The sequence below is a fragment of the Ichthyenterobacterium magnum genome, assembly GCF_003610635.1.
GTDB classification, from domain to species: domain Bacteria; phylum Bacteroidota; class Bacteroidia; order Flavobacteriales; family Flavobacteriaceae; genus Ichthyenterobacterium; species Ichthyenterobacterium magnum.
Genome location: NZ_RAQJ01000002.1, coordinates 346,029 through 403,699 on the forward strand (window position 1 = coordinate 346,029; position 57,671 = coordinate 403,699).

General features: G+C 30.9%; 42 protein-coding genes (2 of these 42 cut by a window edge). 15 read left to right on the top strand and 27 right to left on the bottom strand.

Going from position 1 to position 57,671, the window contains the following annotated elements; genetic code table 11:
• The 15 genes from BXY80_RS07590 to BXY80_RS07660 form a co-directional block, all read right to left on the bottom strand.
• Positions 1-26, bottom strand: the 5' end (the start) of a protein-coding gene (locus tag BXY80_RS07590) for an HNH endonuclease (RefSeq protein WP_120200663.1). 2,506 nt of this gene lie to the left of the window's left edge; only the first 26 of its 2,532 coding nucleotides appear in the window; its start codon is at positions 24-26; the stop codon falls past the left edge of the window.
• A 618-nt stretch (positions 27-644) separates the two neighbouring features.
• On the bottom strand, positions 645-1,061 hold the full coding sequence (locus BXY80_RS07595) for a VOC family protein (RefSeq protein ID WP_120200664.1): 417 nt from the start codon (positions 1,059-1,061) through the stop codon (positions 645-647).
• 1 nt (position 1,062) lies between these two features.
• A complete protein-coding gene (locus BXY80_RS07600; protein ID WP_120200665.1) occupies positions 1,063-1,314 on the bottom strand; it encodes a hypothetical protein in 252 nt (83 codons plus the stop codon).
• Positions 1,315-1,355: 41 nt separating this feature from the next.
• On the bottom strand, positions 1,356-1,649 hold the full coding sequence (locus BXY80_RS07605; RefSeq protein WP_120200666.1) for a hypothetical protein: 294 nt from the start codon (positions 1,647-1,649) through the stop codon (positions 1,356-1,358).
• Positions 1,650-1,660: 11 nt separating this feature from the next.
• Entirely contained in the window at positions 1,661-2,635 is a 975-nt protein-coding gene (locus tag BXY80_RS07610; protein ID WP_120200667.1) for a deoxyhypusine synthase family protein, read from the bottom strand.
• Entirely contained in the window at positions 2,625-3,563 is a 939-nt protein-coding gene (gene speB / locus BXY80_RS07615; RefSeq protein ID WP_120200668.1) for an agmatinase, read from the bottom strand. Before speB ends, BXY80_RS07610 begins: the two co-directional genes overlap by 11 nt.
• A 3-nt stretch (positions 3,564-3,566) precedes the next feature.
• Positions 3,567-5,027 (bottom strand): type III PLP-dependent enzyme domain-containing protein, encoded by a 1,461-nt coding sequence (locus tag BXY80_RS07620; RefSeq protein WP_120200669.1) that lies wholly within the window; start codon positions 5,025-5,027, stop codon positions 3,567-3,569.
• Positions 5,028-5,396: 369 nt separating this feature from the next.
• A complete protein-coding gene (locus BXY80_RS07625) occupies positions 5,397-6,506 on the bottom strand; it encodes a serine hydrolase domain-containing protein (protein WP_162843286.1) in 1,110 nt (369 codons plus the stop codon).
• Between the two features lie 4 nt (positions 6,507-6,510).
• Positions 6,511-7,383: an SDR family oxidoreductase gene (locus BXY80_RS07630; protein WP_120200671.1), complete on the bottom strand. Its 873-nt coding sequence runs from the start codon at positions 7,381-7,383 to the stop codon at positions 6,511-6,513.
• Positions 7,384-7,392: 9 nt separating this feature from the next.
• Positions 7,393-7,980, bottom strand: a complete 588-nt coding sequence (locus tag BXY80_RS07635) for a hypothetical protein (protein WP_120200672.1) — start codon at positions 7,978-7,980, stop codon at positions 7,393-7,395.
• 44 nt (positions 7,981-8,024) lie between these two features.
• Entirely contained in the window at positions 8,025-9,104 is a 1,080-nt protein-coding gene (locus BXY80_RS07640; protein ID WP_120200673.1) for a serine hydrolase domain-containing protein, read from the bottom strand.
• Between the two features lie 131 nt (positions 9,105-9,235).
• Entirely contained in the window at positions 9,236-11,023 is a 1,788-nt protein-coding gene (locus BXY80_RS07645) for a tetratricopeptide repeat protein (protein ID WP_120200674.1), read from the bottom strand.
• A 352-nt stretch (positions 11,024-11,375) separates the two neighbouring features.
• Positions 11,376-11,891, bottom strand: coding sequence for a hypothetical protein (locus BXY80_RS07650; RefSeq protein ID WP_120200675.1), 516 nt, complete (start codon positions 11,889-11,891; stop codon positions 11,376-11,378).
• A gap of 236 nt (positions 11,892-12,127) precedes the next feature.
• Positions 12,128-13,891, bottom strand: a complete 1,764-nt coding sequence (locus BXY80_RS07655; protein ID WP_120200676.1) for a helix-turn-helix transcriptional regulator — start codon at positions 13,889-13,891, stop codon at positions 12,128-12,130.
• Positions 13,892-14,109: 218 nt separating this feature from the next.
• The gene (locus BXY80_RS07660) at positions 14,110-14,721 is read right to left on the bottom strand and encodes a peptidase associated/transthyretin-like domain-containing protein (protein WP_120200677.1); all 612 of its coding nucleotides are present in this window, start codon (positions 14,719-14,721) and stop codon (positions 14,110-14,112) included.
• Positions 14,722-15,090: 369 nt separating this feature from the next.
• On the opposite strand from BXY80_RS07660, the gene BXY80_RS07665 reads away from it, so the two are divergent.
• The 6 genes from BXY80_RS07665 to BXY80_RS07690 all read left to right on the top strand — a co-directional run bounded on the left by BXY80_RS07665 (position 15,091) and on the right by BXY80_RS07690 (position 30,431).
• Positions 15,091-15,543, top strand: a complete 453-nt coding sequence (locus tag BXY80_RS07665; RefSeq protein ID WP_120200849.1) for a hypothetical protein — start codon at positions 15,091-15,093, stop codon at positions 15,541-15,543.
• A 259-nt stretch (positions 15,544-15,802) separates the two neighbouring features.
• A complete protein-coding gene (locus BXY80_RS07670; protein ID WP_120200678.1) occupies positions 15,803-17,113 on the top strand; it encodes a hypothetical protein in 1,311 nt (436 codons plus the stop codon).
• Positions 17,114-17,196: 83 nt separating this feature from the next.
• Positions 17,197-18,660, top strand: a complete 1,464-nt coding sequence (locus BXY80_RS07675) for a T9SS type B sorting domain-containing protein (RefSeq protein WP_120200679.1) — start codon at positions 17,197-17,199, stop codon at positions 18,658-18,660.
• Between the two features lies 1 nt (position 18,661).
• On the top strand, positions 18,662-21,124 hold the full coding sequence (locus BXY80_RS07680; protein ID WP_120200680.1) for a PorP/SprF family type IX secretion system membrane protein: 2,463 nt from the start codon (positions 18,662-18,664) through the stop codon (positions 21,122-21,124).
• A 60-nt stretch (positions 21,125-21,184) separates the two neighbouring features.
• Entirely contained in the window at positions 21,185-29,401 is an 8,217-nt protein-coding gene (locus BXY80_RS07685; protein WP_120200681.1) for a T9SS type B sorting domain-containing protein, read from the top strand.
• A 31-nt stretch (positions 29,402-29,432) separates the two neighbouring features.
• A complete protein-coding gene (locus BXY80_RS07690) occupies positions 29,433-30,431 on the top strand; it encodes a PorP/SprF family type IX secretion system membrane protein (RefSeq protein WP_120200851.1) in 999 nt (332 codons plus the stop codon).
• Between the two features lie 11 nt (positions 30,432-30,442).
• Here the strand turns inward: BXY80_RS07690 and BXY80_RS07695 are convergent, their stop codons facing one another.
• The 7 genes from BXY80_RS07695 to BXY80_RS07725 form a co-directional block, all read right to left on the bottom strand.
• Positions 30,443-32,269 (bottom strand): adenylate/guanylate cyclase domain-containing protein, encoded by a 1,827-nt coding sequence (locus tag BXY80_RS07695; protein WP_162843287.1) that lies wholly within the window; start codon positions 32,267-32,269, stop codon positions 30,443-30,445.
• 56 nt (positions 32,270-32,325) lie between these two features.
• Entirely contained in the window at positions 32,326-32,751 is a 426-nt protein-coding gene (locus BXY80_RS07700) for a hypothetical protein (RefSeq protein WP_120200683.1), read from the bottom strand.
• A gap of 16 nt (positions 32,752-32,767) precedes the next feature.
• Positions 32,768-33,280, bottom strand: a complete 513-nt coding sequence (locus BXY80_RS07705; RefSeq protein WP_120200684.1) for a hypothetical protein — start codon at positions 33,278-33,280, stop codon at positions 32,768-32,770.
• 255 nt (positions 33,281-33,535) lie between these two features.
• Positions 33,536-34,495 (bottom strand): NAD(P)-dependent alcohol dehydrogenase, encoded by a 960-nt coding sequence (locus BXY80_RS07710; RefSeq protein ID WP_120200685.1) that lies wholly within the window; start codon positions 34,493-34,495, stop codon positions 33,536-33,538.
• Between the two features lie 154 nt (positions 34,496-34,649).
• Entirely contained in the window at positions 34,650-35,837 is a 1,188-nt protein-coding gene (locus BXY80_RS07715; protein ID WP_120200686.1) for an alpha/beta hydrolase-fold protein, read from the bottom strand.
• A gap of 104 nt (positions 35,838-35,941) precedes the next feature.
• Complete coding sequence (locus BXY80_RS07720) at positions 35,942-39,502, bottom strand: ABC transporter permease/M1 family aminopeptidase (RefSeq protein WP_120200687.1); 3,561 nt, start codon at positions 39,500-39,502, stop codon at positions 35,942-35,944.
• Between the two features lie 3 nt (positions 39,503-39,505).
• Positions 39,506-40,393: an ABC transporter ATP-binding protein gene (locus BXY80_RS07725; protein WP_120200688.1), complete on the bottom strand. Its 888-nt coding sequence runs from the start codon at positions 40,391-40,393 to the stop codon at positions 39,506-39,508.
• A 325-nt stretch (positions 40,394-40,718) separates the two neighbouring features.
• On the opposite strand from BXY80_RS07725, the gene BXY80_RS07730 reads away from it, so the two are divergent.
• From BXY80_RS07730 to BXY80_RS07740, 3 genes are all read left to right on the top strand, one after another.
• The gene (locus BXY80_RS07730; RefSeq protein WP_120200689.1) at positions 40,719-41,852 is read left to right on the top strand and encodes a sensor histidine kinase; all 1,134 of its coding nucleotides are present in this window, start codon (positions 40,719-40,721) and stop codon (positions 41,850-41,852) included.
• Positions 41,845-42,549, top strand: a complete 705-nt coding sequence (locus BXY80_RS07735; protein ID WP_120200690.1) for a LytR/AlgR family response regulator transcription factor — start codon at positions 41,845-41,847, stop codon at positions 42,547-42,549. The genes BXY80_RS07730 and BXY80_RS07735 overlap by 8 nt, the downstream gene beginning before the upstream one ends.
• 99 nt (positions 42,550-42,648) lie before the next feature.
• The gene (locus BXY80_RS07740) at positions 42,649-43,563 is read left to right on the top strand and encodes a peptidoglycan DD-metalloendopeptidase family protein (protein ID WP_120200691.1); all 915 of its coding nucleotides are present in this window, start codon (positions 42,649-42,651) and stop codon (positions 43,561-43,563) included.
• 13 nt (positions 43,564-43,576) lie between these two features.
• Here the strand turns inward: BXY80_RS07740 and BXY80_RS07745 are convergent, their stop codons facing one another.
• Entirely contained in the window at positions 43,577-44,383 is an 807-nt protein-coding gene (locus tag BXY80_RS07745) for a BtpA/SgcQ family protein (protein WP_120200692.1), read from the bottom strand.
• Between the two features lie 65 nt (positions 44,384-44,448).
• Between BXY80_RS07745 and BXY80_RS07750 the strand changes: the two genes are divergently transcribed.
• Both BXY80_RS07750 and BXY80_RS07755 read left to right on the top strand, forming a co-directional pair.
• The gene (locus BXY80_RS07750; RefSeq protein ID WP_120200693.1) at positions 44,449-45,372 is read left to right on the top strand and encodes a PfkB family carbohydrate kinase; all 924 of its coding nucleotides are present in this window, start codon (positions 44,449-44,451) and stop codon (positions 45,370-45,372) included.
• Positions 45,372-46,280 (top strand): pseudouridine-5'-phosphate glycosidase, encoded by a 909-nt coding sequence (locus BXY80_RS07755; protein WP_211328345.1) that lies wholly within the window; start codon positions 45,372-45,374, stop codon positions 46,278-46,280. Before BXY80_RS07750 ends, BXY80_RS07755 begins: the two co-directional genes overlap by 1 nt.
• A 70-nt stretch (positions 46,281-46,350) precedes the next feature.
• Here BXY80_RS07755 and BXY80_RS07760 read toward each other — a convergent pair whose 3' ends face one another.
• Genes BXY80_RS07760 through BXY80_RS07775 form a run of 4 tightly spaced genes read right to left on the bottom strand, consistent with a single transcriptional unit; the run spans position 46,351 to position 53,435 of the window.
• Positions 46,351-49,632, bottom strand: a complete 3,282-nt coding sequence (locus BXY80_RS07760) for a glycosyl hydrolase (protein ID WP_120200695.1) — start codon at positions 49,630-49,632, stop codon at positions 46,351-46,353.
• Between the two features lie 49 nt (positions 49,633-49,681).
• Complete coding sequence (locus BXY80_RS07765; protein ID WP_120200852.1) at positions 49,682-50,683, bottom strand: NADP-dependent oxidoreductase; 1,002 nt, start codon at positions 50,681-50,683, stop codon at positions 49,682-49,684.
• Positions 50,684-50,716: 33 nt separating this feature from the next.
• Positions 50,717-52,273, bottom strand: coding sequence for a DEAD/DEAH box helicase (locus tag BXY80_RS07770; protein WP_120200696.1), 1,557 nt, complete (start codon positions 52,271-52,273; stop codon positions 50,717-50,719).
• A gap of 43 nt (positions 52,274-52,316) precedes the next feature.
• Complete coding sequence (locus BXY80_RS07775; protein ID WP_120200697.1) at positions 52,317-53,435, bottom strand: DEAD/DEAH box helicase; 1,119 nt, start codon at positions 53,433-53,435, stop codon at positions 52,317-52,319.
• 79 nt (positions 53,436-53,514) lie between these two features.
• On the opposite strand from BXY80_RS07775, the gene BXY80_RS07780 reads away from it, so the two are divergent.
• From BXY80_RS07780 to BXY80_RS07795, 4 genes are all read left to right on the top strand, one after another.
• Positions 53,515-54,330 (top strand): DUF1853 family protein, encoded by an 816-nt coding sequence (locus tag BXY80_RS07780; RefSeq protein WP_120200698.1) that lies wholly within the window; start codon positions 53,515-53,517, stop codon positions 54,328-54,330.
• Positions 54,331-54,368: 38 nt separating this feature from the next.
• On the top strand, positions 54,369-54,854 hold the full coding sequence (locus tag BXY80_RS07785) for a DUF1572 domain-containing protein (protein ID WP_120200699.1): 486 nt from the start codon (positions 54,369-54,371) through the stop codon (positions 54,852-54,854).
• 3 nt (positions 54,855-54,857) lie between these two features.
• Positions 54,858-55,220 carry a DUF1801 domain-containing protein gene (locus BXY80_RS07790; protein ID WP_120200700.1) on the top strand — a complete coding sequence of 121 codons (363 nt, stop codon included), beginning with the start codon at positions 54,858-54,860 and terminating at the stop codon, positions 55,218-55,220.
• 245 nt (positions 55,221-55,465) lie between these two features.
• A protein-coding gene (locus BXY80_RS07795) for a type IA DNA topoisomerase (RefSeq protein ID WP_120200701.1) crosses the window boundary here: on the top strand, positions 55,466-57,671 show its 5' portion. Its footprint extends 107 nt past the window's final position; the window shows 2,206 of its 2,313 coding nt (coding positions 1-2,206); it begins with the start codon at positions 55,466-55,468; its stop codon lies beyond the right edge, outside the window.

Here is a 57,671-nt window from a genome sequence, read left to right on the forward strand (position 1 = left end):
ACTTTTATTTTTGGTGGAAATCCCATAATTATATTAGGTATCTAATATATGAAATTGTAGGTATAATAAATCATTCCACACACATTATGCTTCCCTCCTACGTCGTCGCATAAAAAGTGTTCCATTAATTTTGTAAAAGAAGCTTTGGAGAAGAAAACTTTTAAAAGAAAAATCAGCAAACGTAACTATTGCTTTTACCAAAGCAAAGTAACATAATGCTGAACATTATAGTACACTTTTAATATTGGATTATCCAGTGGATGATTCAATATTAAAACAACATTTAGTTATAGATTTGATGTGTGTTACTATGTAGCTATAATGATATTATGTAAAATATCCCAGAAGCATTCGTTTTCATTAGAATAATTGGAACTTGGGTCATTAATCTAATAAGCGGTTTGCTTCGCAGCGTTTATAAAACATTTGTATCTATAATTAGCCGTTATGTAAAATATCCGCTACCAACGCTTATTGCTTTGATAAAATCAAATTACTATTGCAATTTATTTTACACACAAATGCGAAGCATTCATGAACTCCATATTAAAACAATAAAAATCAGCGAATAACTTCCATCGCTTGCCAGCGCATTATAAAAGCTTAACTTTTGCTACGTTTTAAAAATCTAAAAATCTTGGCGTTTAGCTATTCTTAAAAACCTCTATTGGTTTCTTAAAACTTTTAAACTCCAACATATAACCATTTGGGTCTTTAACAAAAAACGACAAATGTTCTCCAGATTTGTTTTTCAAAAACGTTGCTTGTGTTACTAATTCTAAATTAAGTTTATTAAGTTTAGAATACATAGCTCCCCATTCATCTACACTCAATATAATTCCAAAATGAAAAGAAGGAAGAATTTTTCCCTCGAATACATAATTAGGATTATTAAAATTAAACTTACCTGCTTGTGTAAAAGTAATTTGATGACCGAATAAATTAATATCTGCCCAGTTATTAGAATGTCTTCCTAAAATAGCTCCAACTGTTTCTACATAAAATTTTTTGGTGTCTTCAACATCCGTGCATGGTAATGAAAGGTGAAATAAATTGTCCATATTAATTTGCGTTAATTAGTTCTAAATATTCTATTCTAAAAATAATGAAATCATCTTCATCATCAACAATGTCATCTGAATAGGCTAAATGAAATACTTTGTTTATCAAATTTTTATCATGTTTTAAATCAAACTTCATTAATATTTGAGGATGTATTTCTTCAAAATCCATATCTACACCATTATCTAAAGTAAACGTGTAAAACCCGTTTTTATGAGATTTAAAAATTGCTGTTTCGTATCTTGGTTTCATAACTACTTAGTTTATATTTATGGCTTTTAATTTTCATGAAATTATTCTAAATCTTCCTCGACTATAGTATCCAAGTTACCATTATCGCTATCATTATTATTATTAAAATCATCTTCACCATCCTCAAAATCTTCCATAGCTTGAACCAATCGCTTTCCAACTTTCACAAGATAAACGGTATCCTCTGTTTTCACTTCAACAGCTTCAATAAATTCATTTTGTGCATTTCTGAATGCAACTATATCTCTATCAGCATATCCGTCAGGAAATTTCTCTACTAGAAGATTTAAAATAGCCTCATTCAACTTTTGATAATCTACAATTTTACGTATCATTTTATTTTTTATTACATGCCTAACAAATAAGCAAAGATTAATGGAGCAACAATCGTAGCATCACTCTCTATTATAAATTTTGGTGTATTAATATCTAATTTTCCCCATGTTATTTTTTCGTTAGGAACAGCTCCAGAGTACGACCCATAGCTGGTTGTAGAATCACTTATTTGGCAGAAATAACTCCAAAAGGGTGTATCTGTTCGCTCCATATCTTGATATAGCATTGGTACAACACATATTGGAAAATCACCAGCTATACCTCCGCCGATTTGAAAAAATCCTATTCCATTTGTAGAATTATCAGTATACCAATCGGCAAGAAAGGTCATATACTCAATTCCAGATTTCATAATATTGGCTTTAAGTTCTCCTTTTAAGACATAGCTTGCAAAAATATTTCCCATAGTACTATCTTCCCATCCAGGGCAAATTATAGGTAGATTCTTTTCTGCTGCTGCATACATCCATGAATCTTTTAAGTCTATTTCATAGTATTCTTCTAATACTCCAGACAATAGCATTTTATACATATACTCATGTGGTAGATAACGTTCTCCCTTATCATTTGCATCTTTCCATATTTTATAAATATGCTGTTGTAATCTTCTAAATGCTTCTTCTTCAGGAATGCAAGTATCTGTAACACGATTAAGCCCTTGTTCTAATAAATCCCATTCTTGTTGCGGAGTTAAATCACGATAATTAGGAATTCGTTTATAATGAGAATGTGCCACCAAGTTCATAATATCCTCTTCTAAATTTGCTCCTGTGCATGAAATAATGTGGACTTTATCCTGTCGTATCATTTCGGCAAAAATCTTTCCTATTTCTGCTGTACTCATTGCTCCTGCCAAAGACACTAACATTTTTGAGCCTTGATTTAATTGTGTTTCATAGGCTTTTGCAGCATCAACAACTGTAGCAGCATTAAAATGTAGAAAGTATTCTTCTATAAAGTTGGTAATTGCGCCTTTAGTAGTCATCTTCTTCTTTAAATTTTGATAGGTTATTAGTTAGTGGTTTATCATTATAAGTATTGTCATAATCGTCTTCAACAGTTTCATTTTGAAACTTATAACTTAACATTTTGTAATACAGTTTTGCTGCAAGAAAATCTGAAGATTTATCAATTTCATTAGGACATAATTCAACAATATCAAAACCGACAACATTTTTTTCTGTAAAAACTTGCTTTAAAAAATCTAAGGTTTCATACCATAATAAACCACCTGGTTCTGGTGTTCCTGTACTTGGTAGAATTGAAGGGTCAAAAGCATCTAAATCAAATGTTATAAACACATTTTCTGTCATCTGGTCAATAGCAGAATCCATCCAAGAATCATCTATTGCCATATCGTGAGCAAAATAAATTTTGTCTAAATTCATAATAGATTTCTCTTTTATGTCCATAGAACGAATGCCTACTTGAATTAAATTGGTATTCTGACTGGCTTCATAAACGGCACAAGCATGATTGCAAGTACTACCATCATAACTTTTTCGTAAATCGGCATGGGCATCAATATGTAATACTGTTAAGCTTGGAAACATCTCATTAAATGCTCTAATAGTACCAATCGATATAGAATGTTCTCCCCCAAAAATAGTTACAAACTTATTTTTCTTAATGTATTTTTTTGTGACTTCATGTACTGCTTCCACCATACTTTCTGGAGAGGTGTTTTCAGTAACCGCATCTGTTAAGTAAACGCCTTGTTTATAAACTTCCGAATCGGTTTCAATATCATAAAGCTCCATATTCTCAGAAGCCTCTAAAAAGGCTTTTGGTCCTTTATCTGCTCCCTTTTGCCATGTACTTGTTCCATCATAAGGAACAGGGATTAATACAATCTTTGCCTGTTCTAATTTTGCAAATTCTTCTGGTATTCCTGCGTAAGTTTTAGTTTTCATTTTTTATTTATCTGCTAATTGTAATTCAGCATTTGTATTAAATTTTTGAATTGTATGTTTTTCAGGCTTTTTATCATAGCCTAAAATTTCAAGCAATTCTTCACTTTTTTGTTGTTCTCTAAATAATTGTGTTGAAATATTTCCGTGGGTATCTTTATCAATTAAAATATGCTTAGGCGCAGGAATTAAACAATGCTGTAAACCTCCATAACCACCAATAGATTCTTGATAAGCTCCAATGTTGAAAAACCCTATGTATAATGGTTTATCTTTATGGTATTTTGGCAAATAAATAGCGTTCATGTGTTGTTCGCTGTTATAATAATCATCACTATCACAAGTTAATCCTCCAAGTAAAACACGCTCATAAGTATCATTCCAACGATTTATGGGCAACATAATAAAGCGTTTATTAATCGCCCAAGTATCTGGAAGTGTAGTTATAAATGAAGAGTTTATCATATTCCATTTTTCCCTATCGTTTTGTTGCTTTTGATAAAGCACTTCATAGATTGCTCCACCACTCTCGCCAACCGTGAAACTTCCAAACTCTGTGAAAATATTTGGTACATCTACGTCCTCCTCTTCACAGGTCAATTTAATTTGATTAATGATTTCATCTATGATATATTCATAATCAAAATCAAAGGCTAATGAGTTTTTAATAGGAAATCCTCCTCCAATATTTAAACTATCAAGGGTAGGACATATCTTTTTTAAACTTGTATAAACTTTAAGACATTTTAAAAGCTCGTTCCAATAGTATGCATTATCTCTAATACCAGTATTAATGAAGAAGTGAAGCATTTTAAGCTTTACTTTTGGGTTGGCTTTAATTTGCTTGTTATAGAATGGGACTATGTTTTTATAACCTATGCCTAATCTCGACGTATAAAATTCAAATTTGGGTTCTTCTTCTGAAGCTATACGAATGCCTATATTATAGTTGTCATGTATTTCATTTGAAAGCAAATCAATCTCTTCATAATTGTCAATAATTGGAATACAATTTTGATGACCGTTATTAATTAGCCTCGCAATATTTGTGATGTATTGAGCACGCTTAAATCCATTACTGATAACAAACGTATTATTATTTATTTTTCCTTCTTCTTTTAAAGTCTCAACAATATCAATATCAAAAGCCGAAGAGGTTTCAATATGTATATCATTCTTCAAAGCTTCATTTAAAACATGCTTAAAATGTGAGCTTTTTGTACAATAGCAATAGTTATAGTTCCCATTATAACTATGCTTTTTAATGGCGTTCTCAAACCATACCTTTGATTTATTTATATTATCGGATATTTTAGGTAAGTATGTGAATTTTAAAGGTGCACCATAAGTTTCAACCAATTTATTTAGGTCTATATCATGAAAGCGTAAGTGATCTTTGTCAAGAAGAAATTCTTCTTGGGGAAAATCAAAAGTTTGATTGACTAAATCAATATATTTTGTGTTCATTATAAATGTGATAAAAGTTATTAAAATACAAAAGCATGTAGCTTTCCTAAAAAAGAATTAATAACTAAAATCAAATCATAATTTGAAATTGCATTTTGGGGACAAAACACAATTTATACTGCGTAGATATGTTTTTTATAACGGAAGTTAGCTTTAAATTTCGGTTACTTACTCCGTAAGCTTCTTTTGAATATGACTTCCTAATTTTCAAAAGACCGAACTTATAAACATGTTTCAATTTGTTCAGCTAAAAGCTCCTATGATAAAAGCTTTAGTAAAGCAAATTAAATACAAAAATTTTATATTTTACTATTTTTTATTTTTTTTTAAACATTTTCATTATATACATATTTAATCTTCAACATTGCACTATTCTACAAAACGTAACAATTGACTGATGAATTTATAAGAATTAAAATCTGGAGTGGCTTGACTTATACTATAAGAAATCGCAGTTTTTGTTTTTGGGCAATAACCAACAAACGTGTTATAAAAGCCAAAATGCCCATAATACACATCTTCATTAACTATAAATTCATAAACTCCTAATCCATAACGACTTTCGTGTTCTTTAGTAAACTTTACATTTACCATTTTAGTTAATGATTCTTGATTGATAAGCTTATAATTAAATAATGCCTTTATAAAAATTGCTAAGTCTGAATTTGTAGATACTAATCCGCCACCAGACCAATCGAATGATGTATTAAAATTTGAAAAATTAATTTGACCTAAATATTGGCTTATTTGATTAAATTCTTTCTTTGGCTCTTCATAAAACTCAAAAAAAGTATTTTCCATTTTCAAAGGTTCTATTATCCGGTTTCTTATGGATTGAGCTAGTTTAGTTTTATCTATTTGCTCGATAATTAATCCTAATAAAAGATAATTTATATCGGAATAATACCAACCTTCATTAGGTTTAAAATGAGGTTCGCGATTTAAGTTAAGCTGGTAATATAATTCGATAAGTGATTTAGGAGTATATTGCTTATTGGGGTTTTGCATCAACATCTCAAAAAATGCCTCTTCCCTATCTGTAAATATATCTGCAAGTCCAGAACGATGCGATAACAGTTGCTCGATGGTGATATCCTTTGCATATTTTATGTCATCTATTATATGAAGGTTTTCAAAATCTAAATATTCTATTTCCTTTAAATAAGAAGACACCTTATCATTTACATTAAGTTTGCCTTCTTCTTGAAGTTGAAGTATAAGCGTTGCAACAAAAAGCTTTGTACTACTTGCTATTTTAAAGGCACTATGTTTTGTAACACTCGCTTTATTTTTATCTGTTAGTCCAAAACCTTCATTATATATAAAGTTATTGTTTTCATTTTCTATGTACAGCAAAATACTATGCACAGGGTTTTCTGATTGATGATTAATTTTATTGCTAATTATTTTACTAATCGAATCGGTTTGCCCGAATATTAGATTTGATAAAAAGAACAAAATATACAATTGCGTTTTCATATTGCTAACTTTTAATTGCCACTGCATCTTTAAAAAAATTATGTAAGCGATGTGTTCCAAATCTTGGTGCTATATTATCTTTTGCCATTAAAGTTAAAAAAAACTCAATTGGCCCATAGGTTTTAGATGATGTAAACGTACGTAATGCCCAAATTATAAACCTTCTTATCCAATCTGGTAAATGAATAATCTTCACGGGTTTTTGATGTGCATCTAAGGCCATCTCTCCTATTTCATTTAAGGTTAAAATATCTGGACCGCCAACTATAATTTCGTTACTGGCAGATTTAATGGCTTGCATGCAAACTATAGCCAAATCTTCACCATGAATTGGATTAAACTTTTGTTCGCCATTACCAAAAAGATAAATTTTTCCACGTTTTGCCATATCTAAAAAATCTTTCATATCTGAAAAAAAACCATTGGGACGAACAATTGTATAGTCTAATCCTGAGCTTTTTAAGGCATCTACAAATTTTTCTTTGGCTTCAAAAATTTTAAGGTGTCTATATTTATTTCCATTAATTGCAGAAATGTAGATAAACTTTTTTACGCCAGCTCGTTTTGCTTCATTTAACAAATTTAAATTGGCTTGATAATCGACATCCATATAGGTTAATCCATCTTTTTGTCGTGTAATACCAATGGTAGAGATTACAGTAGTAACGCCTTCACAAACACCTTTTAATGTATTGGGTTTGGTTACTTCGGCTTTTATAATTTTAACCGTTTTACTTTCTAATGCTTTTAGTTTTTGAGATGACCTTGCAATAAGTTTTGTTACAATTTGCTCTTTTACTAACTCTTTTGCGATGTAACTACCCAAATAACCTGTTGCTCCAGCAAGTAAAACGTTTTGGTTATTAATGCTTTTCATTTTAAAATATTATAGCCAATTAAAACCTAAGCCAATGCTAAACAAAACAGCGTCACGATGTGCGTCTCCCTTTAAAAAAGCACGACCTAAAACTAATTTGGATTGTACATTGAGTGCGAAATTTTTCTTTTTGCAAACTTCGTAACCTGTACTTGTCATTACTGCACATCCAAAATTCCAATCGTCGTTGGCATCTTTAATATCGTATAATGCTGGTCCATCAATGGCTAATCCAATTCCGCCATGAATCCACCATTTATCTTTTACCCAATATTGCACTGATGGAATAAAGCCACCAAAGTGCCTGTCGTTATCTTGAAATTCATAAATCATTCCTGGCATAGCTACTGTAACGGCTAAGTTTTCATTAAGCATATAACCCAATTTTATTTCAGGAAAACTAATGGCGCCTTGCGATTTATCAAAGGTTTGTATGCCTTTACTATCTTCAACACTTATTATACCGCCACCAATACCAAATTCAAACATAAAGCCTTCACGTTGGTTTGAGATTTCATTTTTATTATTTTGTGCTGCTATTATTGTAGATACTAACATTATTGCAACCAGTGCAAATTGTTTTATAATTGATTTCATTTTTTTATCGATTTTACTGTTTAATTTTTATTGATGGTTCTCTTTTATTTAAACTCTGTCGTTAATAAGTGTTGAATAATGGTATTACGTTGCAAGCCTGTATTGTCTTGCTGATTACTTAATAGCACAATTGTTGCTTCGTATTCTGGTATAAAACCAATCATACTCCAATAGCCATTAATATCACCACCATGCCAATACATGGTTGTTTCTCCTTCTTGACTGGTAAACCAACCCAAACCAAAATCAACAAATCCACTAGGTACATTATTAGCAAATATTTCAGCTTTTTCAGATTCGGTAAACCAGTTCGTTTTTATAGCATTTGTCCAAACCTCCATATCGGCTGGTGTACTACTAAAATCTCCTGCACCAAACGGAATAGCGATAGGATAAGTACTATTAGTGCTCTCGTTTAAATAACCTTGAGCATGAGTGTTTGCATTAATTTCATCAGTACCTTTATAAGAATTGTTCATTCCTAATGGGTTAAATATTTTCTGCTGAATGTACTCATGGTAAGTCATTCCAGATAATTGCTGAACTAACAAAGCTGAAATAAGATAGTTTGAGTTGCAATATTGCTTGTTAGAACCTGGTGTAAAACTGAGTCCGTTTTCCGAAACCAATTCTGTAATAACTTCATATATATCATCTTCATCTAAAGTTAAACCTTCTTCGAAAGCTTGTTCAACTACTAATTGATACTCTGGAATACCAGATTGATGCGATAGTAAATGGGCAATAGTAATTTGATTACCATTTGGAAAATCGGCATCAAATTCATTTAAAGTTTGATTAAAACTACTAATCAAACCATCGCGTTTTAATTGTACAATAGCCGCTGCCGTTAATGTTTTAGTAACCGAACCAATGCGGTAGGCAAGGTTATAGTCTTGAGGCATTTCTGTACTTTTATTTGCTAAACCAAAACCTTGTCGTACTAAATCATTTCCGTTTTTAGTTACAATTGCATAACCTTGAAAATCAATGTTACTTAGTAAATTTTCAACAGTTGTGTGGTTGATTGCTTGTAGATTAGCATCATCATCATTTGAGCACGATGTAAGTAAGCTTATTAGTAAAAGTGTTAAGAATATTACTTGTTTTGATAGTGTTGTCATAATTGTCGTTTTTTTTGATTATTAATAAATGATGATGCAAATATGCTGACTAACAACACACGCATCGTTCGACATTATGATTTAGAACTTTTTAAATGAAATTTGGAACTTTATTTAATAAGGAAGTAAAACTAATTTTGAGATTTTACCCATTGTCTGGGTGTTATTCCAGTTTCTTTTTTGAAGAAGGTATTAAAAACAGTTTTAGAGTTGAAACCGCTTTCGTAAGCAATGCCTAGTAATGTAATATGGGAGTTTGATGGTTTTAGAACTTCATCTTTAAAATATTCTAAACGGTATTGATTGATAAATTCATTAAAGTTTTGGTTTAAATGCTCATTTAGCAACCACGACAATTTATTGGGATGTAAGTTAATGGCTTTACTTAAATCCTTTAATGAAAAGTTTGAATTTTTATAAAGCTTTTTGTCTTGTATTGTGCTTTTTAAAATTTTAATATAATCCCTAATTTTATCGTTATGTATTGGTTTTGCTATTGACTTAGTGCTGCTATTTATATCTTCAAGTTTGGCTATTTGATAATTAGAAAATAATTCTTTTTCTAACAATTGATATTTTTTATGTGTTCTTAAAGGTTCTAAAAATGGGTCTAATCTAAAATTTATGAGTTGCCCGTTTTTTAGTTTTATCTTTTCTTCAAAAACATCAAGTGCTTTTTCAGTATTTCCGGAGTGGATTAACAAATAAAAATGCCAAGGATATATGCTTTTAAAACTCGTATCAATATCTATTTCTAAATCATTTAATTCACTTTCAAAATAGCGATGCTTGTTATTAATTAAGTTAAACAAAAAATTACAAATTTTTGGATTTATAAGTTGTGGCATTGAAGCGATATAATTTTTGAAATTCAATTTATCATTCAAAAGCATAAAACAAGCTAATTTGGTTTCAATTGCTAACGTAAAGTTTGGGTCTATTTTTAAACATTCATCTAAATATGTAATAGCATTTTTGTAGTCTTTATTTAAAAAGTAAATATTTCCTTTAGTAAAATGGTGGTTTGGAGATAACGGACTAATATCTAATGCAAGATTAATATTAAGCATAGCCTTGTCTAACTCTCCAGTTGCCATATATATTTCTGAAATCCCTTCGTAAGCTATCGCATAACTTGGATTTTTATTTAGTGCATTTTTTAAGTTTGAGATTCCATTAGCATAATTCCAATAGTTCCAAAAAATAATAGACGACTTAGAAAAATAACCTAAGTAAGAAGTTGGATTAATTTTTAAACCTTCTTCTAAATAATACATCGCTTGCTGCTCGCCTTCTACCTTATCTATACAACCCCAACTTGACAAAATACCATACGATCTACTCAAAGCAAAATAAGCGTCATAAAACGTATCATCTACAGCTATACTTTGCTTATAATAATCTATAGCAGTAATATAATCGTCTAAATCCCAATTAAGCTGAAACGAGCGCCCTTTTAAATATAATTTATAGGCATTAATATTTTTTGTTCCAATAATAGATATATGTTCTGAAATATCTAGATGTCCAAAATTTTCACGTATTTTTTCTGCAATGATGAGACTTATTTCATCTTGAAGTTCAAAAACATCTTCTAAATTTCTATCAAAATTTTGAGACCAAATATGAAAACCATCTGTTGTTCGTATTAGTTGAGCAGTAATACGAATTCTCTTATTGAAAATTCTTATACTGCCTTCAAGAACCGTAGCTACTCCCAATTCATTTCCTATATGGCGAACATCAATAGCTTTGTTTTTAAAGGCAAAAGAAGATGTTCTTGCAGTAACTTTTAATCCTTCTATCTTAGTTAGTGCATTTATTATTTCTTCGGTAACACCGTCGCAAAAATAGTCATTATCAACATGATTGCTCATATTAATAAATGGTAATACCGCTATAGATTTTTGGTTTATCAAAGTTATAATTTTTATACAAGCAAAAATATAAAAATAAAAAAAATGAAAGTGAAATTGCTACATTTACCCATTCATCAGATACTATACTTCGCTACTATTATACTTTTGGAAAAGAGTGTTTACTTACAAGGCTTTCTTTTTAAGGAGTCTATTTTTTTTACAAATTTGATTAGATGATAAGAAAAGAAAATATAGCAATTTAGATTTTCATTTTTTTTTAAAAGTAAAATGGTATAATATAGATGTCATTGGAAAAAATCATTATAATCTGTTTATAAAAGAAAGTCTATACTAAGCAAAAATAGTTAGCATGTTTTTGTGCTAACTATTTTAAACTAAATCAATTTAAAAACTATCCTTTAATTTTTAAAACTTTACTCTGGTTTCCATTTTTAAGTTTAACTTTATAAGCAATGTTTACTGCTTCATCTTGTATGTAAGCAATGGTGCATTTTACATTATATATTGACCATCCTGGATGTTCTATAGTTATTTTTGAACTTATGGCATAAGGCAATCTTATATCTGAAAATATTTGATTGCTACTCAGTATCTCTCCACTATGATTATAAAGATTTTCAATTTTGTTATTAGCTTCTTTAAAAACCACAGCATACGTTGTAGGTTTATTAGACATGTAAACAGGGTCTGTTTTAATATCATAATTTGCAGCTACTTTTTGAAACGATATTATGCGCTTAGAGAGGTCTACAGTTTCAAAGCTTTTAATGAAACTTACATTGATAGTTTCTTTTTTAGATGCTTCAAACTTGATTTCTGAGCTTACGTTGGTATAAGCGATATCGTTTTGTGAAAAAGTAAGGCTGGTTAACCCTAAAAATAAGAACCCTAATACTAATGTTTTCATGATTATTGTGAATTTAAAAATTATACATTTGCGATTAATACTTTTATAGTTAACAAAAAAGTTTAGTACCTTATGTTGAAAACTATATGAATTTTTCTACTGTAATAAAAGTATTGCAAAATGGAATGTTTGTATCATTTTTTAAATAGACAAACAATAGACATTATATAGATATTTAATAGACTAAAAGAATAAAATTTAATGTAAATTACTGATATTGTGATTATTATGCATGCTTATAAAAACTGAATAAATTCGTCTAAATTGTCCCCTTCTGAAAGGTTAAGTTTTTTTCTTAGCCGATATCGACTTGTATTTAAGGATGCTAATGTTATATTTTGAAGATTTGCAATGGCATGACTATCAATTTTTAACCGAATTAAAGAGCATAACCTAATTTCGGTTTTTGTAAGATTTGGGTAATTGGTATGTAATGTACTATAAAATAAATCACCTAGTTTTTCAAGTCGATCATAAAAATTTTCAGTATCGTGGTCAAACTTTATTTTGTTTTGTATTTCTTGCTCAAAATCATCTAATAATTTTTTACGATTTCTACCATTTGTAGTTTTTAACTGTTCTAATTTATTTGCTAGTGCTTTAGCCCATTCTTGATTTTGTGATAAGTTTATGGCAAAGTCTGATAGGTCTCTTTTTTTTGATTCAATTTCAATATTAAGTTTTTCATTTTTAAGAGCTGTAAATTCAAGCCATTGTTCGGCCAATTGCTGCTTGTTTTTTGCAATAGTTAGATATTGACGTCTGCGCATTATAATTGATAATAAGAGAATAATAAAAGTAGATGAAATTAAAGTTGTTATCCATAGATTAGACCTTTGTCTCTTAATCTTATTTTCTTTTAGATTGGTCTCCATTAAAAAGTTTTGCTTTACTTGATCCAGTACAATGCTGTTTACAACCGTTAGCCATTTTTGTTCTGTGGTTGCTGTTAAAGAATTTAAACTGTCTTCCAAAAATTTAACTTCACTAGCGATTTGATAGGCGTGCTTAAATTTTTTTTGCTTAAAATAGAGTGCTTCTTTTACCTTTAAAACTTCTAATATAGAGCTAGATTGCAAGTTGTTTTTATGTATTGGGTCATTAATAATAGTATCTAGTTCTATAAGTATTTTATTTGCTTTATTAACATGATTTAACGCTAGCGTTGTTGATATATATTGTGAAGCAGCACTTGTTAAACGTGCAATATCTAAAGATTTTAAATCTACGTTTATAGTATGCTTGTAAAATTCAAAATTCTTGTGATACAACATATTGGCTTCACTTATCTTATGCTGTTCAACATATATATCTGCAATATTATCTCTAATACTACCTAAAAGATAATGTTTTGAAAACTTACTTTTTACAATAATATCATAGGCTTTATGAAAGTGTACTAAAGCGGTTTCTAAATCTTTCTTTGTCCAATAAAAAAAAAGTCCATAATTATTTATTGAAGAAGGATATGAAATTTCATTATGTTGTTTTGCGAATTTAATATTAAATTTATGCTGAATAGCGGCACTGTCTAAATATGACACTTTAGCATAATTATCGGCTAGCATATCATAACCAAAAGTTCTCATTTTTAAATAAGCTTTTTTTTCGGCGTTTGTTAAGTTTTGTTCGTTAGTATCATAATACTCAAAAAATATTTTATATGAGTTTATAGATTCTTTTGGCATACCAATAAGTCTGAACCAATTTGCCGAATGTAAGTAGGTATCCAACTTTAATACGTGGTTATCTTTTATATGTGGAATAAGGTCTAACCGTTTAAAATGCTGAGTTAAGTACATTTTAAGTTGAGATTCTGAAAATGATTCTCTTCTAAAGGTTCTCATTTCGTTTTGAGGAAATGTGGCCTCTATAGTTTTATTTAATTCAATAAACTTATTTAGAGCCTCTTCACTTGAGAGTTGTATTTGTGAATAACAAAAGAATGAAGACATTAGAGTTGCAATAATTAGAACAATTCGTAATGACTTTAAATTCATTATGTATATGGGTTAATTAAGAGGTGTTTACCCAAATATACGAGAAATTTAATGGTTACGTTAATTGTAAGCCATTTGTGATAAATAAGAGTTCAGCATTATTTATTGTCTTTGCAATTGGTTACAGTTGAAATTATAACTAAGTATTTTAATAATTTTTTATAGAAACAGTATACACAAATGCTACTTTTTTGTTTGCAAAAAATGAAAGTACTATGCTACTTAGTAGTTTTAGTATGATAATTTAACACAATATCTTTTTGAGCGACATACAATCCATTTTCTTTTTTGAGTTTAAGTATTCTAGAAGCATCGCCTTTTTTAGTGATTTTTTTACGACATAGTTTTGTTAACATAGGATCTTCATCAAAAAGAAACGATTCAATTTCGTATTCTGCTTTTAAAGGTTCTTTAATAACAGGAAACAATTGTTGTAATTGATTATAACGTCTATCATTTCCTGGCAGAAAAGTATAAAAAGTATATTGCCCATCTGCGTTAGTCTTTACCCAACCTCTATGCTTTACATAGCGCTTGTTATTATGCTTTTTTAAATCAAAATCACCATTTTCATCTGCTTGTTCTATAAATAATATTACATTTTTAGCTGGTGTAGTACCATCACTTTCATAAATAGTACCAGAAACTTTAAGTTTACTTTTTTTAGATTTAAAATCAGGAATTGTATCTGTATTATTTAATGTATGCTCATTGTAATCATACAAAGGATGTCTTTCTAAGTAATTATCTAACGAGTTGTCTTGAGCTTTAATTGAATAATTGAAACTCAAAAAACAGATAAAACAAAATATGTACATTAAATTTTTCATACGGTTAAGCGTTTTGGGTTACTCAAAATTGCATGATTTTATTTACAAATCACTAAATATCATATGAATGCACAAATTTTACGATGAATTGTTTTTTTTGGTAAAATATATCGATGAAATTAATACGTCTGCACTTATATAGAACTCTATAAGTAGGCAAAAGAATGTGAAACTATCTTCTTATAATAGCACTTATCTACTCAAAAAGCCAGTTAGTATTTTGTCGAATAAATATGCGTTTAATCCACTAAAAATGCAGTTTAACCAATAAATTTGCATTTCATACTGTAAAAAAAAGTAGAAATTAAGTTGGATATTTTAATAAATTGTATAGTTTTGTTTGACCCTGATAAACTAAAAACATATAAAATGAAAAAAAATACTACCTTATTTATAGCAATATTTTTTATGTTAGCGAGCGTTAGCTTTGCTCAAAAAAAGAAAGCTCCTATAAGTATGATTACTGGTAAAACAAGTATAGCTAAATATCATAGTTATGAACAATTAAACAAGATGTCTAAAGGAGATTTACTTACCTTGTATACAGAGCGTATTCAAGTTATTGTAAATATATTACCAAATATTGCATTTGCTACAAAACCTGGAGTTACCATGGGATCTTTAGGCATACCTGAAACTAAAGAAAATATTAAAGCTCTAGAAGCAAATCGTGAAGCATCTGTAGATTATTTTGATAGTACTATTGAGTTTCAAAAAAAGATATTGCCATATTCTGATACTCGAGATTTAATAGCTGCTATTATGTTTTATGAAGAAACATTAAAATCTTTACATACTTATAACGACTTTAAAACTAATTAACTTTATTATAATAATTTAATGAAAAGCTTCAACTACGTGTTGAGGCTTTTTTATTTTTTACAATTTATGGCTTACTAGTTGTTACTTAAAGCTTTTATAAGATTGAAGTCTAAATAATTCACATATTTGTAGGAAAAGTAATATTGTATATTAAAAAAAGTGTATTTCATCGATATTTTTTGCGTTTCATAAGTATTGTTCATATGTTTGGTATATATGTTTTAGCCCCAAATAATCTAAACAAATGAACTTAACCACTATGAAAAAAATTACTCAGATTGCACTTTTCTTTTTATTAGTGTATGGCAATATATTTGCTCAGCAAGAAAAAGGAATAACTGGTTATAATAATTGGTTAAATCCTTGGACAAACTTTAAACCCAATAAAGTTGAATACAGCAAGCCAACTCAAATATTAAGTGGCAACATAAATAAAGACACCAAACTATACAAGAGAGATGTTTATCTTTTACTTGGCGATGTGTTTGTTACAGACAGTACTACACTAACAATTGAGCCAGGTACTGTTATTATTGGCGATTTTAAAACTAAAGGATCATTAACCATAAGTAATGGATCAAAAATAATTGCAGATGGACTACATACAGATCCAATTATATTTACATCTAGCAGAAGTATTAAAAAACCTGGTGATTGGGGTGGCCTTTTTATTTTAGGAAATGCTCCTACAAATAAATTTGGTAACGAATCATCCTTAAACTATGGTTTAATTCCATCAGCTGCTAAAAATATAAGCTATGGAGGAGACAACCCAGAAAGTTATTCTGGAGTCTTACGATATGTAAGAATTGAGTATGCTGGAAAGCGTACTAGAGATTACGGATATTTTAATGGGCTTACTTTAGCTGGTGTTGGTCAACAAACAATTATTGAAAACATAATGGTTAGTTATTGCGAAGGTAACTCTTTCAATATTTTAGGCGGAGATGTAATCTTAGATAAGCTAGTGTCTTATAAGTCTAATATAAATGATTACAAATTTAATTATGGAGCTCAATGTCAAATAACAAATTCGTTAGCAATCAAATCTCCATACAGTTCTGGTGCAGACATATCTCGATGCATTAATGTGTCTTCTTTTGAATTGAAAGAAGAAGCAGATTTTTCAAAAAAACAAACTGACGTATTCGCAGAAAACTTAACACTTATAAATATTAGTAATGATTTAAAGTATGATATAAAAGTTGGTTTAGTAAATGAAGCTATATATGTAGGAGAAGATACTTCATTTTCAATTGATAAAAGCGTTATTTCTGGTTTTAATCCTGCAGTAATATTAGACGATAAGATTAGAATAAACAGTGAAAGCTTAGAAAAAATAAAATTCACAAGAACTTATTTTAATAATTGCAATGGAAATATTTTCAGAAATGGTTTTAGTAACAATGATGATTTAGAAAATTGGTACGGTAGCAGTGCTTTTAATAATGTATACTCTAAAGGTCCAGATGATGAAACATTTATTGATTCTAATAACCCAAAGCAACCAGATTTTAGATTAAGAATAAACAGAATTATTGCTACCAACGATGTTTCTGACGACGATTAACCAAATATTTTTTTAATGTAATAAAGTATAATAACTAATATTAAATAATAACATATAGAATAAAAAATTACGCCCCAAACCTAATGTACTACACTAAATTTGTAAATAAAATCCTTTTTGGATTATGCTTTTTTGTACTTATATCACAGGAACATATAAATGCTCAAATAGTTATTGGCACGCCAAATCTAGGCTTTAGTCAAGCTTGTGCAAGCGATGCTTTTAATACGTTTAGTACAACTTTTGTTTTTTCTCCAGAGTCTGCCTTAAATGCATCAAATCAATTTACAGTTGAAATGTCAGATGCAGATGGTGATTTTTCAAACCCAACACCAGTATTTACATCAAATCCTGGAGCGGTAACTGTATCACCAGCAACTTTAGATTTCTCTTTGCCTACAACTACAGCTGGAGAAAACTATAGAATTAGAATAAAAAGCAGTGCTCCAGCAGCAACAAGCGCAAATTCTGTTGCATTTGCAGCATATTATAAAATACAAGATGACCCTTTTACTATAAACAATTTAGTATCTACAGCTGCTTTTTGTTCTGGTGGAAGTTACCTTTTAACAATAGATAATCCAGGTTCTGGATTAAATGATTCGCCACTTAATTACCCATCATTAACATTTAATTGGTTTAAAGAAACTGGTCCAACAACTTCTGTTTTTATAGAAGAAGGTCCAACACTGTCAGTAAGTGAAGAAGGTACTTATTTTGTTGAAACAAATTATGGCTCGTGTACGTCAAACTCATTCTCAAATCGTGTAACTATTAGTGAAGTAATTTCAGGAGAAGCTAATGCTGGTATTGCATCTAGTTTAGGTAATCCATACTGTCCAGGCCAAGGTTTCACAACTTTGAGCACGCTTGGAGGCAATAGTTACCAATGGTTTAAAGATGGTATGGTTATACCAGAAGCAACAAACCAAATGTATCAAACTAACGAATCTGGTACTTATGCTGTACAAGTAGATTTAGGAAGTTGTTCTGCATTTGGATCTATAGCACTTGTAAGCGAATTATTTGAAGGCTCAATAAATGTAGATGATGTTAATGCAATTGAAGCTGGAGATTCATTATCAGTTATAGTAATAACAAATGCAAATAACCCAGAATTTGAATGGTATTTAAATAATACACTTATTACCACTGCAACAGACGACAATTATGATGCTACACAATTTGGTAGTTATAGAGTTGTAGTAAGCGAAACAACTGGATGTATAGCTTCAAGAGAATTTACATTCCAAATTAACGAAGCAATAGATCCATTTCCAGATGTAGAAAATATACCAAATGTTGTAAGTCCAAATGGAGATGGTATTAATGATACTTGGGTGATTCCAACTGCATATGTTAGTGGAACAAATGCAGAAGTTATAATTATGAATAATAGAGGTAAGATACTATTAAAAACAGACAATTATCTTAATAACTGGCCTGAGAGTGACTTAGGTTTAACGAGTGTTAATCAAGTATATTATTACGTGATAACCACGGCAGATAACGAAACCAAAAAAGGTTCAATAACAATAGTGAAATAATATGAAAACACATCTTTTGGTTTTAATATTATGCATCTGTTCTATACAGACGTTCTATTCTCAAGAAGATGATGGAGTGGTTTCACTTAGCTTACCTGTAAGGAATTCTTTAACTTTTAACCGACAAATAATTAATCCTACATTTAGTTTTGTTAGAGAGCAGAATAAATATATTAGTTTCTTTAATAAAAGAGAATGGGTACAGTTTGATGACGCACCACTCACCTATTTAGCAAGTTATTCAGGAAGATTTCGTGAAAATATTGGAGCAGGTTTAACAGTGTTTCAACAAAACTATGGTGTGTTAACTACTTTTGGAGGTGTATTAAATTTCGCATATAATGCGAGATTAGCTAGAGAAAGTAATCTAACTTTTGGTTTAAATGTTGGCGCTTATAAAAGTGGCGTAAATACATCTAATGCAGTTACAAACTTTGATGACCCATCATTGCAAAACGTTCCAGAAAACTTCTTATTAACTATTAGTCCTGGAATTAATTATGGTTTAGCATTTATAGATTTTGGTGTATCGATAAATAATTTGGCAACCTATAATTTAAATACTTCAGAAATCATTAATGATGATCCAGAACAAAGTGTGCAAGCACATTTAATGTATACAGGATATATGAATAGTAGAGGTTTTCTTGATGAAAGTAAATTTACTGGACTTATAAAATCTGAATTTCAAAAAGATGAAACTATTGTTTCTGCAATTGCTATGCTTACAGTTCCAAAAGGCATTTGGGCGCAAGTAGGTTTCAATTCGCGTTATGGAGCATCTGGTGGTATTGGTTTAAACATTTCATCACAAATTGCTATAGAATATAATTTTGAGAAAGCTTTAGGTGATTTAACCGATTTTGGTCCATCTCATGATGTAACGTTAGCTTATAGATTTAAAAATAAAGAAAGATATGATTATAGTAGTGGTGATGAAGTTAGTGGGTTATTAATTTCAGAAAAAAGAAGGAAACCAATTGTATCAAAAATAGCTAAAGAAAAAGCTGAAGCAAATCGAAAATTAGCTGCTGAAGAAAAAGCTAAAGAAGAAGCTGATGCTCAAGCCAAGCTATTAGCAGAACAAAAAGCCAAAGAAGAAGCTGATGCTCAAGCCAAGCTATTAGCAGAACAAAAAGCCAAAGAAGAAGCTGATGCTCAAGCTAAGTTATTAGTAGAACAGAAAGCCAAAGAAGAAGCTGATGCTCAAGCTAAGTTATTAGTAGAACAGAAAGCTAAAGAAGAAGCTGAAGCACAAGCTAAGTTATTAGCTGAACAAAAAGCAAAAGAAGAAGCTGATGCTCAAGCCAAGTTATTAGTAGAACAAAAAGCAAAAGAAGAAGCTGATGCTCAAGCTAAGTTATTAGCAGAACAAAAAGCTAAAGAAGAAGCTGATGCTAAGTTATTAGTAGAACAGAAAGCTAAAGAAGAAGCTGAAGCACAAGCTAAGTTATTAGCTGAACAAAAAGCAAAAGAAGAAGCTGATGCTCAAGCTAAGTTATTAGCAGAACAAAAAGCCAAAGAAGAAGCTGATGCTCAAGCTAAGCTATTAGCAGAACAAAAAGCTAAAGAGGAATTGATTACAAACCCAACGGATGAGATTGGTAAGTCGATGCTTGCTATAACACAACAAACTGAAGATTCAAAAACAATTCAAAATGAGTTATTAAAACAATTTGATGACATCGTTGAGATAAAAGATAAAGATCTTAAAGACTTAAAAGAAGAAAATGATTTAAGTGAGCAAGGTATTACAGTACAACCAAAACCTTTTAAAAGTATTACTGCAGAAAACAACGCTTTAGAAGCTATTAAAGTAAGATTAGATAATGTTATTGATACTCGAAATGAGAAAATAGAAACATTAAAATCTCTATATCAAGATAAATTTCAAGCAGATACAATTACAAATGATGAAGTTTATCTGTATTACCAGAAAGCTTTAAAACGATTAGAATCAGAACAAACTAAAGCGATGCAAACTAAATCTAGGTTAGAAACTAGATTAGAAGATATTAAAGTTGCTACAGAATTTGAGAGAAGACGTAGAATTAAACGTGCTGCTTTTGATAATGAAGAAGAACGTTATTTACAAGATAGAGCAACATTAAAGGTTATTAAACAATCAACAGTAGTCTCTAATCAACCACTTAGCACCGAAGATTTTGATTTTGGTGAAGAACAAAGTGGTAACATTCAAATTTTAAAGAATGTTAAAAATGTAGAAAATGGCTATTACTTAATAATTGCTGTGCATAGTGATGTTGATAATAGAAATGATTTTGTTAAAAAAGTTATAGCATCTGGAGAAGCAAATGTTGACTTCTTTTATGATGTAAACACAAGTAAGTATTATATCTATTATGACAAGTTTGATAGTATAGAAGCTGCAAATCGAGCATTAAATTCAAAAGAAGATAGACCATATAATAAAAAAATGTCCCTCGTTAAAATAGAAAATTAAAAGACCTGACTCTATTTTCAATTTGCCCTAATTGAAAAAAGAGTTACAAAAATAAAGATCATGAAAAGACCTACATTTTCAAAAATAACCATCATTGTTGCACTCATCGTTTTTGGTCTTCACTCCTATGCCCAAAATTACGAGCCTTTTACACCTAGGTTTGATGAAGATTTAAAAGGAGATATCGTTTTAATAGGTAACAATATTTTAGGGCCAGACAACAATGCTTTTAATGATAATTCTGTATATAACCATAACGTTGATATGCAGTATATTGATATAGATGGTGACGCAACTACGTTTAGTTCATCAAGTTCAGATTTAGAAATTCCTAATCCAAACTGTTATAGAATTATTTATGCAGGTTTATATTGGGGTGCAGTTAATCCTGGTAATGAGCCAATAACAAATGTAAAATTTAAAGGACCTATTGGTGGTTATAATGATATTCAAGGAACAATTATTTATGATGCAAATGGAACAACCGTAGATGGTGGTGATAGTTTTTCGTATGCATGTTTTGCAGATGTAACCTCTATAGTAAGAAGTTTTGGGTCTGGATCAGATTTAGGAACCTATACCGTTGCAAATGTATCTTCTGCTTTGGGAGAAACGGCAACGTTTAATCCATATAATGGTACTGGTCAATCGGCTGGTTGGTCATTATTTATTGTTTACGAAGACCCAACATTACCAGGAAAATCTATTACTAGTTTTGATGGTTTTAGTGCAATTAGTGTACCTGGTGGCAATCCATCATTAGATATCCCTGTTGATGGTTTTAGAACCATTCCTGCGCCAGCTCCAGTAAGAGCAAATTTTGCTTTTGCAACTTTAGAAGGCGATAGTCCAATTTTAGGAGATCGATTACGATTAAATGGTGTTAGTCTTTCAACTGTTGATCGTCCTGTAGGAAACTTTTTTAATAGTTCGGTAACTCAGTTAGATGCTACGCCAGTAAATAATAGAGTACCTAATAGTACTAATACATTAGGATTTGATACTGGTGTTATGGCTATTCCTAATCCAGGTAATTCTGTTATTGCTAATGATGCTACATCTGGTACAATTAGATTAGAAACTAGTGGTGATACTTATTTCCCATATTTCTTTGCCTTTGCTGTTGAAATTATTGAGCCAAATATTGTACTTACTAAAATTGTAGAAGATGATGCAGGAAATGATATAGGTGGACAAACTGTTGGTTTAGGTTCTGCGTTAAATTATGTGATTGGTTTTCAAAACACAGGAAATGATAATGCAACAAATTTTCAAATTAGAGATGTTCTACCAGTAAATATAATTTTCGATTATCCTGATGATTTAGTATTACCAGCCGGCGTTACTGTAGCTAGTTATAATCCAACAACAAGAGAAATTATATTTGATATAGAAAATTATTTAGTTGAAGAAGATGATCCCGTTTATGAAATACGTATTGAAGCTCAGGTTGTAGACACATGTAATGAATTAGCAGATGCATGTTCTAACATTATTAATAACCAAGCTTTTGCAACATATAATGGCTTTTACAATCCAACGTTTTTAATTACAGATGATCCTAGTTTAAATAGTAATACGGGGTGTTTATTAACACCACAAGCCACAAATTTTTTAGCAGATCTCGATTGTACCTTTACTGAAGATATTGTTTTATGTGGCGATAGTGTTGATTTAACAGCAGCAAATGGATATGATTCCTACTCTTGGTCTACAAGTTCTACCGGAACTCCAGTAATAGGCTCAACTCAAACTATTACAGTTACCAATACCGGAACTTATTATTCTTTTAATAATGCTATTGCACCTTGTCAATCTATTGTTCAAGAGTATGTCGTAGAAATCTTTGGTGGAGATATTGAAAACCCTGTAATTCCTTATGCGGATCAAGTAGTAACTTGCCCTAATGATGGTAAGTTATTGCCAAATATATTTTTATGTGGTGCTAATGATTCCAGATTCATTCAAACTAATATTTCTGGAGCAACATCAATTATATGGGAACAATTAGACGAATCAAGTTGTCCTGCAGTTGTTGATCCAGATTGTGCAAATGAAGATAATTCTTGTACATGGAATCAAGTAGCAACAGGTCCAGATTTTCTCGCTAATACATCTGGTCAGTTTAGATTAACAATAAATTATTCAGGTGGTTGTTTTGTGCAATTTTATTTTAACGTCTATCAAAATTTACTTGATCCATCTGTTATAGCAACAGATATTATTTGTAATACTCCAGGAAGTATAACGGTTCTAGATGTGCCATCTGGATATGAATTTAGTCTAGATAATACAAACTATCAAACAAGTAATATATTTACAATAAATACAGCTGGAATTTATACAGTCTATATTAGGCAAGTTGGAGTACCAACAAATCCATGTATTTTTTCTGTTTTAGATGTACAAATTAGAGATCGAGATTTTACCGTTTCAACTACTATAACTCAACCACTTTGTAATGGTGACTTAGGAAGTATTCAGTTAGCTGCCAATGATGTAGATCCACAATATTCTTACGCACTATATAATGGAGTAACACTAGTAAATAGTGTTGGTCCTATAGTAGAAAATACATACCTATTTGAAAACTTAAATCCTGGTACATATACAGCTACTGTTGAAACAGAGAATGGTTGTATATACTCTGAGGTTATTCAAATTATAGAACCGCCTTTATTAACAGTTACAGCGGCAATTACAGTTCCTTTAACTTGTACTGACGGTGAAATTACAGTATATCCTATTGGTGGAACACCACCTTACTTTTATTTTGTAAATGGATCAACAGACTTTCAAACAGTTCCTGAAATTGTAGTTACAACGGCTGGAGTTTATGATATTACAGTTATAGATTCTAATAACTGTAGTGCTAATACATCAATAACTGTAAATTCAATTCCTGAGCCAGAATTTAATATAACTACAACAGATATTTCTTGTTTAGGCGATACTGGTGCTATAAATGTAAATGTAACCGCAACTAATGGTTATAGTTTGCAATATAGTATAGATGGTGGAGCAACTTTTGTTAATTCTCCAGTATTTGTTGGTCTTACAGACGGAAATTATGATGTGGTGGTGCAGTACACACTAGGTTCGTCAATATGTATTACTAATGCACAAACCGTAACAATTAATGCAAGTAATACAATTTCTGGTACAGCTGAATTATCTGCATTATATACATGTAGTTCTACAGGAACAATTACTGTTACCGGAGTAACTGGAGGAAACGCACCTTACAGCTATAGTATTGATGGTGTAAACTTCCAATTAGGTAATTCATTTTCAGGTTTAACCGATGGTACTTATACCATTACTATAATGGATGCTAATAATTGTACGTTTATTGCCAATGAAATAATAATAGACCCATTAAATCCTCCAACAGATTTAACGTTTGATAACTCACCAATAACTTGTCCTACAAATACGACTACTGTTACAATTACAGGAGTTACTGGTGGTACAGGAATTTTAGAATATCAAATAATTGCTCCAGTTGCCAATGCTACAGCTTATCAAACATCAAACATGTTTTCAGGGCTAGAGTCAGGAACCTATACATTTCAGGTAAGGGATGAAAATGATTGTATTTATAGTGAATCATATACAATCAATCCAATACCAACGCCAACTGTAAATGTTGTTTTAACTCAAAATTTAAATTGTACAGTATCACCAGATGCAATGATTACAGGAACAATTACTGGAGTAGCTCCTTTTACTTATGCAGTATCTATAAATGGTGGTTCTTATTCAGGTTTAGGAGCAACGGGAACACCGTTTACTTATGCAACCGCTTCAGATGGAACATATCAATTTGAAATTACTGATGCTAACGGATGTATTGCCGAATCAAGCATTATTACTATTGAGCCATTGTCTTTACCAGTTTTAAGTTTAGTAACACAATCTCAACAAGTACTTTGTAATGGCGACTCAAATGGAGCTTTAGATATTACAATTGATATTTCAAGTGGAACGCCACCTTTTTCTATAAATGTAAATAATGACACTACTGGAATCAATTATGGTTCACAAACTTCTGGATTATCAGCTGGGACTTATACTATTACTTTAACTGATGTTAATTTTTGTACTGCTACAGATACTATTGTTATAAATGAACCAGACCCAATTATATTAGATTATACTACTGTAGACATTACATGTGCAGCAGGTGGTATTTCGCAAGGTTCAGTAATTGTAAATTCAGTTACAGGCGGAACAGCGCCATATAACTACTTTGTTACTGGTACAAATGGGTATTCAAATTCTGAACTAAATGCTACAGGATCTACTTCTGTTAATTTTGATGTTGTTGATTTTGGGTTGTATCAAATTAATGTTGTTGATGCTAATGGTTGTTCTTTATTAGCTCAAGATGTATTAGTAGCATCTCCTCCAACAGACTTAGATATTATTATTAATACAACTGTTGATTGTGTTACAGGCGGAGAAGCTGTAGTTAGTATTGGCTCTACATTAAGTAGTTCTGGGCCTTTCTTTTTTAGCATCTACCAAGGCCCAATATCTATATATCCAAATCCACCAGGGTCATGGATTCCAGAAGATGCGCCAGGAAGTGAATCGGCAACCTTTACGGGATTAATGTCTGGTGTAACTTATACATTCATAGTTTATGATGCTTCAACTAATTGTAGTTATTATGAGCCAGCAACAACACCAATACCAACAAATTCAACCTTGTTATTAAATGCAGTAAGCTCAAATAATATTACTTGTACAGGTAGCGCTAACGGAAATGTTTCTTTTACAATCAATAGTAGTTATGGTACGGCTGTAAATGTCGATTATGAAGTTTTTGATTCATTAACTTTAATCTCAACAGGAATTATGGGTTCAGGAACAGTTCCTGCAAACAGTTCGATTTCTGTAACAGATTTAGGATCTCTACCTTTTGGTAACTATTTTGTTTCTGTTAGTGAAACATCTGGTGCAAACTCAGGCTGTGGCGTTGTAACAATACCCTTTAATATAACAGAATCAGCAATTCTATTAGATTTAACAACTTCAGTAGATCAAAACGCTAATTGTAATCCTAATTCAGGACTTATAAGTGCTGTTGCACAAAATGGTACTGCTCCATATCAATATCAAATTACGACGACGCCTACTACTCCATTAGCTTCAGATGCAAATTGGACTTCAGCGAGTACGTTTAATATGGATTCTGGTAATTATTATGTTCATGTTTTAGATGCATACGGATGTATTATATCTAGCCCAGTAGTTGTATTGCCAATGGATGCAACTCCTGTTATTTCTGCAGTAGCTAATAACTTATGTACGGTAGACGAAGGCAATTTTGAAATTGATGTAAACTTAGATACAGCTGGCATTCCACCATATAGTTATAGTATAGATGGAGGTGCTTTTCAAACGCAAACAGCTCCATTTACAATATCAAATTTATTTTCTGGAAGCCATACTATAGAAATACAGGATGCCAATGGATGTGGGAATCTAGTTTCTGTTGACATTCCAACACTATTAGAAATAGTGCCAAATATTTCAGGTTTACCAACATGTAACAATGATGATGGTGAGATTATAGTAACAGGTTCAGGAGGAACAGGTACTTACACATATAGTATAAATCCTAGTCCAGTATCTGTGAGTTTTAGTGGTAATACCTTTTCAGGTGTGCCAACTGGAATATATACCATAACAATAACAGATACTGTGACTTTTTGTACAGAAGATGTTACAATTTCATTACCTGAAGCAACACCTCCAACATTAACTACAAGTTTAACTCAAGTTACATGTTTTGGGGATAATACAGGTACTTTAGAAATTAATGTAAATGGTTATTCTGGTACATATACTTATGAAGTTTTTGATAGTTCTTCTGCATCAGTGTTTGGTGTTGTAAATGCAAATACATCTATCAATCCTTTAACTATTTCTGGTATGACTGCTGGTACATTTTCTGTAGTAGTAACAGAAACTCAAGCCCCATTTTGTTCAGTAACTTCAACAGTGATTGTTTCGTCTCCAAATGAAGCATTGGCGCTAGTTGCTAATGAAACATCTAATGTAACTTGTGATAACACTCAAGGAACAATTACAGCTATAGCAAATGGTGGTTGGGGTAATTATCAATATGAATTAACAGGTGATGCTACTGTACCTTTTTCACCAAATGGTGTTTTTACAGGATTGTCTGCAGGAAATTATACAGTAAATGTAATGGATGCTGAAGGTTGTATCGCTTCAGAAAATATACCATTGATTGAGCCAACACCAATAGACGCAACATTTACTCCAAGTACTATACTACTACCCTGTTTTGGAGATCAAAATGCTTCAATAACTATTAGTAATGTTACTGGTGGTGTAGGAACAGAATACATCTATACCTTAAATACTATTTTACCAACACCAAGTACATCTGGTCCTCAAACTTCAAATGTATTTAACAATTTAGGAGCCGGAACGTATTCTATATCAATAACCGATGGTAATGAATGTTTTGCAACGTCGTTAGATATCGTTATTAATGAACCTACTCCAATACAAGCTAATTTAGTTGCTGCAACGACACAAACTTGTTTAACTGAATCTACACTTACATTAAGCGCAACTGGAGGTTCTGGAACTTACACCTATAGTAATGATAGCTCGTTTGCAACAATATTAGGAACATTTACGTCTTCAACAACATTTTCGGTATCTGATGGAACGTATCAATATTATGTAAGAGATATCAATGGTTGTATAGCCAACATATCTAATGAAATAACAATAGATCCGCTTCCAAGCTTAGATATTAGTTTATTATCTACTAATCCAACAATTAACTGTGCTGGTGATAACACAGGTAGCATTGTAGCTACTGCTCAAGGTGGTTTAGGTAATTATGTTTATACTTTGCAGGATACATTAGGTAATCCAATTACTGCAACTCAAAATAGCCCAGGAGTTTTTACAGAACTAGTAGCTGGAACTTATGTTGTAAATGTAATTAGTGGTGATTGTATAACAACCTCTGCTGCAATTCCAATTACTGAGCCAACAGTTGCATTAGATGCTAACTTTATAGTTACAAATGTGACTTGTAGTGGAAACAATGATGGTGTTTTAGAAATTAATGCATCTGGTGGAACAGGAATTATTAAGTATGCTATTTCTCCTCAATTAAATCAGTTTTTTGAAACTAATGTATTTGAGAATTTAGCACCAGGAAATTATGATGTTATAGTACAAGATGTTTTAGGGTGTTACTTAACTTTCAATTTTACCATTACAGATCCAGTTCCAGTAATTCTAAGCATTGTACCAAATTCATTATTTGAAGAAACTTGTGATGGTGATACAAATGGTGAGTTTAGTATTGATATTTCTGGTGGCGTATTGCCTTATAGTGTGAGTTTAGATAATTATGATGGTCCATATTCTACAGGAACTTCTACACAAACAATATTTAATTTTACTGGATTAGCTGGCGGAGATCATATGGTGTATGTTCGTGATGCGCAAGGTTGTGAATCACAATGGAATATTACATTTCCAGAATCAATACGTATAAATCCTATAATAGATATAGAATATGTTTGTGATAATAATACTTTAAACAATAGAGTCACGGTTGCTGTAGATGAGAGTATTACAGATTTATCTCAATTAGATTATTCACTAAATGGTGGTACTTATCAAGTGAGTAATATATTCAACAATGTAGCTCCTGGAACTGGTCACTATATAGATGTAAGACATTCTGATGGATGTATTCAAACTACAAATCTATTTGATATTGAAGACTATCAACCTTTATCGTTACTATTAAATGAAGGAGATGAACCTGGCGAAATTATAGTAACCGTTACTGGCGGAACTGGTGATTATCAATTTACACTTAATGGTGAAAATTATGGTAGCACAAATGTTTTTATTGTAACTCAAGAAGGAACTCATACCGTTGTAGTTACAGATAGCAGTGGTTGTGAAGCTATGGCTAGCATCGAGATTACTATTGACGGACCTTGCATTCCTAATTACTTTAGCCCTAATGGTGATGGTGTAACTGACACTTGGGCACCTGGTTGTATAGAGGATTATCCTAACCTAACCTTTGACATTTTTGATAGATATGGTCGTAAAGTTGCAACGTATCGTGTTGGTGAATATTGGGACGGTAGATATAATGGGACAGAGCTTCCTACTGGTGATTATTGGTATGTTGTTAGACCAAACAGTGAGTTACTGAATAAGGAATATGTCGGGCATTTTACACTTTACAGGTAATAATGTCATTCAGAATTTAAAAATTATTACAATGAAAAACCTATATATATACATCCTTTTTTTAATCTTTTCGTGTAGCTACGGACAAGAATTAAACTTACCAGTTTGGACACAGTACCTAGCCGATAACGATTTTGTAATCTCTCCTACTTATGCAGGAATTGGTGATAATTTAAAAGTTAGAGCTAACGGACTCACACAATGGGTTGGTATAAAAAATGCTCCAGACAATCAATCGTTATATGCAGATTTTAGAATAGCAAATCAATCTGGTGTTGGTATTTCACTTTATAACGATAGAAACGGAAATACGCGTCAAAAAGGAATGAAGCTTTCTTTTGCACATCATATTATTTTAGATTATACATCAAAACAATATTTATCTTTTGGTCTTTCATACAACATTAATAGTTTTAGAATTGATATAGAAAATTTTCAGCCAACAGAAGAAATTCCAATTGTAGATCCAAGTATCACAGATGATAGATCTGTTTCAAACAATAATTTTGATGTTGGTTTACTTTACCGATTTAATAGATTCTATTTAAGTTTTAATGCGAACAATTTTTTAAGTAAAGATGTTGATGACTTTGTAGGCTTTGAACCAAGTAAACTTTTAAACTACCAAGTGTATACTGGTTATGTAATTAGAAGTAAGCGTAATAAAAATGTTGAATTTGAGCCATCTGTTTTTTACCAAATGTTTAATAGTGATAAACGCTCGAGTACAGATATTAACTTTAAATACAGAAAATTTAATAGAAGTGGTGACTATTATTGGGTTGGTGGTTCATACCGTTTTTTAAATGATCAATTACTAAAGCCTTTAAATGTTGGGCCAATGGCTGGCATCATGAAAAACAGGCTTTATTTTGCGTACTCGTATCAAGTAACCATAAACGACCTTTCTGGGTTTAATTCTGGTACGCATGTCGTTACTATAGGTTTAGACTTTTTGCAAGGTATTAGTAATTGTGCATGTACAAAAGGAACAAGTTGGAGAAAATATAAGAATAATGGTAATAATTAAATGCCTTATTGTTAAACATTAACAAAATACATTTTCATTTGCCCTCTATTTTTCACTTCAAAAGTTCCTCTGTATTCGCAATCAAAATCTGATTTAATGTGTTTGTATGTTTCATCAGAAATATTTATACGTCCTGGTTCAGAATTACTTTCCATACGTGATGCAATATTTACTGTATCTCCCCAAATATCGTAAGCAAACTTTTTGGTGCCAACAACACCTGCTACAACTGGTCCTGTATTAATTCCAATTCTAATATCAAAAGTTGCGCTAGTTTTATCGTCATGTTTTGCATTAGCTACAAACTCAGCCATGTCTTTGGCAGCTAATATCATTTTTTTGGCATGATCCTGAGTTTCAAAGGGTAATCCGCCAGCTGCCATGTATGCATCACCTACTGTTTTAATTTTTTCTAGATTATACTTTTCCATGATTAAATCAAATTCAGAAAAATAGTGATCAACCGTTTCTACTAAAACTTCTGGCGGTAAATTTTCAGCATAATGTGTAAAGCCTTTAAAGTCTGAAAATAATACGGTTACTGATTCAAATTTTTTGGCTTCTACTCTACCATTTGTCTTGAGTTCGTGTGCAGTTTCCTCAGGCAAAATATTTAGTAATAAATTATCTGAACGTTCCTTTTCTGCACTAATTATTGTATTGGTTTTATGAATAAACTTATTTCTATTAAATAAACCATAAGCAAAAATGCCAATAAAAACGAGTACACCAATAGTAGACCAAAGTAGAATACGTTGAGTTTTTCGTTTTTGTTCTAGATTTTCAACTTTAAGCTCATTGCGTTCTACTTCATGATTAGCTAATTTTTGTATGTTTTCAAGATTACGAAGACTATCTCGATAAACTATATGAGTTTTGTAATACTCTAATGCTTCTTGTGAATTACCAATAAGTTCTAATAATTCAGACAATTGCAAATTGGCTTCACTTAATTGATCTTTCAAGTTATAGGTTTTTGCTAAATCTAAGCTGCGATAACCATAATCTAAAGCAGTTATGTAATCTTGTTGCTCAACATATATATCAGACATAGCGTGTAGATATACTGATATTGGGTAAAAATCTTCTATGTCTTCAAGAATTGTAATAGCTTCATTAATATTGGCTTTAGCCAATTCATGCTTGCCTTGTTTGGCATATACCATACCTGTATTTCCTTTATTATAAGCTTTCCCTACTGGATGGTTTAATAACTCGAAAAGCTTACCTGACTCATTAAAATTCTCTAGAGCTTTACTAAACTGCTTAGTTTTTAAGTACTCATCGCCTGCATTTAATAACGCTGAGGCTAAATCAAGAGTGTTTTTACTTTTTCGTAATTTCACAAGCGCTTCATCATAATATTTTTGAGCTGTTTCAGAGTTTCCAATTATTGAATAAGTATCGGCAATAGACACTAAAAGACTGCCAGCAAAATCTTCATCTTTATCAGCTTTAGCTAATTCCATACTTTTAAAATAAGCATCCAAAGCTTCATGGTATTCTCCTAATAGTTGTAAGGCATTACCTTTTTGTATATATGCAATTGATTTGTAGTTGAGAATGGTATTTATATCAAGGTTTAAATATTCAGTATTTCTTTCTGTATGTTCTATTAATAAATTGGCATAATACAGTTTTTGTTCAGGATTCGTTTCTTCTTGAATAATTGTTTTTAATATAAACCATATATTTTCATCATTACTATTTTTGTGATAAACTTGTTTTAAACTATCAACACTTGCTTGGTCATATTTGGTAAAATCCTGACTATAAATAAAGGATGCATTATATATATATGCGAAAATATATAGTACTAAAATTGTATATTTTTTCATATAAATATTCTTTAAATGCTCCATTATGCTAAAGAAATGTTTACCATTTTTTAGCTTTAAACACCTTTTCCTCTTATTTGTAATTTTGGATCTATAGGGATTTCTCGATCTCCTCTTACACCATCATCAAAGGTAATTGTATACTCACTAGCTAAATTATATTCTAAAGTATTTGTTCCTAAAATGGCAACCCATGAATCATCTCCTAATTGATAAGGAGGTTTTTCAAAAAAGCCTTCAGGAGCTCCTTCAAATTTTAAACCAGTAATAATAACTAAATTACCTGTACCTTCATCTTGAGCAGACCAACTCACTAATGTATTTGAATCTGCTATAGTATCGAATGTACTCTTATTATTTGGGTTGTCATAACCATCAGATGGTTGGTTGTCTGAAAGGTTAATATATTTTAGTGGGTTTTCTGGATCATTATGTAAACCCTTAACATCTACAGTTAGCATAATACTTATATCTTGACTCATAATAATAATGTTATAATTATAATTTTCCTCTAATTTGTAGTTTTGGATCTATTGGAAGTATCGCCGATTTTTCATCTCCTTTCGAGATATAGAAATGAATTGTATAACTATCCTCTTTATCTTTTAAATCTGGATTAACAGTTATTTCTCCATAAATCTCATTTTTATCATTCGCCTTTAAAACTTCTTTTGTGAAAAAGTTTGGATTACCAGATTTTGGGTCATGCACAACATCAACTAGATGCACATTATAACCTTTATCTTCACCTTTTTCAGTATTTAATACTATACTCCATGTTATACCATATTTCATATAGACATAGGTTAAATAGTCTTTGTTATTTGCTCCAAAAGGGCTTGTTAAACCATCAGCATCCACTAATGATACGTATTCATCTATAACATTTTCTAAATTAATGGGTTTATACTTCGCATTAAATAATGCATTGGCTTTTACAATAATAGTGATGGCTTTGTTTTCTGCTCCAACATTTATGTTAGAATTACTGATTTGTTCTTTTGTTTCCATGTGAATTATAATTAATTAATAGCTACATTAATACGCCCAATACATAATATTAGTTTAATAACACACTAACTAAAGATTATAGTGAAGTAAAATTGGGATATTACATAGAGAATTGACTATGCTATGTTATAAATGTACGAAATAATTCACACATTATAACTCAGGATTCTTCTAAGCTTATAACTTATAGATAGTTGCTATAAAAAATATTGAATGGATATACCTATGCAGGTAATTAAATAAATAGTAAATATCTTAATCTAATGTAATTACTACATTTCCTTTTTTTCTACCAGTATCTACATGACGATGAGCCTCAATTATATGTTCTAAAGCATATTCTTTATCGATAACGGTTTTTAGTTTGCCAAGCTTTATAAATTCTGACAATTCATATAAAAGAGGTTTTAACTCTTTTGGTTTGCGCATTCCAGTTGCAGAGAATTTTGCTCTTTTAGACATGATAGTATTTAGTAAAAGTGAAAAGCTTAATACTGGAGACATATAGATTCCATTTTTTGTTAATGCCTTTTTACTTTTAGATACTGAAGATTTACCAACAGCATCATAAATTACATCATAAGTGTTATGGTTTTTTGTAAAATCTTCTGTCTTATAATCGATAACATTACCAGCTCCTAGTGATTTAACTAAATCAAAGTTTGTAGCACTACAAACTGCGGTTACCTTTGCTCCTAATATTTTTGCTAGCTGAATTGCAGCTGTCCCTAAACTTCCTGAAGCGCCATTTATTAAGATATGTTGCCCACTAGTTACTTTACCTATATCTTTTAAAAAACTATAAGACGTTAATGCTCCATCACAAATTGGAGCAGCTTCTTGATGTGAAATATTTGAAGGCTTAATAGCAATAACACTATCTTCATTAACACAAACATATTCTGCATTTGCACTATTGCCAAACAGAACTTCACCAAAAACAGCATCGTTAATTTTTAGAGTTTTAATATTATCACCTAAAGCTTCAATAATGCCAGAAAAACCAGTACCTAATGATGGGTTTTTAGGTTTAGTAAGCCCTAAAAAGAGACGTCCAAATTTAGGAACTCCTTCTCGCATCATTGCATCTGCTCTAGTTACTGCTGATGCTTTAATCTTTACTAAAATCTCGTTAGACGTTGGTATTGGTTTATCTTTAGTAATAATTTCTATAACGTCTGGCGAACCGTATTTTTTTCTAATTGCTGCTTTCATTTTCCTGCTTAAAATATAAGAGTAAGACGATGTTTAAGTTATTATGTTACTTAAAATTTGCTATTAAAATTATTTAATTTAACCAAATACCTAAAAAACTGATTACAAGTTTACTTTTAAAAATTGTATAGTTTATCTTTGCTAGGCGTCGCTACTAATTTTGAATAGACTTCACTTTTCTATGCATCTGTTTTCCTTTCCTTATATCACCTTTTGCCATATAAGCATCACCTAAACCACTGTACATATCCTTTAGTTGGCGAGCATCTGGAAAAGTTGCTATGCCATGTTTAAAATGCTTAATAGCACTATCATAATCTTTATGTTTTAAATAGAATTGACCAATTCTATTTTGCCAATAACCAGAAGCATAACGCCTAGTCGATAATACTTCACTAAACTGCGTCATGAAATATTTAAAAGAATTGAAATTATCGCTACTCCAAGCTAACCATATTAGCGTGTTTTTTACACTATCGTCTATCTCTGTTGAAAGCCCAAAGCGATTTCCTCTTTCTTTAAAATAATTAGTCAAATACTCAATTCCACCTTTATTCTCATAATCTTTAATACTACTAAAATTTAATGGTAGATAATTATGATAATAATGTTTAAGACCAAAATGCATTGCTAAATAAGACAAAGACCCATGAGTTTCATCGTTGAACAACTCACTTTTATACATTAGATTCTTTGGATTCTTTTCTTGTAAAGCATTTGAAAAGGCTTCACTATAGCCAATAGAATAAATATCTTTTGTAGATCCCGCAATGTATAGATATTTTATAGTCGAATTTTCTAATGCATCAAAGGCATCAATTTCTTCATTTGAGGCAAAAGCTCCGTTAGATACTATAACAGCATCAAATATTTGTTTTTCGTGCAATATTACTGAACTTGCAAAGTTAGCAGCATTTTCCCAACCAAATAGAATTCGAGTATTGGTAGTTTTAAAATTATCATCTACATATTTAATGACTTCTTTTTCTAAAAACAGTAAAAAGTTTTCGCTATTCCTACCATATAACGAACGTCTAAGCGGATTTGTTGTTTTAATACCTACCACTATCATATCTGGAAAATAATGAGATGATCGTGTAGATTTTTGTATAGCTATACCATTTAAAAAATACCATTGTCCATCTAAAATATATAGCACTGGATATAATTTTCCTGAATCTTTATAATTGTCAGGTAAGTAAACCTGTAACTCTCTATCTTGATTTAATATTTTGGAATGAATTGTATGATTAGTCCCAATAGATATCTCAGAAGAGCCTTGCTGGGCAAAAGTATTTGCGCTGAGAAAACAGTATATTAAGGCGATAATGAATAGCTTCATTTTATATGTCTAGATTAATTATTAAAAAGCTCAAATGTAAAAACTTGGAACTCCAACTTGGTACATTTGAACTTTTTTACCATTTATTTAACTATAAACGACTACTAAAACCTTAGTAGATTATCTGTAAAGTTTTCATCAGATCGTGTTCCAAAAGGGTCTACAGAAATGTATTTAGGTAATTCATTTACAATTAATTTAATTTCTGTTTCTTCTTTATTGATGGTATTTGATTGATAATAAAGTATTGAGCTTTCCTCTTTAACAGATGATGGATGTGTAGTAAAAACACCTATTTTGATTGGTTCGTTTATAGTTATCTGCCTAGTTTCTCCACTTATTAAAGTTTCAAAACGCTTAGCTTTAATCTTAACTGTAACTTCGTAAGTTCCATTGTCTAAGGCTTTATAAAAACCGTCTTCAATTCCTAAATCATAAGTGATTACTTTCTTAAACCAATCATCAATTAAAACATGTTGCTCTTGTGGAGTTACCTTATAAATTTCATCTAACAACTCTATAGTATTAGCTTCTAGTTTGTTTATGTTACGGTGTCTATCAGTAATCGTTTTTAAAACTTTATTTACTTGACTTTCGCCAATTAAATCTCTTAAAGCCATTAAAATGGTATATGCTTTTCCGTAAGATATATAACTCTGTCCGTTTACTTTATATGCTGCTGGTTCTACATCTCCTTCATAAGATCGCCCTGTAAAATATCTGCTTCTAGCGTTTTCACTCAAAGTATACAATGCTTTTTTTCCATACATTTTTTCTAGAACAACGGCTTCAGTGTATTTTGCAAATCCCTCTACAAATAGTGAACCTCCAGCTACTGGTTTGGCAGATAAGATGTGTCCCCAATATTGATGCGCTACTTCATGTATGGTTCTTTTTGCGACTAAATTAAAAGTATCTTCATTACTTACATCAGACAAATACAGTCTGTCTTCTACCATGCTTATAACGCCTGGATGAGCAAAACCTCCAAATGGCCAGTGTGCAGGAACTTCTACAATTCTTACATGATCAAAAGCATAGGCTCCAAAATTTTCTTGGCAATAATCTAAGGTTTGTTTCACACTGTTTTCAATGTCTTTAATATTAAAATTGTGATTTGCATCATAGTATTGCTCAATTGAAACGCCTTTGTAGTTGGTTTTCTGTATTTTATATTTTGCAGAAAAATAGCCTACTGCAGGCATGATTTTATTAGTAGATTTATAATAAAAATAGCTTCTGTTATTTTCTGACCATTCTTTTATTAATTGTCCAGAACTTATTGCTGTTTGATTGTTATCTGTAGAGATAATAGTTTCAAACTTTATTTTTTCAAAATTAAAATCTTCTAATACCATATGAGCATCAGAATTATCTTTTTCTAAACGTTTTGGTAAATTTCTTTTTTGACGTTCAATCTTGTTTGTAATTTCTAAGCCTTTACTATAGCCTAAAATTGGTTCAAAGTTTCCAAAGCGATTAATATAGGTACCATTTTTTACAATTGAATTGTCTTCTTGGTAGCCTTTTAACTCTTTCTTTAATTCAAATCTAAACTTTACAGAATCATTTGGTTGCAAAGGCTTGTTAAACTGAAATAAATGTGTTCCATAAAATTTATCATGACTAACTAAATGTGCATTCTCTATCTTGACATTTTCTAACGGAATTCTTTCTGTTATAAATATTTCTGTTAATGGTTGATCACTATTGTTTTTTAATACTTGGCTAGCTATAACAGTATACATTCTCTCTTTTGGATAGATCGCTACTTCTGTTTTTACTGTTATGCGAATTGGTCGTTCTAAACTTTCATACTTCTTAAATTTTCGCTCATAGTTTTCACTAAAATCTAAATTGTCTGCAGAGGTTTCGTAATTAGAAACAATGTTTGCATTGTAAAACACCAAACTACCAGCTCCAACAAACAACAACAAACAAAGTATAAGAGCTATTTTCTGAATAGTTGCCCAACCTTTTTTTAGTTGTTTTAATTTAGAAGAAATATTGGTTACAACACCTCTATTCCAAACCTTAAATGAAATAAAGCTTAACAATAAACCTAAGGCTAACCAATATATTGAGAGGTGGTTAAACAGGTTAGAAACACTACTAAAGCCATCCATGTTGTTGTATCCAATTCTTGGCATAAATCCAAGACTTGTTAAAGGATGTTCTAATCCTAGGGTTCTAGACTTTAAGCTTAAAAACACAATTAAGCCAAAAACTCCCATACCAATATATTTACTTTTTGAAAAGCTGTTTACAAATAAGGCGATCATAGAAAACACAATCAATTGAACACCGTAATGATAATATAACGACGCATATAAGCTAAACTCAAAGTTTGTATAATCTAAACTAACTTGAAATATCATGCACATTATAATTCCAGTTGTAATTAAAATCATTGGTAATGATACTAATGCTGTATATTTTGATGTATAAAATACCCAGTTTTTTACTGGTGTTGCATCAACAATATTATTGAAGTTTATGTTGCGTTCTTTCCAAACAATTTCTGCACTATAAAAAATGATTAGAATTAAACTAAAAATTGTTAATGGATCTACAATTAAATCTATTAATTGATTTGTAAAAGGATAAACACTTACGCCATAAGCTCCACCACTAATTACGGTTGAATATAATTCTGAGAATACAATAAACAACCACATTAATAAAACCGCTATAAACGGCAGGCTTTTAAAAACACTTTTCAATTCTAATTTTAAAAGAGAAACGAAAGCCATTCTTTGCGCTTTAAAATTATGCAACCCTTTTTTTGGTTGATATGCTACTAATTTAATTTTCTCCTTTTTTTGTTTTGCTTCTTTTTTTATTTTTTTTGAACTTTTTCTAAATGAGAATAATCTATATGTTGTTAGTAACACACCAATAGAAACTAATACCCAAACAAGCCTGTTCAATAAAAACAAGCCAGAAAAAGAAAGCAACTGTGTATTTTTTTGAAAAGGTGTCCAATACTGTGTTTGCTCGAAAAATGCAGCAATACCAAATGGATCTGCTACAGCTGCAATTACCATACTTTCAGGTGATGCAGGAACAGCTTGCGCCATTAAAGGAGAATTTAAAAATATTGAACTTACAAAGTATAACATGTAAATAAATACAGCACTTACATAAGTAGCTGTGCTATTTTTTGTAAGTGTACTCACAGAAAATATGATTGTAGAGCAAATAAAAACATTTGGTAAAACCATATACAACCAAGGTTGCAAATAGGTCATCAATCGAAAATTTGCAATGCGTTCTGGATCTAAATCAAAAAAATAATTACCAAAAGCATATCCTATTAAAAAAGGTGAAAATGCTATTAGACTAAAGATAAATGTTCCTAAAAAACGGCTCCAAAAATAATGTGCTTTTTTTATTGAAGAACTATAAATTAATCCTTCCATATTGTGTTGTTTATCTCTTAGCATAGCACTAATCGCAAAAAACATGATTATAAAAACACTTCCTAAAGTAAAAAGACTTGTGTGAAAATATACTTGATAAACAGAATTAAAGTTAATGCCTTTTGGAGCAAACCCTTGTCTGCCAACAAACACACCTAATGCCAAAAACAAAATCGCGAATATTGGAAACGCTCGTTGTTTTAACTGATAAAATATTTCGAAATTAAATAATTGCTTAAACATGTTTTAAGAATTTTTTGGTTGGTTATTAAAAAGTGTAGCAAAATAAAAATCTTCCAAATTTGGTGTGATTAGTGTAAAACCTTCTTCTGGTTTTGAATTGGATAATACTCTAATTTGCGTATCTCCAGATACTAATTTTGTTGATATTATGTCAAACGCCTTTTTATAAACTTCAATGTCTTTTTTAGGAATAATTTTAGTCCAAATCTTACCTTCAATGCTTGCAACCAATTTTGTTGGATTTCCTTCAGAAATTATATTTCCATCAGAAAGGATAGCCATTTTTGGACATAAGTTTCTCACGTCTTCAACAATATGTGTAGACAAAATAACAATGACATTTTCTCCTATTTCGCTAAGTAAATTTAAAAAGCGGTTACTTTCTTCGGGATCTAAACCCGCAGTTGGTTCGTCAACAATAATAATTTGCGGATTAGCCAATAAGGCTTGAGCAATTCCAAAACGCTGTCGCATACCTCCAGAAAACGTATAGACAGATTTTTTTCTGTGTTGATATAAATTTACTTGCTGTAATAATGCAGTAACCTGCTCTTTACGCTCTTTTTTGTCTAGTATTCCTTTTAAAACTGCTAAATGATTCAGTAATTTTTCTGCTGAAATCTTTGGGTAGACGCCAAACTCTTGTGGTAAATAACCTAAATGTTCTCTTATATATTCTGGATTTTGTACAATATCAGAATCATTAAAAGTGATACTTCCAGAAGAGGGTTCTTGTAAAGATGCAATGGTTCGCATTAATGATGATTTTCCTGCGCCATTAGCGCCTAATAAACCAAACATACCATTGGTTATTTCTAAATTAATTCCTTTTAATGCTTTTACTCCGTTTGTATAAGTTTTGCTTAGATTATTGATTTTTAGAATATTCATAACTGTTTGTTCTTTATTTGATGTATTAATTATCTAAAGCGTCTCTTAGCATTCCATGAATTACTATTTGATGTTTTTAGTTTAATTCTGATTTGTGTGTTACTTAACGTTCTCATAATTATTGTTTTATTATTAATTTAGAGCAAACATAAAGTGATTTAGAAGTGGTTTCTAATTAACATGACAAATGAAGTTTTTATAAAGTCATACATAGCAAAAAATAACATCAATAGTGTTCATCCAAAAAATAGTCGTGTTGGTAAGCAAAATAGTAGTGTGTGTCAATTTTCTTGTTCAAACATTATAACATAACTACTTTTGGACTATGATTAAGTTTCTAAAAAAATACAAGGCTTTTCTTATTGGGTTTATTATTATCATTCCAATATTTTACATCTTAGACTCCATTGGTTTAATTCTGCTTCCAGAAGAAAGAACTTATGAGATTATTATTTACGCCATCATTTGGGGCGTTTTAATAGCTCTACCAATTCATAATTTCAACTATTTAAAAAGAAAGAGAAAAATGGTATTAAAGGTTCTTTATTTAATTGCTCTCTTTTTTATTGCTTTATTAGTAGATAGTTATATGAGTATGCCAGACAACCCAATAACTTTTATCCTTTTAATAGTATTTTGGTTTGGGTTTGCTTATATATTAATTCCAAAGTTTATCAAAAAATATTGGAAGTTAATTACGCTTATTTACGCACCATTATTTCTTTACTTTATCTATTTAAGACTTTTTTCTGGAGGTTTAGAAGCGTATTTAAAAATCAAAGAAGATTTCCCATTCTACTCATTCTTTTTACCAATACCTATCTTATTTCTTGTTTGGCTTTTTGAACAATGGAAATGGATTCAAAATTTAAAAGCTGAAAAAGCTAAAACAGAAATATCGTTATTGAGGTCGCAAATTAATCCGCATTTTTTCTTTAATACATTAAATAATCTTTATGCACTTACAATTAAAAATTCAAAACAAGCACCAGAAGTTATTTTAAAGCTATCAGATATGATGCGCTATACCATTTATGAAGGAGAAAAGGAAACTGTAAAAATCCTTGATGAAATTGACTATTTACATAATTATATAGAGTTACACAAAATACGTTATAAAAAGTCTGTAGATATAACGTTTAATCACAGTAATATAGATCCAGGTTTAAATGTTGCTCCGTTATTGTATATAATTCTTTTAGAGAATGCTTTTAAACATGGTGTTGAAACGCTTTCAGAAAATGCTTATATTAATATCTATTTATTTGAAGACAATGACTTTATCTATTTTAAAATAAAAAACAATTTTGACCCAAAAGAGGCACAAGAGTCAAATGGTATTGGATTGCATAACCTTAAAAGAAGACTCTCTTTATTATATAAAGAAAAACACCAATTAAGTGTTGATAGAACTAAAAACACACATCAAACTACTTTAAAAATTTTAAAACATGCTTAAGTATATAATTATAGATGATGAGCCTTTAGCACATGAAATTATTGAAGAGTTTTGTAGTATGCTTCCGCATTTACAATTAAAAAAAAACTGTTATAATGCTATGGAAGCGATGCAGTTTTTAAATAGCAATACTATAGATTTTATATTTTTAGATATAAACATGCCAAAACTAAGAGGCTTAGACTTTTTAAAAACATTAACAAATCCGCCAAAAACTATTATTACCACAGCTTATAAAGAACATGCTTTAGAAGGATTTGAACTAAATGTTGTAGACTATTTACTAAAACCTTTCAGTTTTGATCGTTTAGTCAAAGCAGTTAATAAAATTACAGAAATAACACCTTTCCAAAAACCAGAAATTGTTACATCAACTCTCAATTTAAATTCTAAGAGATTCTTTTTAAAAGGAAATAAGAAACATCATCAAATTAATCCAGCAGATATTTTATTTATTGAAGCTTATGGTAATTACACTAAAGTTTTTTTAAAAGAAGAAATGATTGTTAGTCATGAAAAAATATCATCTTTCGAGAACTTATTATCACAAGAAAATTTTCTTCGAGTTCATAAATCGTTTATAGTAGCAATAGATAAAATTAAGCTCATTGAAGGTAATAGAATTCATATTAATGACCACAAAATACCTATTGGGCAAACCTACAAGAATGAAATTAATAAGCTTTATAATTCTTAATATTTGTTCATAACATAGAATTCTAACACTAAATCAACATGAAATTAGGTTGTTTTTTTTATATTCGGCAATCAAAAAATTAGTGATCCTTTTTTGTATATGAAATTAGCTATTTCCTTCTTACTCCTTTTAGTGCTGCCTTTAAGTGTTAATGCACAAAAGAACCCTGAATTGAAGTTAGACATATCTGAATTCAATTTTAAAACAACTATTGATTCTATGCTAACTAACATTGTAGCAAAAAAAGATACCATTATTCCACTTGATATTAAAGCTGAGAATTGGAAAAACACCGTTTATAATCCATATAAAAATTTAGACGTTAAATTTCCAGTACAAATAAAATTTAAAGACTCTACTTATGCCTCTCCTATTACCAGAAATAAGGTAATAACCTCACGCTATGGTTGGCGAAAAGGCAGAGCACATAAAGGGATAGATATTGATCTAATTACAGGTGATAGCCTTTTTGCTATGTTTGATGGTATTGTAAGATTTGCAAGATATAATACTGGCCATGGCAGAACAGTAATTGTAAAACACTATAATGGTTTAGAAACTGTTTATGCACATCTATCTGCTTATGGTGTAAAAGAAAACGATTCTGTAGCTAAAGGAGAATATTTGGGAAAAGGTGGTGCTTCTGGAAATGCTAGAGGAAGTCACTTACACTTAGTAATTAATTACAAAGGAATATCAATCAATCCAGAATATTTATTTGAGTTTAATGGCAAAAATAATATTAGAGCTAATGAGATTTGGATTACTAGAAAATGGACGCGACCAATTGTGCATAACTCTAAAAGACAAAGTAAAATAAAACCACTCTTAACAGAAGAAGCTGCTTTTGCTAGCTTAGTAAAAACACAATCTATATATGTTGTTAGACGAGGAGACACCTTGTCAAGAATATCAAAACGCAATAATGTAAGTATTGCTTCCTTATGCAAAATCAATGCTATAACTCGAAATTCGATTATTAAAATTGGACAAAAACTGGTAATCGAAAATTAGCTTGAATGATAAATCATCGAAGTTGATTTACTAAACTCATAAATTCTGCAACTCTATCATAGCTCAAATCATTATCCCAATGCCCTTGCTTTTTAAAATGAGAGCCAACAATCATAGCATCACAAAGCGGTAAATAGTTTGAAATATTTTCGATAGTAATTCCTGAACCAATAATTATTGGACTATCAATGTTGTCTTTAAGATGATTTAAGTCATTAATAGAAGCTGAATGTCCAGTATGACTTCCTGTAACAATTAATCCGTCAGTTAAAAAAAATGCTGCAGCTTTTGCTGTATCTAATAAAGATACATCTTGTGTAATTGCATGCGAACTATGTTTTTTCTTTATGTCTGTAAAAATTGCGATGCTAGTTGCGCTAATCTGCTTTTGATATCTTAGCAACTCACCCGCTTGAGCATCTATATAACCTTCATCGGCAACATGACCAAACACAAAGCCTTCAGCACGAATAAAATCAATACTAGCTGTTTGTGCAGCAGCTAAAGCCTCTTTGTTTGCCCCTGCAAGAATTTGCATACCAATAGGCAAATTTGTTTCCTGCTTAATTAAATAAGCAACCAAACTCATTATAGAGCTTATCTCATGGCCTACTCCATTTTTTATATACGGAATGTCATGCATGTTTTCAATTAGTATAGCATCAATACCAGCCTTTTTATAAACTCTAGCTTCTTCTAAAGCCATTTCAATAACTTGCTTGATGGTATATTTATGTTTTGGCGTTCCTGGTAATGCCTGAACATGTATCATACCTATAATTGGGTTTTTAACCTTAAATATCGATTTAAACTTTTCCATATCTTTTGCTATATCTTGTAAAATTACTTAAATTTAAAAGAGTTTTTATTTAATCTATTGTAAAGATGTCTAACAAACCAAAAATTTCTGTTATAGGTGCTGCTAATATTGATTTAATTGGCTTTTCTCAAGAAAAATTAATCTTTAAAGATTCTAATATTGGAAACCTAGAAACTGTTCTTGGTGGTGTTGGTAGAAATATTTCTGAAAATATAAAACGTTTAGGATTTGATGTAGAGTTTTTAAGTGTTTTTGCTGATGATGAGTTTTCAAAAACGTTAATAAGCTCATGCAAAGAGTTAGGCATTTCAATAGACCACAGTCTTTATCTCAAAGATAAAAAAACGTCAATGTTCGTTGCTATCATGAATCATTTTAATGATTTAGCATTAGGACTTTCTGCTATGGAAATTTATGATGACTTACCAAGTTCGTTTATATTAGACAATTTAGATGCGATAAAAGAAAGTGATTATTGTATAATAGAAACCAACTTACCAGAGTTTATATTAGACTTAGTAACGCGAGAACTGCCAGACACACGTTTTGCACTAGAAGCAGTTTCTGCAAAAAAAGCTTTAAAAGGAAAATCAATACTTAATAGATTAGATATTTTAAAATGCAATCACATTGAAGCCGAATTGTTGAGTGATATTAAAATTGAATATGAAAATGATTACGAAAAAGTCATCGAACATTTTCTAAACCTTGGAGTAAAAAAAGTATTTATAACCTTAGGAAAAGACGGTGTTGCATATGGTGATAAAAACGAAATCTTTATTCATAAAAATAAAACCATTGTTCCGGTTAATACAAATGGAGCTGGTGATGCATTTATGGCAGGCTTAGTCTATAGTGAAATAAAAGAATATAATCTTTATGATATGGTAAATTACGCATCTGCTTGTGCTCAAATAACGATACAACATAAAAATGCTGTGCATCCTGAGATTTCTGAGCAAATGGTAAAAAATACATTAGCATTATAATGAAAAACTTTTTAGATATTCATCCTAATGTGCAAAAAGCACTAGATGAAAACTTGCCCATAGTTGCGTTAGAATCTACCATAATCTCTCATGGTATGCCGTATCCTCAAAATTTAGAAACGGCTTTACAAGTAGAACAAATTATAATTGATAATGGTGCAATTCCTGCTTCAATTGCAATACTTGATGGCAAAATTAAAATTGGACTTACGCACAAAGAAATAGATTATTTAGCAAAATCTAGTAAGACAATAGTAAAAGCAAGTCGCAGAGATTTGCCATACTTAATTACAAACAAAATTGATGGTGCAACTACTGTAGCTTCTACAATGATTGCTGCTAATTTAGCTGGAATTAAAGTTTTTGCAACTGGCGGAATTGGTGGTGTACATAGAGGTGCATCAGAATCTTTTGATGTTTCTGCAGATTTGCAAGAACTAGCAAAAACTAACGTAGCTGTAGTTTGTGCGGGTATAAAAGCCATATTAGATTTAGGTTTGACTTTAGAATATTTAGAAACATTTGGTGTTCCAGTTTTAGGCTATAAAACCGATGAATTACCAGCGTTTTATTCAAGTAAAAGTGGTTTTAAACTAGATTACAGAATGGAAAATGCACATGACATTGCAACTCTTTTAAAAGCCAAATGGCAACTTGGTCTTGATGGAGGCGTTATTATTGCAAACCCTGTTCCGTCTGAAGACGAATTAGAGTTTGATGTTATGAATTCTGCTATTAAGGAAGCATTAATTGAAGAAAAGAAACTAGGTATTAAAGGAAAACAAAGCACGCCTTTTCTATTACAACGTGTAAAAGAATTAACTGACGGACAAAGTTTAGACGCCAATATTAAGCTAGTTTTAAATAATGCAAAATTAGCTGCAGAAATTGCTAAAGCATATTCATAAATTTTTCGATTATAAAAGAAGCCTTTACATAAAAATGTAAAGGCTTCTTTATTCTTCTTAATTTGAGTATTTAATTTTCAAAATCGTAGCCACGTCCTGGTGTATAAGCAGCACCAGACTTTATAAGCTTATCTTCTAATTGTTTTATATCAGAATTATAAATAGACTCAACACGTTTTTTAATAGCATCAATTTTTGATTTAGCTATAGCATAACTATCTCTATGTGTTTTTGTAGGTGCTGAAGTAGAATATTTTTGTTCATAGCTAATTACACCTATTCTGCTTGCTGGCGATTTAGGTTGACTTATATCTAATTTTGATTTTACGCTGTCACCATATAAATCTATGCCAATTTGTTTTAATTTATTTTCAATTGCAACAACAGACTTGGTAAGCTCACCAAATGGTTGGTCAGACCTCATAATTGCTTCCTTGATATGCTTTAGCTTTGTATTAGTTTCTTTTATAATGCTTTGACAAGCACCATAATCTGCTTCTAATTGCATCACATCTTTTTGGAACGCCACTTTTGCGGCTCTATTTTCTGCTGGCATTACAGTATTATCTAAAGCCTTAACTTTAAATGTTACAGGTCCAGCAAGTTTAGTCAACTCATTGTTTTTATACAATTGCATATCAACAGTATACGTTCCTGGTTCAACTAAAGTACCTTCGTCAATGGCTGCCCAAGGATTATAAAAAGATGATTTGTTTAAGTTAATTGGATTTTGCAAAGTATATCTTAAATCCCAATGAAAACGCTGTACTCCTTTAGTAGGTTTTTTAAGTACCTTTTTTACGACTTGCCCTTTATCATTTTTTATAGTGAATACTAATTTAGCTTCAGCTTCTTCAACCTCAGTTTTATATTCATTATAACTAGGATAAGGTGTATTGCTTTCATTTTCAATAAGTTCTTTTTCCTTTTTTGAACGTTTATCTTTTAACGATTTGTAATCCTCATTATAATAATATGTAATCATTGCTTCTGGCCCAAGGTTTGGTGCAGTATAAAAGTTATCACCTTGAAATGATTTTCCTGGAAGACCTAACGGAAGACTTTTTTCCCAAGATAAGGCATCTCTAACCGAATAAATTTTTGCAGTTTCTGAAGGCTTATTATTTTCAATGTTACGTAAAGCAGAATAATCGTCTAAAACATAAAAACCTCTACCAAACGTACCAAGTACTAAATCATTTTCTCGTTCTTGAATAGTAATATCTCTAACTGCAATTGTTGGTAATCCAGCAGCTAGCTCTTTCCAACGTTGCCCTTTATTAGGCGAAAAGAAGGCACCATATTCTGTACCACAAAAAATAAGATTTGGATCTACATGATCTTCTTCTATTGAGTATACACTACCTTTTGGTAAATTACTACTAATGTTTGACCAAGTTTGACCTTTATCGCTTGACTTAAATATATAAGGCTTAAAGTCTCCAAACTTATGATGATTAAATGCAACATATAGTGTATTTACATCATGTTTAGATAAAAATATACTATTAACATATGATAGTTTTGGTGCACCTGAAATATTTGAAACTTTCCTCCATGTGTTACCTCCATTCTCACTAATATGAATAATACCATCATCAGTACCTGCAGCAATTAAATTTTCGTCTATTGGCGATTCAGATAAAGCTACAACAGCACCATAAAGTGATGTAGAACCATTTTTAGCAACAGCATCAATACTCACAACACGGTCATAAACTTTTAAGGTGTTTCTATTAATTTGTTGTGATAAATCATCACTAATAACGTCCCAACTATTACCATAATCATTAGAACGAAACACTTTGTTTCCTGCAAAATATAAACGACCCGAAGCATGTCTACTAACAACTAATGGTGAATCCCAATTAAAGCGATAAGCATTTTCGTTTTCTTTTTCACTAGGTTGAATTCCAACAATTTCTCCACTCTTTTTATCATAACGTACTAAAAATCCATTTTGAGATTGAGCATACACTATATCTGGATTATCTGGGTCGATTTGAGATTCAAAACCATCGCCTCCATTTGTAATAAACCAATCAAAATTTGTTATACCATGATTTGTTAGAACTCTTGATGGTCCGCCAATACTAAAGTTATCTTGTGTTCCCCCATATACATTATAAAACGGATAATCATTATCAACTGCTACTTTGTAAAACTGTGTTACCGGAATATTTTCTTTAAAATCCCATGTTTTTGCTGCATCAAATGTTTCATACATTCCGCCATCACAACCAACAAGCCAGTGTTTGTTATTGTTTGGGTCAATCCACATACAGTGGTTGTCTACATGTTTAAAAACCTCTCCAACTTTCTGAAATGATTTTCCGCCATCATGGCTTACAGACATCCAAGTATCCATAGAATAAATAGTATTTGGTTCTATTGGATCTGCTATAATCTCTTGGTAATAGTTTCCGCTTGTTTTATGTTTTCCTCTTTTGTCCCAACTTGCGCCTCTATTTGTAGAAGCAAAGAAACCGCCTTTTCCATCTGCTGCTTCAACAATTGCATAAATGATTTCTGGATCGGCAGGAGAAATGGCTAAACCAATTCGCCCTAACTCAGTAGTTGGTAATCCTTTGTTTATTTCGGTCCAAGTTGTTCCGCCATCTGTACTTTTATGCATTCCAGAACCTGGTCCGCCACCAACATAAGTATAAACATGGCGTCTACGCTGAAATGTTGAAGCATACAATACATCAGGATTTCTTGGATCCATTACAACATCATTAACTCCAGTATGTTCATCAACAGTTAAAACAGCTTCCCAGTTTTCACCGCCATCAGTTGTTCTGTATAAGCCTCTATCACCACCTTTGCTCCATAAAGGACCAATTGCAGCTACATAAACAATATTAGAATCTTCTGGGTGAACAATTATTCTTCCGATATGCTCAGATGTTTCTAAACCCATATTTTTCCAGCTATTTCCTCCATCAAGTGATTTGTATATACCATCACCATAAGAGACAGAACGCTGGTTATTATTTTCTCCTGTTCCTACCCAAATAACATTAGTATTATTAGGATCGATAGTAATACATCCTATTGAATATGAACCTTCATTATCAAATATTGGCGTAAACTCTATACCAGAATTAATAGTTTTCCAAACGCCTCCTGCAGAAGCAGCTACGTAATATTCAAATGGATTATTAGGGTTTACTGCAACATCAGAAATACGTCCAGATGTTAATGAAGGCCCAATACTTCTCCATTTAAGACCATCTATTTTAATTTCGTCTAAGGGTTGTTTGTCTTCCTTTTTTGATTTTTTTTGGGCATGTGAAAATTGCAGACTTAACAAAAAGACTACAACATAAAGAATGGTTGATTTTTTCATGTTTAGTATAAATATAATAAGGCTTAAAAATACTACTAAAATTATAGTATTAAATCACTTTTAACACTAATTTTCCATGTTTATCACCTGAAAACAATCGATTGTAAGTTTCTTGGAAATTTTCTATGCCTTCGTAAATGTCTTCCTTGCTTTTTAATTGCCCTTGCTGAATCCAACGACTTATATCTTTTGCTGCTTCATGATATCTATTTGCATAGTCAAACACAACCATACCTTGCATTGTTGCTCTATTTACAAGTAATGATAAATAATTACTTGGCCCTTTTATACGTGTTGTATTGTTGTATTGAGATATTGCACCACAAATAACAATTCTTGCATGTCTACGTATATGTGCTAATGCAGCATCAAGAATTTCTCCTCCAACATTATCAAAAAAGACATCAATGCCTTTTGGGCATTTTTCTTTTAACGCTAAAATTACTTTTTCAGATTTATAATCTATTGCATCATCAAAGCCTAAGTCATTGACCAAATAATTACATTTTTCTTTTCCGCCAGCTATACCTATTACAGTGCATTCTTTAATTTTTGCAATTTGACCAACGATACTACCAACAGCGCCAGCCGCTCCTGAGATTAAAACAACATCTCCTTTTTTTATCTTGCCAACTTCAATAATTCCGAAATATGCTGTCATACCAGTCATGCCTAAAGTACCAAGGTACATTGGCATTGGTGCTAAGGCTTCATCGACTTTATGCCAATTGTCTCCATTTGTGACGCAATATTGTTGTACGCCTCCAAAACCTGTAAGACAATCTCCGACTTTAAAACTGGAATGATTATTTACTTTAATAACCTTTCCTATTGCTCCAGCTCGCATAACATCATTTATTCGAATGGGTTCAATATAGGATTTGCCTTCGTTCATCCATCCACGCATAGCTGGATCTAAGGACACATAATGTTGTTGGATTAAAACTTCGCCTTCCTTTAATTCCGGAATAGGTTGTTCTTCTAATAACCAAGTATCAGAATCAGGAAATCCGCTTGGTCGTTTTTTTAATATAAGTCGTTTGTTCATAATGCCTAATATCGGCATTATTTAAATGAATTCAAACTAATCTTCTGGTGGAAAACCATGGATAGCTTCAAAGACTTCATCAAAGTTTTTACGAAGATATGTTCGTAAACGTTGACGATAATCTTGGTGTAACCATTTTACAAAATTGAATGTGCTATTGCTTATACATTTTGTATAACGATCTAACCTGTGATTAATATCATCTTCTAACAACTTCATTAAAGCTAATGCATCATAAACATCCTCACTGTTTTCGATACAAATTTTTGCATGATGTTCTATAGATCTTTCTAATAAAACTTTTGACGATTCGCCATTATTAACCGAATCGATATAAGCTTGTTTGACATCGAAGTATACATCTTCAGATTTACTAAACTCAGCTCTAATGGCTTCTGGCATTTCGTACCTAAAGTTGCTCTCAATATCTTCATCATTAATAATACTGTCTAAGTAATAGTTAGGAGAACTAAATATTTTTTGCCAGTTGATGTCTGCGCCCCAAGGACCAAACCTATGAAGGTTGTTTCCTAAATCTATAATAGAAAACATAGACTTATCTTTTAAAATACGTGAGCCTCTACCTACCATTTGGTAATATAAAGCAAGAGACTTAGTAGCTCTATTTAAAATGATAGATTCTACTGTTGGCTCATCAAACCCAGTAGTTAAGATACTTACAGATGTTAAAATAGCATTTGGAGTTTCTTTAAACCATTGTAAAATTTGTTGACGTTGTTTTTTTGACGCTGTATTGTCTAAGTGTGCTATGGTGTAACCAGCACTTCTAAAGGCATCATAAACATGAAGTGATGTATTGATTCCGTTATTAAAAATTAGTGTTTTCTTACCCTTAGAATGCGTTTCATAAGCATAAACTAATTTTTTTAACATATCTGTATTTGTATACAAATCTTCAGAAGATTTTACTGTATAATCTCCATTAGAACCAACTTCTAAAGTTGTTAAGCCTACATTGTATGAATAGGTTTCTGCGCGTGCTAAAAATTCATTTTCTATTAAAGACTCGATAGTTTCTCCAGTAATAAGTTCATTATAATTACCTTTCATTGGTAAGTCTTTATTAGAACTTAAAGGCGTAGCAGTAACACCTAAAATGAAAGATTTTTCAAAGTATTTAAATAATTTGGTAAACGAGTTGTAATGCGCTTCATCAATAATAACTAATCCAACATCAGAGATATCAAGCCGATCTTCTTGTAGTCTGTTGTTTAGCGTTTCAACCATGGCAACATAGCAACTATACTCTTTTTGATCGTCTAAATTTGCTTTACTATCTACAACTTTATTCGTTACATTAAACTCAGTAAGCATGTTTGAAGTTTGCTTGCAAAGCTCTATTCGATGCGTTAAGACTACAACTTTTTTATTGTGATTTTTTAGGTATTGTCTAACCAATTCAGAAAAAATAACAGTTTTTCCTCCACCAGTTGGTAATTGATATAGTAAATGATAATCATCTGGAGCATCATCAAAACGTTTAAAAACTTTATCGATGGCCTTTTTTTGATAGCTGTATAAATCTTTAGCAATTTTTTGTTGCTCTATTTCTGAAACTGGACTAACTGACATGTAAATATTTTAATAGTGTTGTATGTAAACTTTTTAGCTAAGATTACATTGTAATTTCTTTAAATGTAATACCTAAAGCTTTTTGAATATCGATAACCTTTTGCATTTCTCCTGGAATAATTAAAGCCAAAGATTGACCTGTTTTCCCAGCTCTTGCTGTTCTACCACTTCTATGCGTATAATATTCTAGTTGTTCTGGCAATTGATGATGAATTATAAAAGCAAGATTATTAACATCAATACCTCGTGCAGAAACATCTGTAGAAACTAATATTTGCAAAGATTCATTTTTAAAAGCACGCATGACTTTGTCACGTTCTTTTTGTTGCATATCGCCTTCTAACGCTCCAACAGAAAAACCTTCATCTTTCAATAATTGTGTTAATTGCTTTGTTCCAGCTTTTGTTCTACAAAAAATAATACCACGCTCATCATCTCTTTTATCTAAAATTCGAGTAATGACGTTAAGCTTGTCTTTAATAGTTGTAGAAATATAATGATGCGAAATATTTGCATTTACCAAACTGTTTTTATTCACTTCAACTTTAACAGCATCAGAAGACATGTAGGTTTTTATAATTTTCTGAATTTCTTCTGGCATTGTAGCTGAAAACAACCAAGTATGACGTGTGCCGCTTGTATGTTTTAAAATCTTATTAAGGTCTTCTTTAAAACCCATACTTAGCATTTCGTCTGCTTCATCTAAAATTAAGGTTTTAATGTTCTTTATATTAATATCACCACGCTCAACAAAATCTAATAAACGGCCAGGTGTTGCAACAATAATATGAGTTGTTCTCTGTAATCGTTTAATTTGTATGTCCATCTTTTCACCTCCATAAACACCTTCGGCAAAAATTTTAGAATCACAATACTTTGTAAACTTAAAGAGTTGCTTTTGAATTTGTTGTACCAATTCACGTGTTGGTGCCAAAATTAATACTTGTACATCATCATTCTTTGGGTTGATTTGATGCAAAGCTGGCAAACCAAAAGCTGCAGTTTTACCAGTTCCTGTTTGTGCTAAACCAATAAAATCGGTTTCGTTTTCTAAAAGAACAGGAATTGCTTCTTCTTGAATTTCTGTAGGTGTTTTTATATTAAGTGCTTTCAAACCTTTAATAAAATCCTTTTTAATTCCTAAATCAAAAAATGTAGACATACTTGTATAATTACGATTTTGCAAAGGTAAGTTTATTACACGCATTTTTATACTATAATTTGTAATTTCGACGATGACAATGGAAATAAAATTAAAACGTATCGATTTACAGTATTTAGGGTTTTTAAATACGCCTTTACTTTGGGAAACATCTAATGTTTGTGGTTTAAAGCAATTGCAATTACCAAAAACTAACTCGTCTGGATTTGATGGTGTAGTAAATTCAAAGTTACGATTAGGGAAACTTGTAGAACAATTTGTTTTTAATACTCTTGAAAACTATAATGAGATTGAATTACTTATTAAAAACATTCAGATACAACAAGGTAAGTTAACACTTGGTGAATTAGATTGTATATTAACCTATAATGGCGAACCTATTCATTTAGAAATAGTTTATAAATTCTACTTATATGATGCCTCTGTTGGAACTACAGAATTAGAACACTGGATTGGGCCAAACCGAAAAGATAGCTTTATACAAAAGCTTACTAAACTAAAAGAAAAGCAATTGCCTCTACTCTATTCTAAAGCATGTGAGGCAGTATTAGGTAAACTAAAATTAAATCATAGAGAAATTAAACAGTATGTTTTTTTTAAAGCTCAATTATTTGTGCCATTAGAATTGAAAAATGAATCCTTTAAAAATATAAACAATGACTGTATTAAAGGGGTTTATATAAACTATAATCAGCTAAATCAGTTTTCTAATTGCAAATTTTATATACCAACCAAAATCAATTGGTTAATAGATGTACATACACAAGTAAACTGGTTGACTTTTAAAGAGTTTTTACCAAAAATAAAATTGATACTCGATAATAAAACAGCACCTCTGTGTTGGATAAAATCACCTAATGGCGAATTACAAAAATGTTTTTTGATTTGGTGGTAATTTTATTTTTATACATAAATTAAATATTTTAAATAATTATGGAATCGTCAAACCAAATAGCAAAACGTTTTAGAGAAGTTCTTTTAAATGGAACATGGATTGCTAACACAAACTATAAACACCAATTATCTAGTATAACTTGGGAGCAAGCTACACATAAAATAGGTTCTTTAAACACCATAGCTACATTAGCTTTCCATATTGATTATTATATAGCCGGAATATTAAACGTTTTTAAAGGTGGTGAACTAGAAATAAGAGACAAATACAGTTTTGATGCTCCAAAAATTACATCAAACAAAGATTGGGAGATTTTTATAAACCAAATGTGGATTAATGCTGAAAAATTTGCCAAGCATGTTGAGTCTATGCCAAATAATAAACTAGAAGATGATTTTGTAGATGAAAAATATGGAAGTTATAGACGAAATATTGAAGGCGTCATTGAGCATAGTTATTATCATTTAGGTCAAATTTCATTAATTCATAAAATGATTAGAGAATTGAATAATCCGCAAACATAACATATGAGCATAAATGATACTTTTTATTTTAATAAAGAAGAGCCTAATAAAAGTTGTTTACTAACTTTACGCAATATCATTTTAGATCAGGACGAAAGCATTACTGAAACCAAAAAATATAGTATGCCCTGTTTTTGTTATAAGAACAAAATGTTTTGCTATTTATGGATAGATAAGAAAACTGAAGAACCATATATTCTCTTTGTTGAAGGTCTACGCCTACATCATCCAAAACTAGAGATTGGTAAACGTTCTAGAATGAAAGTATTTAGAGTTAATCCTAATGAAGATATACCTTTAAATATCATTAAAGTGCTATTGAAAACTGCATTAGATTTATATAAAAATGGAACTATAATTATTTAGTAATTAGTGCGTCATTCTGAACTTGTTTCAGAATCCCATTACATAGGAAATCAACAATATCAGTTATGTGACCCTGAAATAAATTCAGGGTGACGTATTAAAAATATGATAAACGAAATTATATCGATATAAAGAAACAAACAACATACTGTGCTTGGTTAATAACTCCTAAAAAAACATCTTTAAAACCCTCAAGTATTTTCCTATTTTGCAAGTTCTAATTTATACAAAACAAACTAATAACTGTGAAAGTCTGTATTGCCGAAAAGCCTAGTGTTGCTCGAGAAATAGCATCTGTACTTGGAGCTAATACTAAGTATGATGGTTACTATCAAGGCAATGGTTATGCAGTAACGTATACGTTTGGGCATCTATGTACATTACAAGAGCCAAACGATTATAAACCACATTGGAAAAGTTGGGATTTAAACAACCTACCAATGCTTCCAGAAAAATTTAAAATTAAAGTTTCTAACAATCAAGGCATACAGAAGCAATTCAATATTGTAAAGCAATTATTCGATAAAGCAGATGTTGTTATTAATTGTGGTGATGCAGGTCAAGAAGGAGAATTAATTCAGCGTTGGGTTTTAAACCAAGCTAATTACAAAGGCGAAGTAAAACGCTTATGGATTTCGTCATTAACAACCGAAGCGATTAAAGAAGGCTTTAATAACTTAAAGTCGTCTCAAGATTATGACAATTTGTATTATGCAGGTTTTTCTCGTGCTATTGGCGATTGGTTATTAGGTATGAATGCTACGCGGTTATACACGGTAAAACATGGTGGATACAAGCAAGTATTATCTGTTGGTCGTGTGCAAACACCTACACTTGCTATGCTTGTAGATCGTTATGAAGCTATAGAGAATTTTAAACCTCAACCCTATTGGGAATTGCAAACACTATATAGAGATACGTTGTTTGCTTATGAAGATGGTCGTTTTTTAAAAATGGAAGACGGCGAGATTTTAGCAAATAAAGTTAAAGAACATGATTTTGAAATTGTGTCTGTAACAAAAAAGAAAGGCAAAGAATATGCTCCAAAATTGTTTGACTTAACAGGATTGCAAGTCTATTGTAATACAAAATTTGGTTTTTCTGCAGATGAAACTTTAAAGATTGTTCAAAAATTATACGAACAAAAAGTAGTAACATACCCAAGAGTAGATACAACTTTTTTACCAAATGATGTATATCCTAAAGTTTCAGGAATACTTAGTAAACTAACTAATTATTCAAGTTTAACACAACCGCTTCTTGGTAAAAAAGTAAAGAAATCTGCTAAAGTCTTTAATGATAAAAAAGTAACTGATCATCATGCAATTATTCCAACAGGAATTCAAATTAATTTGCAATACCATCAGCAACAGGTTTATGATATAATAACAAGACGTTTTATCGCTGTATTTTATGACGACTGTTCAGTATCAAATACAACAGTTATTGGTAAAGCAGATGATGTTAATTTTAAAACAACAGGAAAAGAAATCTTAGAGAAAGGCTGGCGCATTGTTTTTGACACTTCGACGTTGCTCAGTGACCAAAAAAAGAAAGACAAAAAAGAATCAGATGTTCTTCCTTCATTTATTAAAGGCGAAAAGGGAGCGCATGAACCTTCATTTTTAGAGAAACAAACCAAACCACCAAATCAATACACTGAAGCTTCACTCCTACGCGCTATGGAAACTGCTGGCAAGCAGGTTGACGATGACGAAATGAGAGAGCTTATGAAAGATAATGGTATTGGTCGTCCATCAACACGCGCAAATATTATTGAGACCTTATTTAAACGTCAATATATTAAACGAAATAAAAAGCAAATTTTGCCCACAGTAACTGGTATTGCGCTTATAAATACGATTCAAAATGAATTATTAAAATCTGCAGAGTTAACTGGTCGTTGGGAAAAACAATTAAAAGATATTGAAAAAGGAGAATTTAGTGCAAGCCTCTTTATTAAGAATATGAAACGTATGGTTGATGAGTTAGTTTATGAAGTACGTAGTGAAACTAAACGTGCAAATATCTCACAAGCCAAGGTCATTGAACAACGAAAAGCTGCACCTAAACTTAAAATAAAAGCAGGAATAACTTCTGAAACGTGTCCGAAATGTAAAAAAGGAACGATAATAAAAGGAAAGTCTGCCTATGGATGTACTGCTTATAAAACAGGCTGTGATTTAGTTTTGCCTTTTACTTTTAATGCTAAGAAAATTTCAGAAAAACAATATATAAGATTATTACAAAAAGGGTCAACAGTAAACCTAAAAGGTTTTAAAACAGCTTCTGGTAGTATTGAAGGATTGCTTCGTTTTAATGAGCAGTTTAAATTGATTTTTGAGCCTAAAAAAGTCATAATTAAAGATGTCCCAGATACTTTAGTGTGTCCAAAATGTAAAAAAGGAAACGTTATAAAAGGAAAATCTGCTTATGGATGCAATGCTTATA

What these genes read in the sequence shown, in the direction of transcription:
- BXY80_RS07595 (WP_120200664.1), bottom strand. Translation starts at nt 1,061, where the DNA reads ATGGACAATTTATTTCACCTTTCATTACCATGCACGGATGTTGAAGAC.
- BXY80_RS07600 (WP_120200665.1), bottom strand. Translation starts at nt 1,314, where the DNA reads ATGAAACCAAGATACGAAACAGCAATTTTTAAATCTCATAAAAACGGG.
- BXY80_RS07605 (WP_120200666.1), bottom strand. Translation starts at nt 1,649, where the DNA reads ATGATACGTAAAATTGTAGATTATCAAAAGTTGAATGAGGCTATTTTA.
- BXY80_RS07610 (WP_120200667.1), bottom strand. Translation starts at nt 2,635, where the DNA reads ATGACTACTAAAGGCGCAATTACCAACTTTATAGAAGAATACTTTCTA.
- speB (WP_120200668.1), bottom strand. Translation starts at nt 3,563, where the DNA reads ATGAAAACTAAAACTTACGCAGGAATACCAGAAGAATTTGCAAAATTA.
- BXY80_RS07620 (WP_120200669.1), bottom strand. Translation starts at nt 5,027, where the DNA reads ATGAACACAAAATATATTGATTTAGTCAATCAAACTTTTGATTTTCCC.
- BXY80_RS07625 (WP_162843286.1), bottom strand. Translation starts at nt 6,506, where the DNA reads ATGAAAACGCAATTGTATATTTTGTTCTTTTTATCAAATCTAATATTC.
- BXY80_RS07630 (WP_120200671.1), bottom strand. Translation starts at nt 7,383, where the DNA reads ATGAAAAGCATTAATAACCAAAACGTTTTACTTGCTGGAGCAACAGGT.
- BXY80_RS07635 (WP_120200672.1), bottom strand. Translation starts at nt 7,980, where the DNA reads ATGAAATCAATTATAAAACAATTTGCACTGGTTGCAATAATGTTAGTA.
- BXY80_RS07640 (WP_120200673.1), bottom strand. Translation starts at nt 9,104, where the DNA reads ATGACAACACTATCAAAACAAGTAATATTCTTAACACTTTTACTAATA.
- BXY80_RS07650 (WP_120200675.1), bottom strand. Translation starts at nt 11,891, where the DNA reads ATGAAAACATTAGTATTAGGGTTCTTATTTTTAGGGTTAACCAGCCTT.
- BXY80_RS07655 (WP_120200676.1), bottom strand. Translation starts at nt 13,891, where the DNA reads ATGAATTTAAAGTCATTACGAATTGTTCTAATTATTGCAACTCTAATG.
- BXY80_RS07660 (WP_120200677.1), bottom strand. Translation starts at nt 14,721, where the DNA reads ATGAAAAATTTAATGTACATATTTTGTTTTATCTGTTTTTTGAGTTTC.
- BXY80_RS07665 (WP_120200849.1), top strand. Translation starts at nt 15,091, where the DNA reads ATGAAAAAAAATACTACCTTATTTATAGCAATATTTTTTATGTTAGCG.
- BXY80_RS07670 (WP_120200678.1), top strand. Translation starts at nt 15,803, where the DNA reads ATGAAAAAAATTACTCAGATTGCACTTTTCTTTTTATTAGTGTATGGC.
- BXY80_RS07675 (WP_120200679.1), top strand. Translation starts at nt 17,197, where the DNA reads ATGTACTACACTAAATTTGTAAATAAAATCCTTTTTGGATTATGCTTT.
- BXY80_RS07680 (WP_120200680.1), top strand. Translation starts at nt 18,662, where the DNA reads ATGAAAACACATCTTTTGGTTTTAATATTATGCATCTGTTCTATACAG.
- BXY80_RS07685 (WP_120200681.1), top strand. Translation starts at nt 21,185, where the DNA reads ATGAAAAGACCTACATTTTCAAAAATAACCATCATTGTTGCACTCATC.
- BXY80_RS07690 (WP_120200851.1), top strand. Translation starts at nt 29,433, where the DNA reads ATGAAAAACCTATATATATACATCCTTTTTTTAATCTTTTCGTGTAGC.
- BXY80_RS07695 (WP_162843287.1), bottom strand. Translation starts at nt 32,269, where the DNA reads ATGAAAAAATATACAATTTTAGTACTATATATTTTCGCATATATATAT.
- BXY80_RS07700 (WP_120200683.1), bottom strand. Translation starts at nt 32,751, where the DNA reads ATGAGTCAAGATATAAGTATTATGCTAACTGTAGATGTTAAGGGTTTA.
- BXY80_RS07705 (WP_120200684.1), bottom strand. Translation starts at nt 33,280, where the DNA reads ATGGAAACAAAAGAACAAATCAGTAATTCTAACATAAATGTTGGAGCA.
- BXY80_RS07710 (WP_120200685.1), bottom strand. Translation starts at nt 34,495, where the DNA reads ATGAAAGCAGCAATTAGAAAAAAATACGGTTCGCCAGACGTTATAGAA.
- BXY80_RS07715 (WP_120200686.1), bottom strand. Translation starts at nt 35,837, where the DNA reads ATGAAGCTATTCATTATCGCCTTAATATACTGTTTTCTCAGCGCAAAT.
- BXY80_RS07720 (WP_120200687.1), bottom strand. Translation starts at nt 39,502, where the DNA reads ATGTTTAAGCAATTATTTAATTTCGAAATATTTTATCAGTTAAAACAA.
- BXY80_RS07725 (WP_120200688.1), bottom strand. Translation starts at nt 40,393, where the DNA reads ATGAATATTCTAAAAATCAATAATCTAAGCAAAACTTATACAAACGGA.
- BXY80_RS07730 (WP_120200689.1), top strand. Translation starts at nt 40,719, where the DNA reads ATGATTAAGTTTCTAAAAAAATACAAGGCTTTTCTTATTGGGTTTATT.
- BXY80_RS07735 (WP_120200690.1), top strand. Translation starts at nt 41,845, where the DNA reads ATGCTTAAGTATATAATTATAGATGATGAGCCTTTAGCACATGAAATT.
- BXY80_RS07740 (WP_120200691.1), top strand. Translation starts at nt 42,649, where the DNA reads ATGAAATTAGCTATTTCCTTCTTACTCCTTTTAGTGCTGCCTTTAAGT.
- BXY80_RS07745 (WP_120200692.1), bottom strand. Translation starts at nt 44,383, where the DNA reads ATGGAAAAGTTTAAATCGATATTTAAGGTTAAAAACCCAATTATAGGT.
- BXY80_RS07750 (WP_120200693.1), top strand. Translation starts at nt 44,449, where the DNA reads ATGTCTAACAAACCAAAAATTTCTGTTATAGGTGCTGCTAATATTGAT.
- BXY80_RS07755 (WP_211328345.1), top strand. Translation starts at nt 45,372, where the DNA reads ATGAAAAACTTTTTAGATATTCATCCTAATGTGCAAAAAGCACTAGAT.
- BXY80_RS07760 (WP_120200695.1), bottom strand. Translation starts at nt 49,632, where the DNA reads ATGAAAAAATCAACCATTCTTTATGTTGTAGTCTTTTTGTTAAGTCTG.
- BXY80_RS07770 (WP_120200696.1), bottom strand. Translation starts at nt 52,273, where the DNA reads ATGTCAGTTAGTCCAGTTTCAGAAATAGAGCAACAAAAAATTGCTAAA.
- BXY80_RS07775 (WP_120200697.1), bottom strand. Translation starts at nt 53,435, where the DNA reads ATGTCTACATTTTTTGATTTAGGAATTAAAAAGGATTTTATTAAAGGT.
- BXY80_RS07780 (WP_120200698.1), top strand. Translation starts at nt 53,515, where the DNA reads ATGGAAATAAAATTAAAACGTATCGATTTACAGTATTTAGGGTTTTTA.
- BXY80_RS07785 (WP_120200699.1), top strand. Translation starts at nt 54,369, where the DNA reads ATGGAATCGTCAAACCAAATAGCAAAACGTTTTAGAGAAGTTCTTTTA.
- BXY80_RS07790 (WP_120200700.1), top strand. Translation starts at nt 54,858, where the DNA reads ATGAGCATAAATGATACTTTTTATTTTAATAAAGAAGAGCCTAATAAA.